Raw genomic sequence first — 56,740 nt, 5'->3', positions numbered from 1 at the left:
CGATCACCACATCGGTCTCCCGGACGCGTTCCAGGCGCCGCAGGAGGCTCGCGGCGTCGCGCACCGTGTAGGGAGTGACCGGGCGCACCGGGTAGCGGTCGAGGTGGTCGCGCCGGGCCGCGTCGTCCAGCTGCGCGAGCAGACACTGGCCGAGGGCGTGGGCGTGGGCGGTCTCCCGGAAGTCGGCCCACTCCTCGACGGCCGGGCTGGCCGGGGTGTCGGCGACGCCGATCAGGCCGATCTCGCCGTCGCGGTAGACCGCGTAGTAGACGGGGACGCCCACCGCGTCCCGCCAGCGGGCGAGGGTGTCGGTCACCGTGCTGCGACGTTTCTGCTGGGCTCCGCTGCTGCTGAGCCGCTCGGCGGCGTCCCCGAGGAAGAACAGCCCGCGGTCGCGCCGCAGATAGCCCTCGTGCACCAGGGTGCGCAGCAGGTGGTAGGCCGTGGGAAGCGCCAGTCCGGTCTCCCGGGCGAGCTGCTTGGCGGGGGCGCCATGCTCGTGCGCGGCGACGGTCTCCAGCAGGCGCATGGCGCGCTGGACCGAACCGATGAGGGTCGCGCCGGGAGCCGACGTGTGCGGCGCCGGCGAACGGGGCTGCGGGGGGACCGCGGTCCGTGGGGCGGGGGCGGTGCCAGTCGTGGCCAAGGGTCACTCCCGTAACGCGAGGGGGCAGCCCGTGCGGGGAACACGGGTGGTGGGGTCGCCGCTCGCGGGGACCTGCCCCGCGTCGAGTTCCGGACTCTAACCGTCCGTCACCGCACGCAGGAGGCCCTGCGCGGAAACTTCCCCCACCCGAGGGAACCGGCGTGTCCCGTTACCGCCCCGCCGGTTCCCGCCGGCTCACCAGTCGCGCGACGAGGAACTCGCCGTGAACTTGCGCACCACGTAGATCAGTCCGCCGACCAGGGCGACGAAGACCAGCGCCTTGAAGAGCAGGCCGATGACGAAGCCCACCACGCTCGCTATCAGGCCGCCGAACACCACCAGGGCGATGACCGGCACCGCGATCCACTTCACCCACCACGGCAGTCCCGTGAAGATCTCTCGCATGGCCTCGTCCTTACCTCTCCGCCCGCTGCCTGCCGGGTCGTGTCGATGATGTCCGCTCTCGATGCTAGGGCTGCCCAGGGCCGGACGGGGGCCTCGGATCCCTTGTCCTCCCCTGACCCGTCCCCTAGGGAACCCCGAGTCCCTGCCTCAGCTCTCCGGCGGAGAGAACACCACCAGGACCCGCAGGTCCTCGCTGATGTGATGGAACTTGTGCGGCACCCCGGCCGGCACGTAGACGACGCTGCCGCGCGCCACCTCGGTGGTCTCCGTGCCGACGGTGATCGAGGCGCGGCCGCTGACCACGAAGTACACCTCGTCCTGGCCGTGCGGCTGCTGCGGGTCCTGGGCACCCGCGTCCAGGGCGTAGAGACCGACCGACATGTTCCGTTCCCGCACGAACTGCAGGTACGCCCCGTCGTTCGCGGCGCGTTCCGCTTCGAGTTCGTCCAGCCTGAATGCCTTCACGGGTCCCGCCCCTGCCCTCACTGCCCGGTCACGATGCTGTCTGTCACGATCAGACACATGAAGAATTTCCTAGTCAAGACGATCGCCAACGCGGGAGCACTCGCCGTCGCGGTCTGGCTCCTCGACAAGATCACGCTGACCGGGGACAGCACCGGCAAGGAGATAGGCACGCTGCTCCTGGTCGCGCTGATCTTCGGCGTGGTGAACTTCCTGGTCAAGCCGGTGGTCAAGCTGCTGAGCCTGCCTCTGCTCATCCTGACCCTGGGCCTGTTCACCCTGGTGGTGAACGCCCTGATGCTGCTGCTCACCTCCTGGCTCGCCGACCAGCTCGACCTGAGCTTCCACGTGGAGGGCTTCTGGACGGCCGTCCTGGGCGGTCTGATCGTCTCCGTGGTCTCCTGGGCCCTGAACGTGATCCTGCCCGACGGGGACTGACCACCATGACCTACCGCGTCTGCTTCGTGTGCACCGGCAACATCTGCCGCTCTCCGATGGCCGAGTTCGTCTTCCGCGCCCGCGTGGCGGAGGCCGGTCTCGAGGACCTGGTCGAGGTCGACAGCGCCGGTACCGGCGGCTGGCACGAGGGCGAGGGCGCGGACCCCCGCACCGTCACCGTGCTGCGGGAGAACGGCTACGAGGCCGAGCACACGGCCCGGCAGTTCGACCCGTCCTGGTTCGGCCGGCTGGATCTGGTCGTCGCCCTGGACGCCGGCCATCTCAGGGCGCTGCACCGCCTCGCCCCCACGGAACGGGACGCGGAGAAGGTCCGGCTGCTGCGGTCGTACGACCCGGCGGCCGGCGACGATCTCGACGTGCCCGACCCGTACTACGGGGGTCCCGAGGGTTTCGACGCGTGTCTTGAGATGGTGGAGGCGGCGAGCCACGGACTGCTCGCCGAGGTACGTGAGCGGGTGGAAGGACGGGCGGCATGAACGACGCGACCAGGGGCACGGGCGGACCGGGCGACGGCACCCGTGCGGTGCGGGCCGGGCTGCCCGAACCGGTGAAGCACGAGCCGACGCTGCCCGGGCCGGTGTTCGCGGCCCACTTCCATCTGCCGGGCGACCCCACCGGCCCGTACACCTACGGCCGGGACGAGAACCCGACGTGGACGCTGCTGGAGCGGGCCGTGGGCGAGCTGGAGGCCCCGGGGCGGGACGACGTCGAGACGCTCGTGTTCGCCTCGGGCATGGCCGCCATCTCCGCGGTGCTGTTCTCGCAGCTCCGCGCGGGGGACGCGGTCGTCCTGCCCGACGACGGTTACCAGGCGCTGCCGCTGGCGCGCGCCCAGCTGGAGGCGTACGGCATCGAGGTGCGCACCGCGCCCACCGGCGGCGACGCCCAGCTGGAGGTGCTGGACGGTGCGAAGCTGCTGTGGATCGAGACGCCCTCGAACCCCGGACTCGACGTGTGCGACGTGCGGCGGCTCGCCGAAGCGGCCCACGCGCGGGGGGCCCTGGTCGCCGTCGACAACACCCTGGCGACGCCGCTGGGCCAGCGTCCGCTGGAACTCGGCGCGGACTTCGCGGTGGCCAGCGGCACCAAGCAGCTGACCGGCCACGGCGACGTGCTCCTCGGGTACGTCACCGGCCGCGGCAGCGAGGTGATGGCCGCGGTGCGGCGCTGGCGCAAGATCACCGGTGCCATTCCGGGGCCGATGGAGGCGTGGCTCGCGCACCGGTCGATCGCCACGCTGCAGCTGCGGGTGGAGCGGCAGAACGCGACGGCGATGCGGCTCGCGGAGGCACTGCGGGAGCGGACGGAGGTCACGGGTCTGCGGTACCCGGGACTGCCGGACGACCCGTCACACAAGATCGCGTCGCAGCAGATGCGCCGCTACGGGTGCGTGGTGTCCTTCACGCTGCCGTCCCGCGAGCGGGCGGACCGCTTCCTCGCGGCCCTGCGGCTCGTGGACGATGCGACGAGCTTCGGCGGCGTGCGGTCCACGGCGGAGCGGCGCGGCCGCTGGGGCGGGGACGCGGTTCCGGAAGGCTTCGTCCGCTTCTCCGTCGGCGCCGAGGACCCGGAGGACCTGATCGCGGACGTGTTGCGGGCGCTGGACGCGACCGCGGGCTGACCTGCGGACATCCGACCTGCGACACCCGCTGCGGACGGTCCGAGCCTCCCCCCTCGTGGCTCGGACCGCCCTCGGTTCCACCCCCCAGCAGAACCGCCACCAAGGCTAGTTGACTCTGTGTCAGAGTCCAATCACGGTAGCGACAGAGACCTATCGACATATTTATAGTGGGGCCCTGCCTCGGGGGGCCGGAGAAGGGCAGGCGTGACTGGGGAGGGCTGCTGATGGATCTGGCCTTGCTGCGCACGTTCGTGACCGTGCACCGGGCCGGCTCCTTCACCCGGGCCGCCGCGCTCCTCGGCCTGTCCCAGCCCGCCGTCACCTCCCAGATCCGCACGCTGGAACGGCAGCTGGGCCGCCCCCTGTTCCTACGGCAGTCCCGCGGGGTGACGCCGACGACCATCGGCGACGAACTCGCCCACAAGGCCGCCCCGCACCTCGACGCCCTCGTGGAGATCACCGAGACCGGACTCGAGGACGAGTCGTCCGTGCGCACCCTGCATCTGGCCGGTCCCTCCGAGTTCACCGCCGAGCGGGCGCTTCCCGCGCTCGTCGAGCCGACCGGCGACGACGGAAGGGCACTCGACCTGCGCACCTCCTTCGGCACCGCCGAGGAGACTCTGGAGGGCTTGGCCGCCGGACACCACGACCTCGTCATCACCACCGCCCGGCCCCGCGGCACGCTGCTGACGGCGGCGCCCCTGTGCGACGAGGAGCACGTCCTGGTCGCCGCTCCCCGCTGGGCCGGGTGCGTCGACCCCGGGGTGCTGCACGACAAGGGCGCGTCCGTGCTGGAGAGCCTGCCCGTCGTGGAGGTGCACGAGTCGCTGCCCTTCGTCTCCCGCTACTGGGCCTCCGTCTTCGACGCCCGCCCCGCCGCCTCCGGCACGGTCGTGGTCCCGGACCTGCGTGCCGTCCTCGCCTGCGCCGCGGCGGGCGCCGGTCTCGCGGTGCTGCCCCGCTATCTGTGCCACGAGGCCCTCGGGCGCGGTGACGTCGTCGCCCTGCACGACCCCACGGTGCCGCCGCTGCGGACCTACTTCCTGGCCGTGCGGACCGGCACGCTGGCGATGCCGCACATCGCCCGGGCCCACGAGCGGCTGCTGCGGGCGGCCTCCGACTGGTGCTGACGCGCGGCGGGCCGGGCAGGCGCGGGACCGGCGGCAGGCCGGGAGCGGACCGGCGATGTGCGTTTCGCGATGTTTCACGTGGAACCAGCCGGGCCACATTCCTCCCATGACCGTCCGACCCGTGGTCAAGCGCACCGCACGCGCCGTTCTCCTGGACGGCGACGACCTGGTCCTGATCAAGCGCACCAAGCCCGGAGTGGATCCCTACTGGGTCACTCCCGGCGGCGGGGTCGAACCGGACGATCCGACCGTCGTCCACGCCCTGCACCGCGAGGTGCACGAGGAGCTGGGCGCCAAGATCACCGATGTGGTGCCGTGCTTCGTGGACACCGTCGAGCACATCGGCGAGGACGCGTCCACGACCGGCGTGAAGGTGCAGCACTTCTTCGTCTGCCGGCTCGAGTCCATGGACCCGTCCCTGCGCCACGGCCCCGAGGTGGAGGAACCCGCTGGCGAGTACGAGATCGTGCGGGTGCCGTTCACCCGGGTCGGCATCGCCACCGTTCACCTCGTCCCGCTGTCGCTGCGTCACTACCTCGACGGGAACATCGAGGGCGTACTGGCACTGCACGCCCCCGACCTGGGCTGACGGCGGGCGGTCAGGTTCCGGCGGCGACCAGTTCCTCCACCGAGTCGTGCCGGATGCGCTCCGACGGTATGCCGATGTCCCGAAGCGCGGTGACACCGCTGCGGATCATGCCCGGCGGGCCCGAGAGATAGGCGTCGTACTCGTTCCAAGGGCCGTACTCCCGCACCGCGTCCGGCAGCTGCAGGTGCGCCTGCTGGTCGATGATCGCGCGGACCGACAGCCAGGGATGCACCTGCTGGAGCCTGAGCATCGTGTGGATGTCGTACAGGTCGTGGTCGGTGCGGGCGCCGTAGAACACCTCCACCGGGCGCCGCTCGCCGTGCTCGGCGACGTCCTCGACCAGCGCCTTGATCGGCGCGATGCCGGTGCCCCCGCCCAGACACAGCAGACCGCTGTCGCTGGTGTGGTCCACGGTCATCGAACCGGCGGGCGGGCCGAGCCGGACGATGTCGCCGGGCCGGGCCCGGTGCACCAGGGCGTTGGAGACCCAACCCGCCGGGACCGCCTTCACATGGAAGCTGAGAAGCCCGTCGGAACGGGGCGCCGAGGCGAAGGAGTAGTGCCGCCACACACGCGGCCACCACGGGGTCTCCAGGCTCGTGTACTGCCCGGCCAGGAAGGGGTACGGCTGGTCGGGGCGGACGGTGACGACCGCGACGTCCGGCGTCCTCAGCTCGTGGGAGACGATCTCCGCGTGCCACCAGGCGGGGGCGCGCAGTTCGTCCGCCGCCGCCGCGTCGATCATGACCTGCGAGATCGTCGTGTACGTGCGGACCCAGGCCGCCTCCGTCGCCTCGTCCCAGACCGAGGCCGCGTGCCGGCTCAGCGCGCCGAGGAGGCACTCGCCCACGGCCGGGTAGTGCTCGGGGCGCGTGCCGTACTTGCGGTGGCCCTGGCCCAGGTTCTGCAGATACGGGACCAGGACGGCGGAGTCGTCGATGAGTTCGGCCGCGGTGAGCAACGCCCGGAGCAGCCGGTCCCGCTGGGCGTCCATCGCGGCGGGGAACAGCTGGCGCAGCTCGGGGTGGCGCACGAAGAGCAGCGCGTAGAAGTACGAGGTGACCTTGTCGGCGACCGGGGCGATCTCGGCCATGGTCCGGCGGACGAGGACGGCGTCCGGGGATGCCGTCCCCGAGGGGGCGGTGAGGGAAGAGGCGGCGGCTTCGGCGCCCTCCGGGGCCGCGGGGTCGGTGGTGTCCTCCGGGAAGGCCGGAGCGGGCCGGTCGGGCTGTGGGACGTGCCGCTGAGCCGGGACGCGCTCGGGGGCCGAGAACGGTGCGGCCCCGGGGACCCGGGTCGGGGGTGGGGCGGGCCGCGCCTGCGCGCCTGGGGCGACGGGCGGTATTCGTCCGGCGCCGGGCGTCACCGCACCGGACGGGCCGGGTACGACGGCGTGGCGCTGCTCGGTGTCGTCCTGCCCGGAGTCCCGCGCCGGCGGATTCGGTGCGGCGTCCGGTGCGTTCCTGCCCCTGGGGCGCACGACGGCCGGCCGTCGCCCCTCCGTCGTCTCCCGCTCACCGGCCGGGCCCGGCTCCGGCTGCCTGCGCGGCGTGAACCAGCCACCCCCGCCGTCGGAAGCGCCGTTGTCGGCCGACGCGGTGGTCGGAGCGTCGTCCATCGTGTGCCTCGCCTCGAACATCTCTCGGTCGGTCTGCGCACTTCTTCTGTGGGAAAACCCTCACGGCAGCTTCCCACTCTGTTTCCGCATTCCTGTCGCATAACCCGGAATACAGGTCTTCGATCTCCCCGCCCCGTTAGGCTGCCGTGAACCGGACTCGACCATACCGGCCACCGCACCACACACAAGTCCCCCCTTCGGCGTGCACGAACGTGACCGGGGGGCGAACCATCCGTTACCCCAACTACCGGGCGCAGCAGGCCAATTCAGCCCTTCCTTCGCCACCGGAGGCCGCTGACGCCTTCCGTTTCCCGATGTTTCACGTGAAACACCCTCGCGTCGGCCGGAACTGCGTCCAGCCGACGCCGCCCCGACGAAAAGGGCCTGCCTCTCTTCCGAAACAGGTGGACGACGGGGCCACTGGTCGGCCAGCCTGACCTGCGTGCCTATTCCATCCCTCGCCGCTTCGCCGATCCGCCGTCTGACGCCTCGCGACCTCACCGCCTGCGCCGACCTGTCCGAGGACCGGGGGTGGCCCCGGGAGGAACACAAGTGGCGTTTCCTCCTGACGGCCGGGAAGGGATACGGCATCGACGCTCCCGGAGCCGGACTCCTCGCCGCGTGCGTGGTGACGTCGTACGGCCCGCAGGAGCAGCCCGATCTCGGGGCCGTGGGGATGGTGCTGGTCGCCGAGCGGTACGCCCGCCAGGGCGTCGGTCGCCGGTTGATGCGGCACGTCCTCTCCACCATGGGGCCGACTCCCCTGACCCTCCACGCGACGCCGAACGGCCGTCCGCTCTACGAAGAGCTGGGCTTCAAGGTCAGCGGGCGCGCGGAGATGGTGCGCGGCCGTTTCTCGCCCGGTGGAGTGACTCCGGCGGTGGCGACACGGCCCGCGACGGCCGACGACCTCACCGCCATCCTGTGGCTCGACACGGAGGCGTTCGGCGTCGACCGCACGCACATCATCACCCGGCTGCCCGCCTTCGCCGACCAGGTGCGCGTCGCCGAGGAGAACGGCCGGATCATCGGGTACGCGGCCGTCTGGCCCAACATGGACACCCATGTCGTGGGGCCGCTCATCGCCCGGGACACGGAGGTCGCCAAGGCGCTGATCGCCTCCCTCGCGGCCCACTCCGACCGCCCCCTGCGCACCGACATCGACGTGCGGCACGAGGAACTGCTGGGCTGGGTGAAGGAGCGCGGCCTGGCGTCCGTCGCCTTCAACGCGGTCATGACCTACGGCATCACCGAACTGCCGGGTGACTGGAGCCGGCGGTTCGCTCCGCTGACGGTGGCCGCGGGCTGACGTCCGGCGCAGGGGGTGCGGCAAGGGGAACGCCGGCCCCCTTTCGGCCGGGGACCGGCGTTCCGCCGCGGCGGGCGGCTCGCGGTCAGTGGTGGGCCCGGACGGCCTGACGCGCCGTCGTGCCACCGGCGGCGACGATCGTGCCGGTACGGCCGTCCCGGCGCTCCAGGGCCGCCGACAGCAGGGCGAGCAGCAGGGCCGCGGCGGCGAGGAGGGCGCCGACCCAGTTGGGGGCCGTGTAGCCGAGACCGGCCGCGATCACCACGCCGCCCAGCCAGGCGGCGAGGGCGTTGCCCAGGTTGAAGGCGCCGATGTTGACGGCGGAGGCCAGCGTCGGCGCGCCGTGCGCCTGGTCCAGGACGCGCTTCTGCAGCGGCGGCACGGTGGCGAAGCCCAGGGCGCCGATCAGTGTCACGGTGACGGCGGAGAGGACCTTGTCGTGCGCCGTGAGGGTGAAGAGGGCGAGCACGACGGCGAGGGCGCCCAGGGAGACGTACAGCATCGGCATCAGGGCGCGGTCGGCGAACCGGCCGCCGACCAGGTTGCCGCCGACCATGCCGAGGCCGAAGAGGACCAGCAGCCAGGTGACGGAGCCGTCGGCGAAGCCGGCGACCCGGGTCATCATCGGCGCGATGTAGGTGATGGCCGCGAACACGCCGCCGAAGCCGAGGACGGTCATCGCCATGGCCAGCAGCACCTGGACGTTCTTGAAGGCGGCGAGTTCGTGGCGCAGCCGCACGCCCTCGTCCCTGGGCATGTCCGGCACGAGCCTGGCGACGCCGACCAGACCGACCACGCCGAGCGCGGCGACGGCGGCGAAGGTGACACGCCAGCCGGCGGACTGGCCGACGAGCGTGCCCAGCGGGACGCCGACGACGTTGGCGACGGTCAGTCCGGTGAACATCATCGCGATCGCGCCGGCCTTCTTGTCCGGGGCGACCAGGTCGGCCGCGACGACCGAGCCGATGCCGAAGAAGGCGCCGTGGGCCAGCGAGGCGACCACGCGGCCGATCAGCATCACGGCGAAGGCGGGGGCGAGGGCGGAGAGCAGGTTGCCGACGACGAACAGCCCCATCAGGACCATCAGCATCCGCTTGCGGGTGACCTTGGTGCCGAGGACGGTCATCAGCGGGGCGCCGAACATGACACCGAGCGCGTAGCCGGTCACGAGATGGCCGGCCGTGGGGATGGTGACCCCGAAGTCGGTCGCGACCTCGGGCAGCAAGCCCATGATCACGAACTCGGTGGTGCCGATGCCGAAGGCCCCGATCGCGAGGGCGAGTAGCGCGAGAGGCATGAAGGGGTACACCTTCCCAGGGAATTGCAGGAGCGCGTTACGAGCATTCACAATAATTGCAAACGCGGGATACATGCAACAGCAGGCTATTGCGTCGCTGCTCTATCCTGGACTTCAGCCGCTCCGGGACGGAGGAATCCATGACAGCGACGGACCCCGCGCTCACCGCCCTCGCCCAGGGCTGGTGCGCCCTCTCCCTGCTGCACGGGAGGATCGAGGCGCACATCGAGCGCGCCCTGCAGGCGAAGCACGGGCTGAGCGTGCGCGAGTACTCCCTGCTCGACGTGCTCAGCCGGCAGCACGAAGGGGAGGGCGGGCACCTGCAGATGAAGCAGGTCGCCGACGCGGTCGTGCTCAGCCAGAGCGCCACCACCCGGCTGGTGACCCGGCTGGAGGACCGCGGTCTGCTGGCGCGCTACCTCTGCCCCACCGACCGCCGCGGGATCTACACCGACGTCACGGAAGCCGGCCTCGAACTGCTCCGGGAAGCGCGCCCCACCAACGACGCGGCCCTGCGCGAAGCGCTCGACGAGGCCGCCAAGAACCCCGAACTGGCCCCGCTGGTCCGGGTGATGGAGTCCGCCGGCACACCGGCCCGGTAACCTGCGCCGGCCCGGAAACTAGGGTGCAGGCATGCAAGATCTTGAAATACGAGCCGCGGTCGCCGACGACCTCCCCGCGATCGTCGCCATGCTGGCCGACGATCCGCTGGGCGCCCGGCGGGAGTCACCGGACGACCTCACCCCGTACCGGGCGGCGCTGGAGCGGATCACCGACGACCCGAACCAGCACCTCGTCGTCGCCGTGCGCGAGGGCAGCGTGGTCGGCACGCTGCAGCTCACCATCGTCCCCGGGCTCTCACGGCGGGGCGCCACGCGGTCGATCATCGAGGGCGTGCGCATCCACGCCGACGAACGCGGCAGCGGCCTGGGCACCCGGCTCATCGAGTGGGCGGTCGCCGAATCCCGCCGCCAGGACTGCCGACTGGTGCAGCTGACGTCCGACAACACCCGCACCGACGCCCACCGGTTCTACGAGCGGCTCGGCTTCACGGCCTCCCATCTGGGCTTCAAGCTTCAGCTGTGAGGACAGGGGGCGCGCCGGGAGGAGACGCATCGGTCAGGGGCGGCCGAGCGGGAGCGGCTCGGTGGGAGGCCGACTCGTGTTTCACGTGAAACACGAGCCACCCGTCCCTGCCAGCCCCCGCCCTCCCCTCCCGTCGCCTACCGGATCCCCCGCCACCCCTCCGCATCGACCCCACCGGGCACCGGGGCGTGCTCGTCGTACGGCTGCCGGGTGAACACGAACGAGCCGACGTCCAGATGGCTCACCGACCCGTCCGGCCGCCGTACCGCCCGCAGCGACTCCCCCGCGTAGTAACCCTCCAGCCCGGTCCAGCCGCCGTCCCCGTTCGCCCGGAACCTCGACCGCCGCCCCCGGCCCGACAGCGGTTCCAGCGACAGCAGTCCGTCGGCGGTCAGACGCAGCCCGAAGCCGTACGTGCCCCAGTACCACTGCCCCGTCAGCTCCAGCACCGCCGGATCGACCTCCCGCAGGGGCCGCCAGGGCTCCGGGATGCGCGGCTCGGCCTCCGCCACGATGCGTACGAGATCGGCGCCGACGGTGGCCGTCAGCGGGCCGGAGGTGCAGTTCGCCAGGACCACCGCCGCGACGTCGTCCTCCACGCTGATCGCCAGATTCGCCAGGAACCCCGGCAGCGAACCGGAGTGCCCGACGAGCAGCCGTCCGTCCCGGTGCTGGATCTGCATGCCGAGCCCGTAGGCGGCCCCCTCCGCGACGTCCGCCGCCTCCGAGGGGGCCGCGGGAGTGCGCATCTCGCGCACGCTCCGCGCGCAGAGCACCCGGTCGTCGCCGTGGGCCAGGAAGGCCGCGAACTTCGCCAGGTCGGCGGTGGTCGACCAGAGCTGTCCCGCCGGCGCCATCCGTCCGAGGTCCTGGGCGGGTTCGGGCAGGAGCGCGTCGGCCCACGGATGCACCGCCCAGCCGCCCGCGTGGGGCGCCGTGGGCCGTCCGCCCGTCCGGTCGAGGCCCAGGGGTACGAGCACTTCCTGCCGCAGAACGTCCTCCCAGGGGGCGCCCCGCAGTCTCTCCACGAGCGTGCCGAGCACGGTGTAACCGGGGTTCGAGTAGTGGAACCGCCGGCCGACCGGGTGCCGGAAGGGCTGCTCACCGAGCACATCGGCGAGTTCGGGCCGCAGCTCGCCGTCCGTGCGTTCCCACCAGGGCCCGGGGGACTCCGCCGCGAGGCCGCCGGTGTGCGCGAGGAGGCCGGCGACGGTGACCTCTCCCACACCGGTTCCCGGCAGATGCTTCTCCAGCGGGTCGCCGAAGTCGAGCAGTCCCTCGTCCCGGAGCCGCAGGACCAGCACGGCCGTGAAGGTCTTGGTGATCGAGCCGATCCGGTACTGCACGTTCTCGTCCGGCTCGTTCCCCTCCACACAGCTCCGGGCGCCGTGCCACACGGCCTTCCCACCGCGCACGACGGCCGCGGTCAGCGACGGCGCCCGTCCTTCGGCCTGGGCCACGGCGATCCGGTGCAGCAGGGCCCGCCGGGTGGCCGGCAGCAGCTCCGCGTGAGATGCAGATGTCGTCATGCCCCCAGTCCATCCGGCCGGGCACCGCACGTCGAGCGCATTTCACTAGTGAGATCCCGCCGCCCGTGACCGGTGCATCGCGCGTGACCTGGGCTTCTTGGCAGTCTCACGGCCTTGTCGTCCACGATCGGTCTCACATCCGTGGCATTCGAGCCAGATCGCGCACCGATGAGTTTCCCGCGCCGCGCTGGTCGGTACATCGGACACCCACGGACGGAAGGCTCGGCCATGCGGAAACTGATCTACGGCATGAACCTGACCCTGGACGGCTACACCGCCGCGGCCGGCGACGACATCGGCTGGAGCGGACCGCCGAGCCCCGAGCTGTTCCAGTGGTGGCTCGACCACGAGCGGGCGAGTGGCCTTTCGCTGTACGGGCGCAAACTGTGGGAGGCCATGAGCTCCCACTGGCCGACCGCCGACCAGCGGCCCGACGCCACCCCGGCGGAGATCGAGTTCGCGCGGAACTGGCGGGACACGCCGAAGGTGGTGTTCTCCTCGACGATCGACAAGGTCGACTGGAACACCCGCCTGGTCACCGGCGACGCGATCGCCGAGATCACCCGGCTCAAGGGCGAGGACGGCGATCCCATGCACATCGGCGGTGCAACGCTCGCCGGGGCGGCCATGCGCGCCGGGCTGATCGACGAGTACGTGATCGCCACCCATCCGGTCCTGGTGGGCGGCGGCACCCCGTTCTTCACCGCGGTGGACGGCTGGGTGGACCTGAACCTGGTGGAGACGCGGACGTTTCCCGGCGGCGTGGTCCTGACCAGGTACGAGACGAGGCGCTGAGCAGCATCGGACCCTCCACGGCGACGACTCAGGTCTGCGCCATGTCCACGAACCGGGAGTAGTGGCCCTGGAAGGCGACCGTGATCGTCGCCGTGGGGCCGTTGCGGTGCTTGGCCACGATCAGGTCGGCCTCGCCCGCGCGGGGTGACTCCTTCTCGTAGGCGTCCTCGCGGTGCAGCAGGATGACCATGTCGGCGTCCTGCTCGATGGAACCGGACTCGCGCAGGTCGGAGACCATCGGCTTCTTGTCGGTGCGCTGCTCGGGGCCACGGTTGAGCTGGGAGAGCGCGATGACCGGGAGCTCCAGCTCCTTGGCCAGCAGCTTGAGGTTACGGGACATGTCCGAGACCTCCTGCTGGCGGCTCTCGGCGCGCTTGGAGCCGCCCGACTGCATCAGCTGCAGGTAGTCGATGACGACCAGCCGGAGGTCGTTGCGCTGCTTCAGGCGGCGGCACTTGGCACGGATCTCCATCATCGACAGGTTCGGGGAGTCGTCGATGTAGAGAGGGGCGGCGGAGACGTCCGGCATCCGGCGGGCCAGCCGGGTCCAGTCCTCGTCCGTCATCGTGCCCGAACGCATGTGGTGCAGGGCGACGCGCGCTTCGGCGGACAGCAGACGCATCGCGATCTCGTTGCGGCCCATCTCCAGGGAGAAGATGACGCTGGGCAGGTTGTGCTTGATCGACGCGGCACGCGCGAAGTCCAGCGCCAGAGTTGACTTGCCCATGGCGGGACGTGCCGCGATCACGATCATCTGACCCGGGTGCAGGCCGTTGGTCAACGAGTCGAAGTCGGTGAAGCCCGTGGGCACGCCGGTCATCTCGCCGCTGCGGGACCCGATCGCCTCGATCTCGTCGAGCGCGCCCTCCATGATGTCGCCGAGCGGGAGATAGTCCTCGCTGGTGCGCTGCTCGGTGACCGCGTAGATCTCGGCCTGCGCCCGGTTCACGATCTCGTCGACGTCGTCGTCGCCCGCGTATCCCATCTGGGTGATGCGCGTACCCGCCTCCACCAGGCGGCGCAGCACCGCCCGCTCGTGGACGATCTCGGCGTAGTACTCCGCGTTGGCCGCGGTCGGCACGGTCTGCACGAGCGTGTGCAGGTACGACGCCCCACCGACCTTGTTGATCTCGCCGCGCTTGGTCAGCTCGGCGGCGATCGTGATGGGGTCGGCCGGCTCGCCCTTGGCGTAGACGTCGAGGATCGCCTGGAAGATCGTCTCGTGGGCGGGCTTGTAGAAGTCGTGGCCCTTGAGAATCTCCACGACGTCGGCGATGGCGTCCTTGGACAGCAGCATTCCGCCCAGCACGGACTGCTCGGCGTTCAGGTCCTGCGGCGGGACGCGCTCGAAGGAGGTGGCCCCGCCGTCCCACGCGCCGGTGTCCGGACCCCTCTCGTGCTGCTCGTCGCGACCGCGTGTTCCTTCTCCGCGACGGCGGGAGGGCAGACGATCACTGGGACCGCTGTCGGCCCACGGATCGTCCAAGGGCTCGGAAATGCTCACCGAGCCACCTCCTCCCGTCCGCGGGGCGGACCTCGCCGTGCCTCTCTGTTCTACGGCACGGCACTGACAATTGAGAGCCCTGACTCCGCCAGGCCCAGCGCCGGTTTTGTGACGGTTTCACGGGCGGTGGAGGGAGCGGGCGCCGGACCACGGTAGGCCCCGGGGAGGCGTCAGCCAATCTGGTTATCCACAGGCCATGTGGACGACGGCCCGGATGCTGTGGAGAACTGCGCGAAACCTGTGCACGACCCGGTGGACAGGCCTGTGAACAAGCCCCAACGATTCCCCACCCATGCCAGTTGACCTGCAGTTTTCCCGTCCACCGGCTGTGCAGAAGAAAAACTTTTCCCGTCCGTCCAAGATCGGTTCGAACAGTGCGCGACGCCACACGCCTCCGAGCCGCGAGTAAGGGTTGAGCGCGCATTGCATCTATTACCTGTGGACGATTAGATTGGTGCTCATGACACAGGCTTCCGCGACCTCCCGGGCCACCCGGCGGCAGCACGACCGAGAGATCGTCTCGCTGGCCGTTCCGGCCTTCGGCGCGCTGGTCGCCGAGCCCCTGTTCGTGCTGGCCGACAGTGCGATCGTCGGCCATCTCGGCACGGCCCAGCTCGCCGGACTGGGCATCGCCGCCGCACTGCTGTCCACCGCCGTGAGCGTCTTCGTCTTCCTCGCCTACGCCACCACCGCCGCCGTCGCCCGACGCGTGGGCGCCGGCGAAACACAGGCCGCCATCCGCCAGGGCATGGACGGCATCTGGCTCGCCCTGCTCCTCGGCGCCAGCGTCATCACACTCGTTCTGCCGACCGCGCCGTTCCTCGTGGAACTCTTCGGAGCCTCCGACACCGCGGCCCCCTACGCGACCACCTATCTGCGCATCTCCGCCCTCGGCATACCCGCCATGCTCGTCGTGCTCGCCGCGACCGGCGTGCTGCGCGGACTGCAGGACACCAGGACGCCGCTCTACGTCGCCGTCGCGGGCTTTCTCGCCAACGCCGTCCTCAACGCCGCCCTCGTCTACGGCGCCGACCTCGGCATCGCGGGATCCGCCTGGGGCACCGTGATCGCCCAGTGGGGCATGGCCGCGGCCTACCTGGTGGTCGTCGTCCGCGGCGCCCGCCGGTACGGCGCCTCGCTGCGCCCCGATGCCGCCGGTATCCGGGCGTCCGCCCAGGCCGGAGCACCACTGCTGGTCCGTACGCTCTCCCTGCGGGCGATCCTCATGATCGCCACGGCTGTCGCCGCCCGGCTCGGAGACGCCGACATCGCGGCCCACCAGATCATCCTGTCCCTGTGGAGTCTGCTGGCGTTCGCCCTGGACGCCATCGCGATCGCCGGACAAGCCATCATCGGCCGCTACCTCGGCGCCGACGACACCCAGGGCGCCCGCGACGTCTGCCGCCGCATGGTGCAGTGGGGCATAACCGCGGGCGTCGTGCTCGGCGCGCTCGTCATCGTGAGCCGACCGGCCTTCCTGCCGCTGTTCACCGGGGACGCGGCCGTGAAGGACGCGGCGCTGCCCGCCCTGCTCGTCGTAGCGCTGTGCCAGCCGGTCTGCGGAGTCGTCTTCGTCCTCGACGGCGTCCTGATGGGCGCGGGCGACGGCCCCTACCTGGCGTGGGCCATGCTCGCCACCCTGGCCGTGTTCACTCCCGTCGCGCTTCTGGTACCCCTCGTCGGCGGCGGACTGACCGCTCTGTGGGCTGCGATGACGCTGATGATGACGGTCCGGATGGTGACCCTCTGGGTCCGCACCCGTTCGGGCCGCTGGCTGGTCACCGGCGCCACACGCTGAGGACGCGCCCGGGCTGCACGGTGTTTCACGTGAAACAGCGTCCCCGTGAAACAGCGTCCACGCACCGGTGGGGCCGCACCCGAAGGTGCGGCCCCACCGACTGCTTCAGCGAGCGCGGCGCTTACGCGGCGACGACCTCGACGTTGACCTTGGCGGCAACCTCGGGGTGCAGACGCACGGACGTCTCGTGGGCGCCCAGCGTCTTGATCGGCGCAACGAGCTCGATGCGGCGCTTGTCGACCTCGGGGCCACCGGCAGCCTTGATCGCCGAGGCGATGTCGGCCGGAGTGACGGAACCGAAGAGACGGCCGGCGTCGCCGGAGCGGACGGCCAGACGGACCTTCACACCCTCGAGCTGGGCCTTCACGGAGTTGGCCTGCTCGATGGTCTGGATCTCGTGGATCTTGCGAGCGCGACGGATCTGCTCGACGTCCTTCTCGCCACCCTTGGTCCAGCGGATCGCGTAGTTCCGCGGGATGAGGTAGTTGCGAGCGTAGCCGTCCTTGACGTCGACGACGTCGCCCGCGGCACCGAGGCCGGAGACCTCGTGGGTGAGGATGATCTTCATGAGTCGGTCACCCTTCCCTTATCGCGCGGTGGAGGTGTAGGGCAGCAGCGCCATCTCACGGCTGTTCTTGACGGCCGTGGCGACGTCACGCTGGTGCTGGGTGCAGTTGCCGGTCACGCGACGGGCACGGATCTTGCCGCGGTCGGAAATGAACTTCCGCAGCATGTTCGTGTCCTTGTAGTCCACGTACGTGACCTTGTCCTTGCAGAAAGCGCAGACCTTCTTCTTAGGCTTGCGCACAGGCGGCTTCGCCATGGTGTTTCTCCTGTGTGATCAAGAAGTTGGGGTACGGCCCGCCCTCTTGGTCCCCGGACGTGAAGTCGTCGGACCTAGAAGGGGGGCTCGTCCGAGTAGCCGCCACCGCCGCCGGAGCCGCCGCCCCAGCCGCCGCCGCCACCCTGCTGGCCACCGGCGGGAGCGCCGGTCGCCCAGGGGTCGTCGGCAGGAGCGCCGCCGGCCGGCTGGCCGCCACCGGGGCCACCGCCCCAGCCGCCGCCACCCTGCTGGCCACCGCCGCCGAAACCGCCGCCACCGCCCTGGCCACCGCGGCCGGCGGTCTTGGTGACCTTGGCCGTGGCGTTGCGCAGGCTGGGGCCGACTTCCTCGACGTCCAGTTCGTAGACCGTGCGCTTGACTCCCTCGCGGTCCTCGTAGGACCGCTGCTTCAGCCGGCCCTGCACGATCACGCGCATGCCTCGCTGGAGCGACTCGGCGACGTTCTCCGCCGCCTGGCGCCAGACCGAGCAGGTCAGAAAGAGGCTCTCGCCGTCCTTCCACTCGTTGGTCTGACGGTCGAAGGTGCGGGGGGTGGACGCGACACGGAACTTCGCGACCGCCGCACCGGACGGGGTGAAGCGCAGCTCGGGGTCGTCGACAAGATTGCCGATGACCGTGATGACGGTCTCGCCTGCCATGGGGGAACCTCTCGGCGGGTTTGCTGCTGGCTGCTGGTGGTGCTACTCGAACCCGGGATCAGCTGAGCGGAAGGGCTCAGTGGGTCTCGGGACGGAGGACCTTGGTCCGGAGGACCGACTCGTTCAGGTTCATCTGGCGGTCGAGCTCCTTGACGACCGCAGGCTCGGCCTGCAGGTCGATGACCGAGTAGATGCCCTCGGGCTTCTTCTTGATCTCGTACGAGAGACGACGACGGCCCCAGGTGTCGACCTTCTCGACCTTTCCGCCGCCGTCACGGACGACAGAGAGGAAGTTCTCGATCAGCGGGGAGACAGCGCGCTCCTCGAGATCGGGGTCGAGGATGACCATCACCTCGTAGTGACGCATGTGGAACCCACCTCCTTTGGACTCAGCGGCCACGGTCGTTCCGTGGCAGGAGGGTCGTGATGCGTGCGCAACGGTATCGGTCGCCACTGACAATCGGGGGTACCCGCGAGGAGACCCTGCCGCGGCCAGGGCAGACACCGGTGCAGACGGTACACACTACCCGCACACCTGCTTCCGGTTGAAATCCGGCCGCCAGGGCCGACAATCTGTACACAACGGGTGTGTGTGGCGCTACGATGCGCCGTTTCCCGCAAGGAGGTGCCTCATGGCACAGGCATTGCGACCCAACACCGTCGGTTCCCTCTTCGCCACGGACGGCCGGGCCCACCCCGTCCAGGACGCCCTGCTCGCGGTGACCCTGGTACTCGGAGCGGTCTCCTTCATCACGGCGATGTTCCACAGCCTCCATCTGCTGAGCTCCTGGACGGGCCTGATCGGCATCGTCACGGGCGCGTACGGACAGTGGATCTCGGAGACGACACGCGAACGCTTCGGACTGGTGCTGGGCCTCGGCGCCTCGGCCATCGGATTCTTCCTCGGCATGGCGCACGGTGGCCTCTTCGGCGGTCTCTTCTGACCCCGCCCGGGCCAAAGGACGCGTAGGCCCAGCCGGGGCGTTCGCAGGGCGCAGTAGGCTTCGGCGCGAGAGCCGGAGCCCCTGAACCCATGGGGACACACCAGCCCGAGGAGCGCCCCGAATGAGCCTGACCCTGAGGACCATCAGTCGCGAGCAGCATCTGGCCTATATCCAGAGCCTGCCGTCGGCGAGCCACATGCAGGTCCCGGCCTGGGCCGACGTCAAGGCGGAGTGGCGCTCGGAGAATCTGGGCTGGTTCGACGAGCGCACCGGTGAGCTGGTCGGCGTGGGGCTGGTCCTCTACCGTCAGCTGCCCAAGATCAAGCGCTATCTCGCTTATCTGCCGGAGGGCCCGGTCATCAACTGGTTCGCGCCGAACCTGGACGACTGGATCCGGCCGATGCTGGCCCACCTCAAGCAGCAGGGCGCCTTCTCGGTGAAGATGGGCCCGCCGGTGATCATCCGGCGCTGGGAGGCCGCCTCCATCAAGGCCGGCATCCAGAACCCCGACGTGAAGCGGCTGCGGGACATCGAGGCCGACTTCATCGAGCCGCGCGCCTTCGAGGTGGCCGACAAGCTGCGTCGCATGGGCTGGCAGCAGGGCGAGGACGGCGGCGCCGGCTTCGGTGACGTCCAGCCCCGGTACGTCTACCAGGTGCCGCTGGCCAACCGGTCCCTGGAAGAGGTGCACAAGAACTTCAACCAGCTGTGGCGGCGCAACATCAAGAAGGCCGAGAAGGCCGGCGTCGAGGTCGTCCAGGGGGGCTACCACGACCTGGAGGAATGGCAGCGGCTGTACGAGATCACGGCCGTGCGCGACCACTTCCGGCCCCGCCCGCTGTCGTACTTCCAGCGCATGTGGACGGCCCTCAACTCCGAGGACCCCAATCGCATGCGGCTGTACTTCGCCCGCCACAACGGCGTGAACCTGTCCGCGGCGACGATGCTGATCGTCGGCGGGCACGTCTGGTACTCCTACGGCGCCTCCGACAACATCGGCCGCGAGGTCCGGCCCTCGAACGCGATGCAGTGGCGGATGCTGCGCGACGCCTACGCGCTCGGCGCCACGGTCTACGACCTGCGCGGCATCTCCGACTCGCTCGACGAGACCGACCACCTCTTCGGACTGATCCAGTTCAAGGTCGGCACCGGCGGCCAGGCCGCCGAGTACCTCGGCGAATGGGACTTCCCCCTGAACAAGCTGCTGCACAAGGCGCTCGACATCTACATGTCGCGCCGCTGAGCCCCGGCTGTTTGATTCCATAGTCTCCACACTTCTCTTACACCGCAGCCACGAGAAAGGTTCCAGGTCCGGCCATGGCGCTCACGCTCTACGTCGACACCGCGCGCTGGCGGGCGCACCACAAGCACGTGCAGGAGCAGTTCCCGGGACTCGTCCCCGTCTGCAAGGGCAACGGCTACGGCTTCGGGCACGAGCGCCTCGCGGAGGAGGCCACGCGGCTGGGCTCGGACGTGCTGGCCGTCGGCACGACGTACGAGGCCGCGCGCATCAAGGACTGGTTCGGCGGTGACCTGCTGGTGCTGACGCCGTACCGGCGGGGCGAGGAGCCGGTGCCGCTGCCCGACCGGGTCATCCGCTCGGTGTCGTCGGTGGACGGTGTGTACGGGCTCGTGGGCGCGCGCGTGGTCATCGAGGTGATGTCCTCGATGAAGCGCCACGGCGTCGGCGAGCACGAACTGCCGCAGCTGCACGCCGCCATAGAGAACGTCCGCCTTGAGGGCTTCGCCATCCATCTGCCGCTGGACCGCACCGACGGCTCCGACGCCGTCGAGGAGGTCATCGGCTGGATGGACCGGCTGCGGGCCGCCCGGCTGCCGCTGCACACGATGTTCGTCAGCCACCTCAAGGCCGACGAACTCGCCCGCCTCCAGCAGCAGTTCCCGCAGACCCGCTTCCGCGCCCGGATCGGCACGCGGCTGTGGCTGGGGGACCACGAGGCCACCGAGTACCGCGGCGCGGTCCTGGACGTCACCCGTGTCTCCAAGGGGGACCGCTTCGGCTACCGGCAGCAGAAGGTGGCCTCCGACGGCTTCCTGGTGGTCGTGGCGGGCGGTACGTCGCACGGAGTGGGCCTGGAGGCCCCCAAGGCGCTGCACGGCGTCATGCCGCGTGCCAAGGGTGTCGCCCGCGCCGGCCTGGCCACGGTCAACCGCAACCTCTCCCCGTTCGTCTGGGGCGGCAAGCAGCGCTGGTTCGCCGAGCCGCCGCACATGCAGGTGTCGATCCTGTTCATCCCCTCGGACGCCCCGGAGCCGAAGGTCGGCGACGAGCTGGTCGCCCATCTGCGGCACACCACCACGCAGTTCGACCGCCTGGTCGACCGCTGACGTCTCAGCGGGCTCCGGCCCGGGACGTGTTCACGGCGTGTTCGCTCAGGGCGAACCGTCCGCCGCCTTCCCGCTGCCCCAGTCGACCGGCGTCCCGTGGAAGGGGTCCGGGTACTGGGGCCGGTCGGCCGCGCGGCCGAGGACGAACACGTCCTCAGCGCCGTCGAGGACGCCTCCGGAGGGATCGTCGTCGCCGGACCGGCGCACCGCGTCCTGGTCCGGCGTGAGGATGTCGCGGACGACCACGGCGCACAGATACGCGGTCCCCACCAGATGCACGCCGATCGCCCAGTGGTAGCCGTCCGTCGGAAGGCCCTTGTGGGCGTCGCCGCTGGTCGTGTAGGCGAGGTACATCCAGATGCCGAGGAAGTACATCACCTCGCACGCCTGCCAGATCAGGAAGTCCCGCCACCGGGGCCGGGCCAGCGCCGCCAGGGGCACGAGCCACAGGACGTACTGCGGCGAGTAGACCTTGTTGGTGAGGATGAACACCGCGACGATCAGGAACGCGAGCTGGGCGAAACGCGGGCGGCGCGGGGCCATGAAGGTCAGTGCCGCCATGCCCACGAAGCACGTCACCAGCAGCACCGCGGTCAGCGTGTTGACCCTCTCGGTGGTGATCAGACCGCTGGTGTTCTGCGCCAGGATCAGCCAGAAGGATCCGAAGTCCACCCCGCGCTCCTGGCTGAACCGGTAGAACTTCGACCAGCCCTCGAAGGCGAACAGCATCACCGGCCCGTTCACCAGCAACCAGGCGGCCACCGTGCCCAGCAGCGCCGTTCCGAAGGCCCGCCACTTGCCCGCACGCCAGCACAGCAGGAACAGCGGGCCGAGCAGAAGGAACGGATAGAACTTCGCGGCGGTCGCGAGACCCAGCAGGACGCCGAAGGCCAGTGCACGGCCGCGTGACCACATCAGCATCGCCGCGGCCGTCAGGGCGACGGCCAGCAGGTCCCAGTTGATGGTGGCGGTCAGCGCGAACGCCGGCGCGAGGGCGACCAGCAGACCGTCCCAGGGGCGCCGGGCGTGGGTGCGGGTCACGCAGACGGCGATGACGGCAGCGCACACCATCAGCATTCCGGCGTTGACCATCCAGTACCACTGCTCCTGGTACTGAATGCTGCCGCTGCCGGGTGTGAGCCAGGCGGCCACCTCCATGAAGAGACCGGTCAGCACCGGGTACTCGAGGTACTCCATGTCACCGGGCAGCCGGTCGAAGTACGGCACGAGCCCTTCTGCGAAACCACGCCCGTTGTACAGGTGCGGGATGTCCGAGTAGCAGGCGTGCGTGTACTGCACGCCCGCGCCGTGGAACCAGCCGCCGTTGTAGCAGGGCGCCTTCTGCACCAGGCCGAGCACGAACATGCCGATCGCCACGAGGGCGACCACCCGTACCGGGCTCCACCAGGACGTCCCCAGCAGGGCGTGCCGCCCCAGCGGGCCGCCGATCAGCTCACTGCCGTTCCGGGCCACCTCGTCGGCCTCGGTCGGCCGCACCGGTTCCGGCTCGTGCGCGCTCGATTGCGTCGTTTCTGCACTGGGCATGGGGCACATCCTGCCGTACGTCGCCGGGAAAACGCCGTGGGCCGCCGCACCCGAGGGTGCGGCGGCCCACGTTTCACGTGAAACAGACCGGGTGTTTCACGTGAAACACCCGCGCCGGGCGATACGGCGCCTAACCGGTGCTTCCTTCGAAGAAGCCGCCGTCTCCGCCGTTGCCTCCGTTGCCGTTCCCGTTCCCGTTCTCCTCGCCGTCCGTCTCCGTGGCTGTCGGTGTCGAGGTCACACCGCCGTCGATCCCGCCGGAGTCGGTGCCGCCGTTGCCGCCGTTGCCGTTGCCGTTGTTGCACTCCCAGTCCCAGGCGTTGCAGGTGTTGCTCGGCGTGGGCGTCGGGGAAGGCGTGGTCTGGGTCGGCGACGGGGACGGCGACGGGCTCTCCTCTTCCTCCGTCTCGGTCGCCGTGGGAGTCGGCGTCGGCGACGGGGCCTCGTTGACCACCTTGCCGATGGGCTCCGGCTCGGGGAAGGGCACCGGGTCCTCGCCCTTCAGGGCCTCCAGCATGTAGTCGTGCCAGATCTCCGCCGGGAACGAGGCGCCGTGGATCGACTTCTGGTTGCCCGTTCCGTACATCTCCAGGAACTCGCGGTTCTTGATGGTCTCGTCGTCGGGGTAGCGGAACATGCTGATCGCCGTGGACAGCTGCGGGGTGTAGCCGACGAACCAGGCCGACTTGTTGCCGTCGGTGGTACCGGTCTTGCCCGCCACCTCGCGGCCGGGCAGCTGTGCGTTGGTGCCCGTGCCCTTCTCGACCACGGTCTTCAGGATGTCGGTGACGTTGTCGGCCACGTTCGCCTCGAAGGCCCGCTCGGTCTTCGTCTCGTGGGTGAAGACCGGGCCGTCCTTGCTGGTGACCTTCTGGACCGAGTAGGGGTCGTTCTGCTTGCCGCTGGCCGCGAAGGTGGCGTAGGAGCCGGCCATGCGGATCGCGCTGGGGTCGGAGGTGCCGATGGAGAACGACGGGAAGGTGGTGCCGGCCAGGCTGCTCTCCAGGATGCCTGCCTCGACGGCGGCCTCCTTGACCTTGTCCAGGCCGACGTCCATGCCGAGCTGCACGAAGGCGGAGTTGGAAGAGAACTGCATCGCCGTGCGGAGGTCGATCATGTAGTCCGGCGCGTCGCCGAGCGACTCCTCACCGTCGTTGACCTGGTTCCACTCCTTGCCCTGCTCGTTCCGCCAGACCGTTCCGTCGTAGTCCTTGATCTTGAGCCTGTTCTTGCCGCTGTACAGGCTCTTGGGGGAGACGATGGTGCGTTCGTCCTGCGACTGCACCGGATCGAGGTCGGGGTTCCGCACACCCCACTTCATCGCCGCGGCGAGCACGAAGGGCTTGAACGTCGAACCGACCTGGGCGCCGGTCTGGTCGGCGTTGTTGGTGAAGTGCTTGGTCGCGTCCTCACCACCGTAGATGGCCCTGATCGCGCCGGTCTTCGGATCGACGGAGGCGCCGCCGAACTGGACGTGTGTGTCCGTGTCGGGCCGCTTCTTGGGATCGATGTTGGCCTTGTAGACCTTCTTCACCGCGGTCTCGAGCTGCTGGACCTTCTTCTTGTCGAAGGTCGTGTGGATCGACAGGCCGCCCTCGCGCAGCACCTGCTCGGTGACGCGGGTGGTCTCGCTGTTGTTGACCAGGTAGGCGTTGGCGAGGTCGACCAGATAGCCGACCTGGCCGCTCAGCTGGGTGTTCGACCGGGGGTTCTGGACCTTGGGGAGCTTCTTGTACTTGGCACGCTCGGCGGCGTCCAGATGCCCGTACTCGACCATCTTGTCGAGGGTGTCCTGCATCTGGACCAGGGCCCGCTTCTTGTTGGCCTCCGGGGTGGCGGCCTTGTCGATCGAGATGGCGCCCGCGGGGTCGTAGTAGGTCGCGCCCTTGAGCATCGCCGACAGGAAGGCGCACTCACCGGCGTTCAGCTTGATGGCGTCCTTGTCGAAGTACGCCCGCGCGGCGGCCTGGATGCCGTAGGCGTTGCGGCCGTAGTACGCGGAGTTCAGATAGCCGGCCATCACGTCGTCCTTGTCCATGGACGCGCCGACCTTGATGGAGACGAACAGCTCCTTGAACTTGCGGGAGACCGTCTGGGACTGGTCGTCCAGCATCGCGTTCTTCACGAACTGCTGGGTGATCGTGGAACCGCCCTGCGTGTCACCGCCCTTGGCCATGTTGAGCAGGGCGCGGGCGATGCCCTTCGGGTCGATGCCGCTGTCGGTGTAGAAGGTCTTGTTCTCCTGCGAGATGACGGCGAACTGCATGTCCTTGGGGATCTGCGACAGGTTGATGATCTGCCGGTTGGTCTCCCCGCCGGTGGACACCATCTGCGTGCCGTCCGACCAGTAGTAGACGTTGTTCTGCGCCGTCGCCGTTTCCGCGACCTTCGGGACGCTCACCATCGCGTAGCCGATGCCCGCCACGGCCACCAGGCTGCCGAAGAAGGCGAGGCACAGACCGGAGACGAGCTTCCAGGAGGGCACCCAGCGCTGCCAGCCGTACCGGCCGGCGCGCGGGTAGTCGACGATCCGCTTCTTTCCGGGCGCTGCCGCCCGCCCCCGGCCCCGGCCGGGACCTGCCGGTCCGCCCCGTGCGCCGTCGGCCGCTCTGCGGCGACCGCCGCCGCTCCGCTGGGCGGCACGGCGGGCCTCGGCCCGGCCGCCGTACGGCCGTTCCTCGGTTCCCGGACCGTGGGAACCACCCGACCCGTACGCGTCGGAAGGAGATCCTGTGGCGCCTCGCGGAGCCGCACGGCGGCCGGAGGACGAGCCGGACTGGCCGCGTCGGGCCGCGGCACGTCCGCCTCCCTGCGGCTGCGGCGGTTTGCGACGGTGCTCGCTCATCGAACGACTACTCCTAGGGCAGGCGCACCCGTGCGCGCCTGGAAACGGCGGCTGGTTTCCGGTCCCCCCGAAGTACGGACGCGGCCGATCCCGCATTCACCCGTACTGCACCAGGGACGAGGACGTCCCCGGACGCAACTCGGTTCCCGGTGGTGTGCATGCCGCACAGACTACGCAGCTCCAAAACCCGCCGAGTCCTGAACTTCGACCCAAAACAGGCAACTCATGCCTGGCGAATCTTTGATGTGACGCCGTTCACGATTCCCCCTCTTGCCCCTCCGTGGAACGCGATCTATCGTCTGGATGTATCGAGTCGATACATCAGCGGGACATAAAGACCGTCATGGTCGACCGCGGCAGAGAGGAGGCGACGATGAGCCGGCGTTCCGGGATCCTCGAGTTCGCCGTACTCGGCCTGCTTCGCGAGTCCCCGATGCACGGCTATGAGCTGCGGAAGCGACTCAACACGTCACTGGGTGTGTTCCGGGCGTTCAGCTACGGGACGCTCTACCCCTGCCTCAAGACGCTGGTCGCAAACGGCTGGTTGATCGAAGAGCCGGGAAACACCGCCGAGGACGCTCTCGCCGCGCCGCTCACCGGGCGTCGCGCCAAGATCGTCTATCGGCTCACGGCCGAGGGCAAGGAACACTTCGAGCAGTTGCTCTCCCAGACGGGCCCCGACGCGTACGAGGACGAGACCTTCGCCGCGCGCTTCGCCTTCTTCGGCCAGACCTCCCGTGATGTGCGCATGCGCGTGCTGGAGGGGCGCCGGAGCCGGCTGGAGGAGCGTCTGGAGAAGATGCGCGCCTCTCTGGCCCGCACCCGGGAGCGCCTCGACGACTACACCCTCGAGCTCCAGCGCCACGGAATGGAGTCCGTGGAGCGCGAAGTGCGCTGGCTGAACGAGCTCATCGAGAGCGAGCGGGCCGGGCGGGACGTCAGGGCGTCCGGCTCCGGGGACGTCGCTCAGCAGGACACCACCAATGGAGCGCCGGGCGTCCTGCCCCGGTCCGGGGACGACCCCCGGCCGGATACGCCCGGCGACACCGCCACGTGACGCCCCCGTCAGGGCCTCACCGAGTACACACAGGGAGCAACCGGAATGGGTTCGGTTCGCGTAGCCATCGTCGGCGTGGGCAACTGCGCCGCGTCGCTGGTGCAGGGAGTCGAGTACTACAAGGACGCCGACCCGGCGGCCAAGGTCCCCGGCCTGATGCACGTGCAGTTCGGCGACTACCACGTCCGTGACGTCGAGTTCGTCGCCGCGTTCGACGTCGACGCCAAGAAGGTCGGTCTCGACCTCGCGGACGCCATCGGCGCCTCCGAGAACAACACCATCAAGATCTGCGACGTGCCGAACACCGGCGTGACGGTGCAGCGCGGCCACACCCTCGACGGTCTCGGCAAGTACTACCGCGAGACCATCGAGGAGTCCGCCGAGGCCCCGGTCGACGTCGTCCAGGTCCTCAAGGACAAGCAGGTCGACGTCCTCGTCTGCTACCTGCCCGTCGGCTCCGAGGACGCGGCGAAGTTCTACGCCCAGTGCGCCATCGACGCCAAGGTCGCCTTCGTCAACGCCCTCCCGGTCTTCATCGCCGGCACCAAGGAGTGGGCGGACAAGTTCACCGAGGCGGGCGTCCCGATCGTCGGCGACGACATCAAGTCCCAGGTCGGCGCCACCATCACGCACCGCGTCATGGCGAAGCTGTTCGAGGACCGCGGCGTCATCCTGGACCGCACGATGCAGCTGAACGTCGGCGGCAACATGGACTTCAAGAACATGCTCGAGCGCGAGCGCCTGGAGTCCAAGAAGATCTCCAAGACGCAGGCCGTCACCTCCCAGATCCCCGACCGGGACATGGGCGCGAAGAACGTCCACATCGGCCCGTCCGACTACGTGGCCTGGCTCGACGACCGCAAGTGGGCGTACGTCCGCCTCGAGGGCCGCGCCTTCGGCGACGTTCCGCTGAACCTGGAGTACAAGCTCGAGGTCTGGGACTCCCCGAACTCCGCGGGCGTGATCATCGACGCGCTGCGCGCCGCGAAGATCGCCAAGGACCGCGGCATCGGCGGCCCGATCCTGTCGGCGTCCTCGTACTTCATGAAGTCCCCGCCGGTCCAGTACTTCGACGACCAGGCGCGGGAGAACGTCGAGAAGTTCATCGCCGGCGAGGTCGAGCGCTAAGCGTTCCCCCTCCTTCACGGCTTGCCGAGGGTCCCCGGGCAGTGCGTCCGGGGACCCTCGCCGTATGTGAGGCTGTGCCCATGGCCGTCGTACGTGATCTGCGCGTCCTGCTCCGCTTCCGGGACTTCCGGCGCCTGCTCGCCGTACGTCTGCTGTCGCAGGGGGCCGACGGCGTCTACCAGGTGGGCCTCGCCGCCTATGTCGTCTTCTCCCCGGAGAAGGAGACCTCGGCCGCCGGTGTCGCCTCCGCGATGGCGGTGCTTCTGCTCCCGTACTCCCTGGTCGGCCCCTTCGCCGGCGCCCTGCTGGACCGCTGGCGCCGCCGCCAGGTCTTCCTTCACGGCAACCTGCTGCGCGCCCTGCTGGCGTCCGCCACGGCGGTCCTGATGATCGCGCAGGTCCCGGACTGGCTGTTCTACGCCTCCGCCCTCTGCGTCACCGCCGTCAACCGCTTCGTCCTCGCCGGACTGTCGGCCGCGCTGCCCCGCGTGGTCGACGGCGAACGCCTGGTGATGGCCAACTCCCTCTCCCCGACCGCCGGAACGCTCGCCGCGACCGCGGGCGGCGGTCTGGCCTTCGCCGTCCGGCTGTTGTTCGCGGACTCCGACGCCGCCGTGGTGCTGGCAGGAGCGGGGCTGTACCTCTGTTCGGCGCTGGCCACGCTGAGGATCGGCCGGGAACTGCTCGGGCCGGACCGGATGCCGGTGCGGCCACGGCTGACGGCCGCGCTGTCCGCGACGGCCGGCGACCTCGCGGCCGGCGTCCGCCATCTCGCCGCGCCCCCGCGCAGGGAGGCCGCCTGGGCGCTGGCGTCGATGACGCTGATGCGGTTCTGCTACGGCGCCCTGACCGTCATGCTGCTCATGCTCTGCCGGTACGCCCTCACCGACGACCCCGAGGACGGGCTCGCCCTGCTGGGTGTGGCGCTGGGCGTCTCCGGTGCCGGGTTCTTCGCGGCGGCCGTGCTGACGCCGTGGGCGGCCGGGCGGCTCGGCCCCGGTCGCTGGATCGTGGTCTGCGCGGCGTCCGCCGCCGCCCTGGAGCCGGCGCTGGGGCTGCCCTTCGCCACCGTGCCGCTGCTTGCCGCCGCCTTCGTCCTGGGCCTGACGACCCAGGGCGCGAAAATCGGCACCGACACGATCGTCCAGTCATCGGTCGACGACGGCTTCCGCGGCCGGGTGTTCTCCCTCTACGACGTCCTGTTCAACGTCGCCTTCGTGGGCGCCGCAGCGGTGGCCGCGCTGATACTGCCCCCCGACGGACGGTCGGCGCCCCTGGTGCTGATGATCGCCGCGCTCTATGGATGCGTCGCCGCGACCATGGCCCGGTTCCAGCGGCGGCAGGCGGCCCGGGCGTGAAACAGGGGCGATGTTTCACGTGAAACTTCGCCCCTCCCACACGCGGCGGGTCATGTTTCACGTGAAACATGACCCGTCCTGCGGCTCAGCCCTGCTCGGCCCACCACCGCTTGAGCGCCGCGACGGCCTGGTCATGTTCCATGGGGCCGTTCTCCAGGCGCAGTTCGAGCATGTGCTTGTAGGCCTGACCCACCGCGGGGCCCGGCTTGACCCCGAGGATCTCCATGATCTGGTTGCCGTCCAGGTCGGGGCGGATGGAGTCCAGCTCCTCCTGCTCCTGGAGCTGGGCGATCCGCTCCTCCAGCCCGTCGTACGCCCGTGACAGCGCGGTCGCCTTGCGCTTGTTCCGCGTCGTGCAGTCCGAACGGGTCAGCTTGTGCAGCCGGGTCAGCAGATGCCCCGCGTCCCGGACGTACCGGCGCACGGCGGAGTCCGTCCACTCGCCGGTGCCGTAACCGTGGAAGCGCAGGTGCAGCTCGACGAGGCGGGAGACGTCCTTCACCAGTTCGTTGGAGTACTTCAGGGCCGTCATTCGCTTCTTGGTCATCTTCGCGCCGACCACCTCGTGGTGGTGGAACGAGACCCGGCCGTCCTGCTCGAAGCGACGCGTGCGCGGCTTCCCGATGTCGTGCAGCAGCGCGGCGAGCCGCAGGGTCAGGTCGGGGCCGTCCTCCTCCAGCTCCATCGCCTGCTCCAGGACGATCAGCGTGTGGTCGTAGACGTCCTTGTGGCGGTGGTGCTCGTCCCGCTCCAGGCGCAGGGCCGGCAGCTCCGGCAGTACGCGGTCCGCGAGCCCCGTGTCGACCAGGAGCGTCAGGCCCTTGCGCGGGCGGGCGGACAGGATGAGCTTGTTCAGCTCGTCCCGGACCCGCTCGGCCGAGACGATCTCGATCCGTCCGGCCATCTCCGTCATCGCCGTGACCACCTCGGGGGCCACCTCGAAGTCGAGCTGCGCCGCGAACCGCGCCGCCCGCATCATCCGCAGCGGGTCGTCCGAGAACGACTCCTCGGGCGTGCCCGGCGTGCGCAGTACGCGTGCCGCGAGGTCGTCCAGCCCGCCGTGCGGGTCGATGAACCGCTTCTCCGGCAGCGCGACGGCCATCGCGTTGACCGTGAAGTCCCGGCGGACGAGGTCCTCTTCGATGGAGTCGCCGTACGACACCTCGGGCTTGCGCGAGGTCCGGTCGTAGGCCTCCGACCGGTAGGTGGTCACCTCGATCTGAAAGCCGTCCTTCTGGGCGCCGACCGTGCCGAAGGCGATCCCGACGTCCCACACGGCGTCCGCCCACGGCCGCACGATCCGCAGCACGTCCTCGGGCCGGGCGTCCGTCGTGAAGTCCAGGTCGTTGCCGAGCCGGCCCAGCAGCGCGTCCCGGACCGAGCCGCCGACCAGGGCGAGTGAGAAGCCGGCCTCCCGGAAGCGGTGGGCGAGGTCGTCGGCGACAGGGGCGACCCGCAGCGGTTCGCTGACCGCGCTGACTCGATCCCGGCTCGGGGCAGTGGTGTCTTCCTTGGCGTTCGGCACAACAGAAGAGGGTACGTGGCCCGGACTGCCGCGGGCGTCCCCATTACGCGCGGTGGGGTCCGGTGGCAGCGGATACCGGGAGGCGGACCGCGGCACTTCCCCTCGGCGCACATCGTTACCATGCGTGGACGCACATTCCGACGACCACTGACGATGACGAGGGACGGGCGAGCGCGTGGCCGAGGCGGCAGACTTCCAGGGGACCAGTCCCTCACCTGCCCGCCGGTGGCTGCGGCGCACCGGAGCGCTGCTGGCCGGGGCGCCGCTGCTGGCAGGCCTGCTCCAGCTGCCCGCCGCAAGCGTCGCGGACGCCGCGCCCGCCGCCGCACCGGCCTCGGCGAAGGCCGCCACCGGGTCACGCACGGTGTCGGTCGCGCTCGACTCGCTCAGCCCCGCCGCCCCCGGCGAGGGCGACACCCTGACCGTCTCCGGCACGGTGACCAACAACGGCGAGCAGGCCGTCACCGACGCCCGGGTCGACCTGCGCGTCGGCCCCGAGCTCACCACCCGCTCCGACGTCGACAGCGCGGCCACCCGCACCGGCTACTCCCCGGGAAGCGACGGGACGGCGCTCGGCGGCTCGTACACCGAGGAGTTCGCCGAACTCACCCCCGGCGTGCCCCGCCACTTCAACATCTCCGTACCGGTCGACGAGCTGGACCTCGGCGACGACGGCGTCTACCAGCTCGGCGTCTCCCTCTCCGGCGAGACCGCGGCGCAGCCCTGGGAGCAGGTCCTGGGCATCCAGCGGACGTTCCTGCCGTGGCAGCCCGAGGAGGCCGGCACCAGGACGAGGACGACGTTCCTGTGGCCGCTCGTCTCCACCTCCCACATGACGGCGGAGACGGGGTCGAACGAACAGCAGACGCCGGTCTTCCTCGACGAGGACCTCGCCGAGGAGATCTCCCCGGGCGGCCGGCTCGAGCAGCTCGTCTCGCTGGGCACGAGCCTCGACGTCACCTGGGTGATCGATCCGGACCTGCTGGCCTCCGTCGACGCGATGGCGGGCAGCTACGAGGTGAAGGACGGCGAGGACACCAGACCGGGCACCCGGCAGGCGGCCGCGAAACGATGGCTGGCCGATCTGCAGCAGGCGGTGGCCGGCAAGGAGGTCGTCGCCCTGCCCTACGCCGACCCCGACCTGGCCTCCCTCGCCCACAAGGGCACCGACGTCACCGGCTCGCTCAGCCAGTTCAAGGCCGCGAGCGACGTCGCCGCCACGGTCGTCGAGACGGTGCTGCACACCACTCCGAGCACCGACTTCGCCTGGCCGGTGGACGGCGCGGTGGACCCCTCGATCGTGAAGGTCGCCACGTCCGCCGGCGCCGACAAGGTCATCGCACGCAACGACAGCCTCCAGGAGACCGGCAACCTGCCGTACACGCCCTCCGCGCCCCGCCCGATCGGCGGCGGCACCACGGCGGTGGTGGCCGACGCGCGGCTGTCCACGGCGTTCCGGGGCGACCTGACGCGGGCGTCGTCCTCCACGCTCTCCGTCCAGCGGTTCCTCGCCCAGAGCCTCGCCCTCAACCTCCAGACGAACAAGCAGCGCAGCATCGTCGTCGCCCCGCAGCGGATGCCCACCGCGAGCCAGGCCCGCGCGATGGCCGAGGCGATCGCGGTCCTCCAGGACGGCCGGTGGAGCCAGGCCCAGGAGCTCAGCGCCACCGCGGCGGCCAAGCCCGACCCGGACGCCACCACCAAGGTGCCCGCCGCCTCCGCGTACCCCGGCAGGCTGAGCAAGCAGGAGCTGCCGCGCCAGGCCTTCGAGCGGATCGCGCGGACGCAGAGGAAGCTGGACGGCTTCCGGGTGATCCTCTCCGCCCAGTCGCGGGTGGTGACCCCCTTCGGGCGGGCCATAAACCGAGAGATGTCCACGTCGTGGCGCGGCAGGGCGCTCGACGCGGTCGGCTTCCGCGACGGCGTCGAGGACCACCTCGACGACCTGGCCGGTCAGGTCGTGCTCATCGACAAGTCGGAGACCAAGCTCTCCGGCCGCAGCGCCACCATCCCGGTCACGGTGCAGAACAACCTGGTGCAGGGCGTCGACCACCTGGTGCTGCGGCTCACCTCGACCAGCCCGACGCGTCTGGAGATCGGCGGCAAGGACTACTCCGAGCAGCGGGTCACCGTCGCCGGCGGGCACAGCCAGTCGGTGAAGTTCTCCACATCGGCCAACGCCAACGGCCGGGTGAGCGTGTACGCACAGCTGTTCACGGAGGACGGCCAGGCGTACGGCGACCCGGTCGTCTTCGACGTGAAGGTCACCGAGATCACTCCCACCGTGATGCTGGTCATCGGCGGCGGAGTCCTGCTGCTGGTCCTCGCCGGCTTCCGGATGTACACCCAGCGCAAGCGGGCGGCCGCCCGCGAGGCCGCGGCGGCGGACGCGGAGGAGTCCGGCACGCCGGTCGAGGCGGCCGACGGCCCCACGGACCCCGAGGTCCCCGTGGGGCCCGGCGACGAAGAGTCCGGTCACCGGAGCGGGGCCCATGCCCCCGAGCAGCCGGGTGACCCGGCATCGGACACCGCAGCGGAAAGCGCCGACCCGTCCGGGACGGGTGAGAGAGTGGACCGTTGAGGATGTCGTGGCCGGTCGGCCCGGGACGATGAGGTGGGGTAACCATGAACGCGCCGTACGACGGTGACCGCGGCCAGGGCGCGGACAGCCCGGGGTACCCCGAGGGCCCGCCGCCCGAGCACGGCCAGGTGCCGCCGCAGCACCCCGCGGACATGTACCTCCAGGACGCCTACGACCAGGACCCCTACCGCGGCCAGGACCTCACGGCCCAGGACCCGGTCGCCGAGGCGCTCTACGACCGTGCCGCACACCCCCCGCCGCCCCCGGGCACGTACCCGCAGCAGCCGCTGTACGCCCAGCCGCCGCAGTCCCCGTACGCGCCCGACCCGCGCGTGTGGGCGCAGACCCCGGCGCCCGAGCCGGAGGGGCCCACCCAGTACCTCCCGTACGGCGACGATCCCCGCACCACCGAGTACGTGGGCGTCGACGACCTGGTGACCCGGTCGGCCGCCGAGCCGCAGGAGCACGACGCCTTCGCGTACCTCTTCCGGGACCAGCAGTACAGCGGTGTCCGCCCGCCGACGGACCACCCGTCGGTGCCCGGCCCGGCAGCCGCGCCCGGCGTGGGCCAGGGCGGCCCGACGGCCCTGTACGGCGGGAACCACGGGGGCGAGGGACAGTACGGCGGCCACCACAGCGGCGAGGGCCCCCACGAGGACGCCCGTCCCCCGGCCGGCCAGTACCCGCCCCAGGCCGCCGAGCCGGCTCCGGCCCCCGCGACCGCGGCGCCGGCCCGGAAGGGCGGACGCGCGGGAAGTCTGCTGAAGTCGAGCGCCGTGATGGCGGCGGGCACGATGGTGTCCCGGCTCACCGGCTTCGTCCGGTCCGCGATGATCGTCGCGGCGCTGGGCGTCGGCATGCTGGGCGACACCTTCCAGGTCGCCTACCAGCTGCCGACCATGATCTACATCCTGACGGTGGGCGGCGGCCTCAACTCCGTCTTCGTACCGCAGCTCGTGCGGGCCATGAAGGAGGACGACGACGGTGGCGAGGCCTACGCCAACCGTCTGCTGACGCTGGTCATGGTGGCGCTCGGCGTGCTGACCGTGCTCTCCGTCCTCGGGGCGCCGCTGCTGATCCGCGCGCTGTCCGGCGCGGTCGCCGGCGATCCGGATGCCAACGAGGTCGGCATCACCTTCGCGCGCTACTTCCTGCCCTCGATCTTCTTCATGGGCGTCCACGTGGTGATGGGTCAGATCCTCAACGCGCGCGGCCGGTTCGGCGCGATGATGTGGACGCCGGTCCTGAACAACATCGTCATCATCGTGACGCTCGGCATGTTCCTGTGGGTGTACGGCACCGCCGAGCACTCGGGCATGAAGGTCACCAGCATCCCCCCCGAGGGCCAGCGGCTGCTCGGCGTCGGCGTGCTGCTCGGCCTCGTCGTCCAGGCCCTGGCGATGCTCCCGTACCTGCGGGAGACGGGTTTCCGGCTGCGGCTGCGCTTCGACTGGAAGGGACACGGCCTGGGCAAGGCCGTGACGCTGGCGAAGTGGACGGTCCTGTTCGTCCTCGCCAACCAGGCGGGCGCCATCGTCGTCACCCAGCTGTCGACCGCGGCGGGCGAGGAGTCGCCCGTGGACGGCACCGGTTTCGCGGCCTACGCCAACGCCCAGCTGATCTGGGGCCTGCCGCAGGCCATCATCACCGTCTCCCTCATGGCGGCCCTGCTGCCCCGCCTGTCGCGTTCGGCGGCGGAGGGCGACGCCGGCGCGGTGCGCGACGACATCTCCCAGGGGCTGCGGACGACCGCGGTCGCGATCGTGCCCATCGCCTTCGGCTTCGTCGCGCTCGGCATCCCGATGTGCACCCTGATGTTCGGCTCCTCGGGCACCGGCGAGGCCACGAACATGGGCTTCATGCTGATGGCGTTCGCCCTCGGCCTCATCCCGTACTCCGTGCAGTACGTCGTCCTGCGCGCCTTCTACGCCTACGAGGACACGCGGACGCCGTTCTACAACACGGTCATCGTCGCCGCGGTCAACGCGGGCGCCTCGGCCGTCTGCTTCCTCGTCATCCCGGCCCGCTGGGCGGTGGTCGGCATGGCGGCCTCGTACGGGCTCGCCTACGCGATCGGCGTCGGCGTGGCCTGGCAGCGGCTGCGCAAGCGGCTCGGCGGCGACCTGGACGGCGCCCGCGTGATGCGGACCTACGCCCGGCTGGCCATCGCCTCCGTGCCGGCGGCCCTGCTCAGCGGCGCGGCCTGCTACGGCATCAGCCAGGCCCTCGGACAGGGCGCCCTGGGCTCGCTCGCCGCCCTGCTGGCGGGCGGGGCCGTGCTGCTCGGAGTCTTCTTCGTCGCCGCCCGGCGCATGCGCATCGAGGAGCTGAACTCACTGGTGGGCATGGTCCGCGGGCGTCTGGGCCGCTGAATGGCGGGGTAGGCGCACAACCATCGTCCGCCACCGTGTGTCGTGCATAGCGGCGGACTGTGGGCACAATTGGTTTCGGTGTCGGACGGCGCGCGGCGGAGTCGGCCGGCGCGCTACGAATGGGGAGGCAGGAACGACGGTGGCGGAACGGAGCACGGCTGCCGTCGACGTGGCAGACAGCAGCGGCGAGAAGTCGCTGACCGCCAAGGCGGATCAGGCGGACCAGTCCACGGCCGACGGGGTGGCCCAGAACCGGGAGCGGGACACGGAACTCGACGAGGCACAGGGGAGCGGCGGGACCGACGGTCCCGGAGGAAAGGCCTCACCGCCCGAGCTGCACAGCGGCCACAAACTCGCCCGGCGTTACCGGCTCGAGGACTGCGTCACCCGTCTGGACGGCTTCAGCAGCTGGCGTGCCGTGGACGAGAAGCTCCGGCGCGCCGTCGGCGTGCACGTCCTGCCCGCGGATCACGCGCGGGCCCGCTCCGTCCTGGCCGCGGCCCGCTCCTCCGCGCTGCTGGGCGATCCCCGTTTCGTCCAGGTGCTCGACGCCGTCGAGGAGAACGACCTCGTGTACGTCGTGCACGAGTGGCTGCCCGACGCCACCGAACTGACCACGTTGCTGTCCGCGGGCCCGCTGGAGGCGCACGACGCCTACCAGATGGTCAGTCAGGTCTCCGCCGCCATGGCCGCCGCCCACCGCGAGGGCCTCGCCCATCTGCGCCTCAACCCCAATGCCGTCCTGCGCACGTCCAGCGGGCAGTGGCGCATTCGCGGGCTCGCCGTGAACGCCGCGCTGCGCGGCATCAGCTCCGACACGCCCCAGCGCGCCGACACGGAGGCCGTCGGCGCCCTGCTGTACGCCGCGCTGACCCAGCGCTGGCCGTACGAGAACGACGCCTACGGACTGTCCGGGCTGCCCAAGGACGTCGGTCTGATCGCCCCCGACCAGGTACGGGCGGGCGTGCACCGCGGCCTGTCGGAGCTGGCGATGCGCGCCCTCGCCAACGACGGCGCGACCGCGTCGCGGCACGAGTCGCCCTGCACGACCCCCGACGAGCTGGTGAAGGCGATCGGCGAGATGCCCCGCATCCCTCCGCCGGAGCCCGCGTTCACCGCCCCGCCCGAGTACCAGCGCACCACCTACCAGCAGGGCACGTACGGCCGCCCCGCCCCCCACCCCGGGACCACCCAGCCGGTGACGTCCCCGCCTCCCCCGCTGCAGAGCCGCACCGGCAAGGCACTGAAGTGGGCCGTGTCCGCCCTCCTCATCGCCGCCCTGGGCCTGGGCAGCTGGCAGCTCGCTGACGCCCTCATGGAGCGCGGCGGGCAGTCCGACGGGACGAACAAGACGCAGACCACGAACGGCGGCGACAAGGACGACGACGCCTCCAAGCCGGTCCGGACCCTCGGCATCGAGGGCGCCCAGGAGTACATCGCGAAGGGCTCCGCGCAGTCCCCGGAGGACGTGCCCAGCACCTACGACGGCGACAGCTCCACGTACTGGCGCACCAAGAGCTTCGTCGACGGCCCCGAGATGAATCCCGCCTACAAGCCCGGCGTGGGAATCGTCTACGACCTCGGCTCGGAGCAGACCGTCTCGGCCGCGTCCATCAAGCTGCTGTTCGCCGGCGACCACACGACGGTCTCCCTGTACGCGACGGACTCCATGAGTTCCGCCACGCCCATCAGCTCGATGAAGAAGCTGGGGACGGTGACGACCTCCGGCACGTCCGCCGCCGTGAAGGCGGACGCCGCCGTGAAGACCCAGTACGTACTCGTGTGGTTCACCGCCATGCCGCACGCTCCCGGCGACGGCTTCAGCGACCCCGGCTACAAGCAGGCGATCACCGACGTGAAGTTCACGGGCTGACGCCTCACCGGAAGGGGGAGTGGTCCGATGGCGCAGGACGCCGGACACGGCTCGGTCGGCGACCGGGAGCTGCTCGCCCGTCATGTGGAGGGCGACCCCGACGCCTTCGGCGAGCTGGTCCGCCGCCACCGTGACCGGCTGTGGGCTGTGGCGCTGCGGACGCTGGGCGACCGCGAGGAGGCCGCCGACGCCGTGCAGGACGCCCTCGTCTCCGCCTACCGGGCCGCCCACACCTTCCGCGGCCAGTCGGCCGTGACCACCTGGCTGCACCGGATCACCGTCAACGCCTGCCTCGACCGGGCCCGCAAGGCGGCCTCCCGGAAGACCTCGCCGGTCGACGACCCCGAGCGGCTGGAGCAACTGCTGGAGCCGCACGAGTCGGCGTCCGCCCCGGCCGAGCGCAACGATCTGCACCGCCAGCTCGTCGAGGCCCTCGGCACACTGCCGCCCGACCAGCGCGCCGCCCTGGTCCTGGTCGACATGCAGGGCTATCCGGTCGCGGAGGCGGCCCAGGTGCTCGACGTTCCGACCGGGACGGTGAAGAGCCGGTGCGCCCGCGGCAGGGCCAGACTTCTGCCGTTGCTCGCCCATCTGCGCCCCGCACGCCCGGGCGGGGCCGACGCACCGGACGCCGGACGGAACCGGGTCGAGGGGCCATCCGTCCCACCGGCGACGCAGACGCACGAGACGGCTCCGCAGGATGCCGGGCCAGGCGATTCAGCTGCTGTGAAGGGCGGAGGTGGGCGAGCGTGACAACCTCGACGGACACGGCCGGGCACCCGGACGTCACCGAGATCTCCGACCTCGCCGAGGGCCTGCTCCCACCCTCCCGGACCGCCGAGGTCCGCCGGCATCTGGCTGCGTGCGAACTGTGCGCGGATGTCCTGGCCTCCCTCGAGGAGATCCGGAGCCTGCTCGGCACGCTGCCCAGTCCTTCCCCCATGCCCGTGGACGTCGCCGAGCGGATCGACGCCGCCCTCGCCGCGGAGGTCCTCCTCAGCTCCAGACCGCCCGTCGCCGCGGACATCACGGCGTCCGCCGACATGTCCCCCGCCGGATCCGGCACGGACCACGACCCGCGTGTTTCACGTGAAACATCGACGCCGACGGATCGCCCCTCCGGCCGCGTCCCTGCCTCCACCACCGGACCGGGACGCAAAGGAAGCAAGGGGCGCAAGGAGCGCGAGCGGCGGCCTGGTGGGCGTCGCCGTGTCGCCGTGCTCACCGCCGCTCTCTCGGCCGCCGCCCTGGGCCTCGGCGCCGTGCTGGTCTCCACGCTGACCGGCTCGGAGCCCGCCGGACCGGGCCACCAGGAGCAGGCCACGTCGGCGGCAGCCTTCACCCGGCACAATCTGAAGGGCCAGGTGTCGGAGCTGCTCGATGACGGCGAGCGGCGCGGCGACCGGCGCAGCCCGGCGTCCGAGGGGGAGTCCTCTCTCGGAAACGACGACGCCCGTGTCTTCCGGCAGACCTCGGTCCCCGTCCCCGACTGCGTCCGCAAGGGGATCGGCCGCGCCGACGGCGCCCTCGCGACGGACAACGGCACCTACGAGGGCACGACCGCCCTCCTCGTGGTACTCCCCGACGCCACGGACGCCTCGCGGATCACGGCGTACGTCGTCGACGCGACGTGCGTGACGGACTCCTCCTCCGCCCCGGCCGAGGTACTCCTGACGCAGTCGTACGACCGTCCCTGAGAGCCGGAGAACGGCTTCCCTGTGAGCCCGGGCTCCGCGGGAATGTACGCCCCTTAGTATCCGTTGGGTGGGTGAGGGCCTCGGAGGGCTCCCACCGGTCGAAGACGCAGTCCAGAGACGAGGAATCTAGCCGTGAGCGACGTCCGAAACGTGATCATCATCGGCTCCGGGCCCGCCGGGTACACCGCGGCGCTCTACACCGCACGCGCGTCGCTGAAGCCCCTCGTCTTCGAGGGTGCCGTCACCGCGGGCGGCGCGCTGATGAACACCACCGAGGTGGAGAACTTCCCCGGCTTCCAGGACGGCATCATGGGCCCCGAGCTCATGGACAACATGCGCGCCCAGGCCGAGCGGTTCGGCGCCGAGCTGATCCCGGACGACATCGTCTCCGTCGACCTCACCGGCGAGATCAAGACCGTCACCGACACCGCGGGCACCGCCCACCGGGCGAAGGCCGTCATCGTCGCCACCGGCTCCCAGCACCGCAAGCTCGGCCTGCCCAACGAGGACGCCCTCTCCGGACGCGGTGTCTCCTGGTGCGCCACCTGTGACGGGTTCTTCTTCAAGGACCAGGACATCGCCGTCATCGGCGGCGGTGACACCGCCATGGAAGAGGCCACCTTCCTCTCCCGCTTCGCCAAGTCGGTGACGATCGTCCACCGCCGGGACACCCTGCGCGCCTCCAAGGCGATGCAGGAGCGTGCCTTCGCCGACCCCAAGATCACATTCGTCTGGGACAGCGAGGTCGCCGAGGTCCTGGGCGAACAGAAGCTCTCCGGCCTCAAGCTGCGCAACGTCAAGACCGGTGAACTGTCCGACCTGCCGGTGACCGGCCTGTTCATCGCCATCGGCCACGACCCGCGCACCGAGCTGTTCAAGGGCCAGCTGGAGCTGGACGAAGAGGGTTACCTCAAGGTCACCGCTCCCTCCACCCGGACGAACGTCACGGGCGTCTTCGCCGCCGGCGACGTGGTCGACCACACCTACCGCCAGGCCATCACCGCCGCCGGCACCGGCTGCTCCGCCGCCCTCGACGCCGAGCGCTACCTCGCCGCCCTCGCCGACACCGAGCAGGCCGAGCCCGAGAAGACCACCGTCTGATCCCCCTCACCCCTCACGCACCAACAAGTTAGGAGCCCGCCGTGGCCGGCACCCTGAAGAACGTGACCGACGACTCCTTCGAGCAGGACGTCCTCAAGAGCGACAAGCCCGTCCTGGTGGACTTCTGGGCCGCCTGGTGCGGTCCGTGCCGCCAGATCGCTCCGTCCCTCGAGGCGATCGCCGCCGAGTACGGCGACAAGATCGAGGTCGTCAAGCTGAACATCGACGAGAACCCGGGCACGGCCGCGAAGTACGGCGTGATGTCGATTCCGACCCTGAACGTCTACCAGGGTGGGGAGGTCGCCAAGACCATCGTCGGCGCCAAGCCCAAGGCCGCGATCGTGCGCGACCTCGCGGACTTCATCGCCGAGTGACGTAGGCGCCGTCGTCCCGTGGACGGCGTATGTTTCACGTGAAACAGGAGTGGGCCGACCCCTTCGGGTCGGCCCACTCCGTCTTTTCCTGTGCCGCTACAACGGCCGCAGCGCCGGCTCCTTCTGCACCGCGCCCAGAAGCCGGTCCAGCGCCTGCTCCATGTCTTCCTTCCAGGAGAGCGTCGTCCGCAGTTCCAGCCGCATCCTCGGGTGCGTCGGATGGGAGCGCACCGTCTTGAACCCGACGGCGAGGAGATGGTCGGCCGGCAGGACGCAGGCAGGCTCCTTCCAGCGGGCGTCCCCGAACGCCTCGATCGCCTTGAAGCCCCGTCGCAGAAGATCCTTGGCGACGGTCTGCACCATCACCCGGCCCAGTCCCTGTCCCTGGTACCCGGGAAGGATGAACGCGGTCATCAGCTGCACGGCGTCCGGGGACACCGGACTCGTGGGGAACGCCGTCGAACGGGGCACGTAGGCGGGCGGCGCGTAGAGCACGAAGCCCACCGGCACCTCGTCCACATAGACGACCCGCCCGCAGGAGCCCCAGTCCAGCAGCACGCCGGAGATCCATGCCTCCTTCTCCTCGGCCGCCGTGCCCGCTCTCACCGCGGCCTCACCGCTGACCGGGTCCAGCTCCCAGAAGACACAGGTGCGACAGCGCTGGGGAAGATCCTGAAGGTTGTCCAGCGTGAGCGGTACGAGCCGACGCCCCATGAAGGCTGTTCCTCGCTTCCCTCGCCCGCCGTGGCGGGCTGCCGTCAAAGCACTCCGCACCCGAACGCATCGTATCCGCGTTGTCTGGCCCCGGCACGGCCCCACAGCAGAACGCGGGCCGTGTCCCGGCATCACCGGACACGGCCCGCGTGCGTGGCCCGCCGAGCGGAACCACATCCCGTCGGCCGACGGTTCAGTCCTCCGGGTCCTCGGCATCGTCCTCCAGAAGGCTCCGCTGGAGCACCGGGCCCTCGCCCGGAGCGAGCGTGCCCAGGATCCGCTCGAGGTCCTCCATGGAGGCGAACTCGACGGTGATCTTGCCCTTCTTCTGCCCCAGGTCGACCTTCACCCGCGTCTCGAAGCGGTCCGAGAGCCGCGTGGCCAGATCGCTCAGCGCCGGCGAGATCCGCGTCCCGGCCCGGGGCCCCTTGGAACGCTGCGCCGCCTTGGGCCGCGAACCCATCAGGGTCACGATCTCCTCGACGGCCCGCACGGACAGTCCCTCGGCCACGATCCGGTGGGCCAGCCGGTCCTGCTCCTCCGCGTCCTCGACGGAGAGCAGGGCACGGGCGTGGCCGGCGGAGAGCACTCCGGCGGCCACCCGGCGCTGCACCGTCGGCGACAGCTTCAGCAGACGCAAGGTGTTGGAGACCTGCGGACGGGACCGGCCGATGCGGTCCGCCAGCTGGTCGTGGGTGCAGTTGAAGTCCTTGAGCAGCTGGTCGTAGGCAGCCGCCTCTTCCAGCGGGTTGAGCTGGGCGCGGTGCAGATTCTCCAGGAGCGCGTCCAGGAGAAGCTTCTCGTCGTCCGTGGCCCGCACGATCGCCGGGATGGCTTCGAGCCCGGCCTCACGGCACGCCCTCCAGCGCCGCTCGCCCATGATGAGCTCGTAACGGCCAGGCCCCAACTGCCGCACGACGACCGGCTGCAGCAGACCGACCTCCTTGATGGAGGTGATCAGTTCCTGCAGCGCGTCCTCGTCGAAGACCTCGCGCGGCTGCCGCGGGTTCGGCGTGATGGCGTCGAGGGGGATCTCGGCGAAATGCGCGCCCAGAGGCGGAGCGGGCGTCTCCGGGGCGCCGGTCGGCGAGGACTCCTCTGTTTCACGTGGAACAGGAGGAAGCGTCGTCAGCTTCGCCGCAGCCACGCCCCGCTCGCCCGTCAGCACCGGCACGGTCGCGGGAGACGTGGAAGCTCCGCCTCCCGCCGGGGCCGGGGCGGGAACCGTGGCCCTCTCCGGCGGTCCCGCAGGGATCAGTGCGCCGAGCCCACGGCCCAACCCCCTTCGTCGCTCACTCACTGGATCCCCTCCACCATGCTCTGATCATTGCCTGCGCCGAGATGGGCCCGCGTCGCGTCATACCGGACGCCGACCCCCCGCAACGCGATTTCCCGGGCCGCCTCCAGATAGGAAAGGGCACCGCTCGAACCTGGATCGTAGGTCAACACCGTCTGCCCGTAACTCGGCGCTTCGGAGATACGGACCGAGCGCGGGATGCTCGTCCGCAGCACCTCGTCGCCGAAGTGGGTGCGCACCTCTTCCGCGACCTGCGAGGCGAGCCGCGTCCGACCGTCGTACATGGTGAGCAGGATCGTCGAGACGTGCAACGTGGGGTTGAGGTGTCCCCGCACCAGGTCGACGTTGCGCAGCAGCTGGCCCAGTCCCTCCAGCGCGTAGTACTCGCACTGGATCGGGATGAGAACTTCCTGGCCGGCCACCAGGGCGTTGACCGTCAGCAGGCCGAGGGAGGGCGGGCAGTCGATGAGGATGTAGTCCAGCGGCTGCTCATAGGACTGGATGGCCCGCTGGAGCCGGCTCTCCCGCGCCACCAGGGACACCAGCTCGATCTCCGCACCGGCGAGATCGATGGTGGCGGGGGCGCAGAAGAGACCCTCGACGTCGGTGACCGGCTGGACCACCTCGGAAAGCGGCTTGCTCTCCACCAGTACGTCGTAGATCGACGGGACTTCGGCGTGGTGGTCGATGCCCAGCGCGGTGGACGCGTTGCCCTGGGGGTCGAGGTCGATCACCAGGACACGGCCGCCGTGCAGAGCCAGCGAGGCGGCGAGATTGACGGTCGTCGTCGTCTTGCCCACCCCGCCCTTCTGGTTGGCGACGACGATGACACGCGTCTGCTCGGGTCGTGGCAGCCCTTCTCCGGCCCGGCCCAGAGCCTCGACCGCCAGCTGGGCAGCACGACCGATGGGAGTGTCGTCCATCGGAGGCGGTGTTTCACGTGAAACATCGTCCCCTGGCGACTCGGTACGGGGACCGGGGACCGGATCGGTCATCGGTCCCGCGATGTTGGCGTCGGACCGCAAGGATTCACTCTCCTCGACTTCAGGCTCGCAATGAACAGAGCCTCCCATGCCTTCGGGGTGATGAACCAGTGAGGCCTGGCGATCTGTGGAGAAATCCACCTCTGTGGACAACTTTGGAGTGGGAGCCTCTCCCAGAGAACCGAGAGGCTTTCGGTCGCGGGGTTCGGCCGCGGCCCGGCCGCGGCTGATGATGCCGTGCAACAGTGAGCGACGTTTCACGTGAAACACGATGCACAGCCGCCGAGGCCGGACTGCCGCGACACTCCGGCGCACAGAGGGCGGGCAGCTTGTGTGGAGTACGTCTGTCCGCAAAAGACGATGAGGGACGAAGACGAAGAGGACGTCAACGCCGTCGGCGCGTCCGCCCCGTGCGCGCCGCCTTGGCCCGCTTGGCGGCGAAACGCACTCCGCCGGGGCTCTCGCCGACCTGGACCCGCACGACCGTGGAGAGCGGATCCACCACGCCCTCGCCGACGTGGAGGACGGACGTCTCCGTCGCGCCGAGCTTGCTGAGCGCCGTGGCCGCAGCCTTCAGCTCCTCCTCGGCGGTGTCTCCCTTGAGCGCGAGCATCTCGCCGTAGGGCCGCAGCAGGGGGATGCCCCAGCCGGCCAGCCGGTCCAGGGGTGCCACGGCTCGTGCCGTCACGACCTGGACGGGCGGGAGTTTGCCCATGACCTCCTCGGCACGACCGCGGACCACGGTCACGTGATCCAGGCCCAGCAGCTCCACGACCTCGGTCAGGAAGTTGGTGCGCCGCAGCAGCGGTTCCAGGAGAGTGATCTTCAAGTCCTCACGGACCAGGGCCAGGGGAATGCCGGGCAGTCCGGCGCCCGACCCGACGTCGCACACCGTCACGCCCTCGGGGACCACCTCCGAGAGCACGGCACAGTTCAGCAGATGCCGCTCCCACAGGCGGGGCACCTCGCGCGGGCCGATGAGACCGCGCTGCACGCCCGCCTCGGCGAGCAGCTCCGCGTATCGGACCGCGTCCGCGAAGCGATCGCCGAAAACCTCGCGCGCCTCCTCGGGCGCGGGGGGAAGCTCCGCTGCCTCCGTCACGGGGGACCGTCCTTCCGTACCGCGTCGGCGCACCGGGCGCCGACCTCAGAACCACCAGAACTATCAGGCTGACAAAGTACGGCCCCGTCTGCTCAACAGACGGGGCCGGTGGAAGCGTGGGGCCGAATCAGGCGGGCAGCACGACGACGAAGCGCTGCGGCTCCTCGCCCTCGGACTCGCTGCGCAGCCCGGCGGCCTTGACCGCGTCGTGCACGACCTTGCGCTCGAACGGCGTCATCGGCTTCAGCTTCACGGGCTCACCGCTGCTCTTGGCCTCGGCGGCGGCCTTGGCGCCCAGCTCGGAGAGTTCGGAGCGCTTGTTGGCACGGTAGCCCGCGATGTCCAGCATCAGGCGGCTGCGGTCCCCGGTCTCCCGGTTCACGGCCAGACGGGTGAGCTCCTGGAGCGCCTCCAGCACCTCACCGTCCCGGCCGACGAGCTTCTGCAGGTCACGGCTTCCGGTGTCGCTGATGATCGAGACAGCGGCGCGGTCGCCCTCGACGTCCATGTCGATGTCGCCGTCGAGGTCGGCGATGTCCAGCAGACCCTCGAGGTAGTCCGCCGCGATGTCGCCCTCCTGCTCCAGGCGGGTCAGGGTGTCTGCACCCTCGGCAGCGGCGGAGGTGGTGCCTTCCGTCACGGGATGGACTCCTTCTTACTTCTTGGACGAGGACTTGGGCCGCTGCGGACCCTTGCGCTGGCCGGACTGGGCGCGGCTGCGACCGCCGCCGGACTTGGGCGCCGGCTTCTTCCCGGCGGATTCCACGGGGGCCGCGTCCTCCGGTTCGTCGGACTTGCTCAGCGACGTCGCGCCGGAGGCACCGGACGCGGTCGAAGAGGTCTTCGCGTCGCCGCCCGCCGTCTTCGGCGCGGCCTGGCGCTTGGCCTTGGGCTGCCGCTTGGGCTGCTGGCGCTTCGGGGCGGCCGCGGTGGTGGCCGGCGTGCCGTCCTCGGTGACGGTGGCCACGGTGCTCTCACTCTTGACGACCGTGCCGTCCGCCTGGGCCGTGAGGCCGGCTTTGTGCAGGCCGTTGATGAACTTGCGCTCGTATTCGTTGCGGTCGCGGCCCTTGGCGACGATGGCCTTGACGATGGCACGCTCGCTGCGGCGACGGGTCCTGCCGTGGCTGGTGACGTGCTTGTACAGACGGTCCAGGTAGGCGGCCTGGGCCTTGGAACCCGGGGTCGGGTTGTTGTGGATGACGTACATCTGCTGGCCCATGGTCCACAGGTTGGTGGTCAGCCAGTAGACGAGGACACCGACGGGGAAGTTGATGCCGAAGACGGCGAAGATGATGGGGAAGACGTACATCAGCATCTTCTGCTGCTGCATGAACGGCGTCTTCACCGTGGTGTCGACGTTCTTCGTCATCAGCTGGCGCTGCGTGTAGAACTGCGACAGCGACATCAGGATGATCATGACCGCGGTCACGATCCGGACGTCGGTGATCGAGGAGCCGAGCGCCTCGACCTTGTCGGAGCTGTCGGTGAACTTCGCGGCGAGCGGGGCGCCGATGATGTGCGCCTTCTGGGCGCTCTCCAGCAGCCGCTCGTTGATCACGCCGACGGTGTCGTTCGAGGCGATGCTGTTGAGCACGTGGTACAGGGCGAAGAAGAACGGCGACTGCGCCAGGATGGGAAGGCACGAGGAGAGCGGGTTGGTGCCCGTCTCCTTGTACAGCTTCATCATCTCTTCGGACTGACGCTGCTTGTCGTTCTTGTAGCGCTCCTGGATCTTCTTCATCTCGGGCTGGAGCGTCTGCATGGCCCGGGTCGCCTTGATCTGCTTCACGAAGAGCGGGATCAGGCAGATACGGATCAGGATCACCAGGGACACGATGGACAGGCCCCAGGCCCAGCCCGTGTCAGGGCCGAAGATCGCGCCGTACAGCGTGTGGAACTGCACGATGACCCAGGAAACGGGTGTCGTGATGAAGCTGAAGAAGCTGGCAATCGTGTCCACTAATCATGCTCCTTGGGCATGGGACGGGGTCTCTGCGGCCGGGCTGGAGGGGGGCTGCCCCTCGGTGGCCGAGTCGGCGGCGGAGGGCCCGCCCTTGCGTGCGCGCCATGTGCTGCGCAGCATCTCGTGCCACCGCGGACGCTTGCGCGGCGGGACGTGGTCCACGCCGCCCAGCGACCACGGATTGCAACGCAGGATGCGCCAGGCCGTGAGTGCGGTGCCCTTGAGGGCCCCGTGCCGGTCGATGGCCGTGTAGCCGTAGTGGGAACACGACGGGTAGTACTTGCACACCGGCCCGAGCAGCGGGCTGATGGTCCACTGGTACAGCTTGATCAGCGCCAGCAGCGGGTACTTCATCGCGCGCCCCCTCCCAGTAGCCGCTCGAGGGCGGCGTCCAGGTCTCGGGCCAGCTGTGCATGGTCGGCGTCACCCGCACCGGGCAGCGCTCGTACGACTACCAGGCTACCGGGGGGCAGCTGGGCGACCCGGTCCCGCATCAGGTGGCGCAGTCTGCGCTTGACCTTGTTGCGGACGACCGCACCGCCCACGGCCTTGCTCACGACGAAACCCGCACGCGTCGGGGGAGCGCTCTCCCCAGGCGCGTGCGGGTCCGTGGCACCGCTACGAAGGTGGACGACGAGGAGTGGGCGTCCGGCCCGGCGTCCTCGTCGTACCGCGGTCGCGAAGTCCTCGCGCCGCCTCAGCCGGTTCTCGGTGGGCAGCACGACGTCATGACCTGACCGGGATCAGGCGGACAGACGGGCGCGACCCTTGCTGCGGCGGGACGCGAGAATCGCGCGGCCGGCACGGGTGCGCATACGCAGCCGGAAGCCGTGGGTCTTCGCGCGACGACGGTTGTTCGGCTGGAAGGTGCGCTTGCTCACTCGGGGGCTCCAGAAAAGAATCGGTGTTTGCGGGGTGCCGTCCTGGCTGTCACCGTGCGCCCACGAGTAGCTCGCGTTACGCCCGAGTGCACCGCTTTCCGATCACCTGACGCGATCTGTGCCCATCGGAGGCAGGCGGCAGCAGCCATCGACAACTCGACCTGGTTACGGTACGCGCGGCTACGCCATTCGGTCAAACCGGCGAGCCTGGGGGACACTATCCACAGGCTGGGGACAACAACTTGAACCGCACGGGTCGCCCTGACTACCGTGGCTGGACTCCGATCCGTTCCTTGTCCCTGGCCCCACCCGAGTTGAATCCCGACCCGTCCCGCAACCACACGTTCGTGGGACCTGTGAGAGAGCGTGCCCTGTGGCTGACGTACCTGCCGATCTTGCCGCAGTGTGGCCACGAGTACTCGATCAGCTTCTCGGCGAGGGACGCGGGCAGGGCGTCGAGTCCAAGGACGAACACTGGATCCGGCGCTGTCAGCCGCTGGCCCTGGTCGCCGACACCGCCCTGCTCGCCGTGCCGAACGAGTTTGCGAAGGGCGTGCTCGAGGGCCGTCTGGCGCCGATCGTGAGCGACACCCTGAGCCGCGAGTGCGGCCGGCCGATCCGTATCGCGATCACCGTCGACGACTCCGTGGGCGAGTCCGCCGCTCCGCCGGCCGCCCGGTCCGAGCCGCGCCGGGAGGAGCCCGAGCGCCGCACCGACCCGTACCAGGGGTACGGCCGCCACCGCGCCGAGCCGCTCCCCGGTTCGCCGGGCGACCACCTGCCGACCGCGCGCCCCGCATACCCGTCGGAGTACCAGCGCCCGGAGCCGGGCGCCTGGCCGCGCCCCTCGCAGGACGAGTACGGCTGGCAGCAGCAGCGCCTCGGCTTCCCCGAGCGCGACCCCTACGCGTCGCCGTCACAGGACGCGTACGGCTCGGATTCCTACGGCGCACAGGACACGTACGGCTCGCGCGAGGGCTACGGCTCGCAGGGCCCCGACGGCTACGGCGGCGCGCCCTCCCAGGACTACCGCCCGCAGAGCATGGAGCGTCCGTCGTACGAGCAGCCGCGCTCCGACTACGAGCAGGCCCGCGGCGACTACGACCAGCAGGACGGCCGGTACGACCAGCAGGACGGCCGGCGCGAGCCGCCCGGAGGCGGCGGGCATGTGCACCGCGGCGGCCCGGTCGGCGCGAACGCCTCCAGCGGAGCCCCCGGCCCGCTGGCCGCCCAGCCGGCTCCGGCGACCGGTCCCGGCGAACCCACCGCGCGGCTGAACCCCAAGTACCTCTTCGACACCTTCGTCATCGGCGCCTCGAACCGCTTCGCGCACGCGGCCGCGGTGGCCGTCGCCGAGGCGCCGGCGAAGGCGTACAACCCCCTGTTCATCTACGGGGAGTCCGGGCTCGGCAAGACGCACCTGCTCCACGCGATCGGCCACTACGCGCGCAGCCTCTACCCGGGCACGCGCGTGCGGTACGTCAGCTCGGAGGAGTTCACCAACGAGTTCATCAACTCCATCCGCGACGGCAAGGGCGACAGCTTCCGCAAGCGCTACCGCGAGATGGACATCCTGCTCGTCGACGACATCCAGTTCCTGGCGGACAAGGAGTCGACGCAGGAGGAGTTCTTCCACACCTTCAACACGCTCCACAACGCCAACAAGCAGATCGTGCTCTCCAGCGACCGGCCGCCCAAGCAGCTGGTGACGCTGGAGGACCGGCTGCGCAACCGGTTCGAGTGGGGTCTGATCACGGACGTCCAGCCGCCCGAGCTGGAGACGCGGATCGCGATCCTGCGCAAGAAGGCGGTGCAGGAGCAGCTGAACGCGCCGCCGGAGGTGCTGGAGTTCATCGCCTCGCGGATCTCGCGCAACATCCGCGAGCTGGAGGGCGCGCTGATCCGGGTGACGGCGTTCGCGTCGCTGAACCGGCAGCCGGTGGACCTGGGCCTGACGGAGATCGTGCTCAAGGATCTGATCCCGGGCGGGGACGACTCGACGCCGGAGATCACCTCCACGGCCATCATGAGCGCGACCGCCGACTACTTCGGCCTCACGGTCGAGGACCTGTGCGGCAGCTCCCGCGGGCGCCAGCTCGTCACGGCCAGGCAGATCGCGATGTACCTGTGCCGCGAGCTGACGGACCTGTCGCTGCCGAAGATCGGCGCGCTGTTCGGCGGACGCGACCACACGACGGTCATGCACGCCGACCGGAAGATCCGCAACCTCATGGCCGAGCGGCGGTCCATCTACAACCAGGTGACCGAATTGACGAACCGCATCAAGAACGGCTGAGGACGGCAGGAGGCGGCCGGGCCCGGCTGCTGAAGCCGCTTCGAAGGGGCGTCCCCTGGGGGCGCCCCTTCGCCGTTCCCGGTGCCGTCACCGCCGTTCCCGGTGCCGTCACCGCCGTTCCCGGTGCCGTCACCGCCGTTGCTGGGGCCGCAACGACCGTTTCCCGAGCCGACGCCGGAACGTCGCTGTTCGATTAACTGCCTGGTTACGGCCTGTCTCCACAGATTCGGCGACTTTCTTCCGTCCACACCCTGGGGAGCGGGAAGTTGTCCATACGCCGTCCACAGCCGCCCCCGCCGAGACACCATCAGGCCAGGTCAACAGCCTGTGGATTGGTGGACGAACGCCCTCCACAGACTGTGGACGACCAACGGGTCCACACCCTGTGCACAGAGTTGTCCACCGCCGACCCACAGGCCGAGGCCGGTTGTCCCCAGCGATCCCCGGCTTCTCCACACCTCTGTCCACTGTTCGGCAACGCGACGCCCGTCCTCACCGGGTCGAGTGAAAGGCGTCACACCAAGGCGCCGGGTTGGGCTGTGGGAAAGACGGGTAAAGCTGGGGACGGCGCTGGGGAGAAGTCGCCCCTGCCTGTGCACGGGGTGTGCAGAACTTTCCGTTCTCCACAGCGGGCCCCGGTTGTCCACCGCCGCCGCCCACAGGCCCCGTGGACAAAATTTCCGCCCTGAGCTGCGCAAACGCGGTTATCCACGGTATCCACAGGCCCTACTACTACTCCCGACTGGAGAGAGCTGGGAATTCGTTTCGAAGCGGGTCCTGTGCACAACTCGGCCCTCGACGCCCGGCTGCCCCTCGTCACGACTTGACCCCGAGAGGCACCTACTGTCAGTGCGGTGCGTCAGACTGTTCCCCGGTGTCCTTCCCGTCCCACGGGCCGACGACACCGGGACAGACGACGAAGCGAAGCAGGGCGAGAAGCGCCGGCAACAGCAGGAGGCGGCTTACGGTGAAGATCCGGGTGGAACGCGACGTACTCGCGGAGGCAGTGGCCTGGGCGGCACGCAGCCTCCCGGCCCGTCCGCCGGCGCCGGTCCTCGCCGGCCTGCTGCTGAAGGCCGAGGACGGCCAGCTGAGCCTGTCCAGCTTCGACTACGAGGTCTCCGCGCGGGTCTCCGTCGAGGCCGAGGTCGAGGAGGAGGGCACGGTCCTCGTCTCCGGCCGGCTGCTCGCCGACATCTCACGGGCCCTGCCCAACCGCCCGGTGGAGATTTCCACAGACGGTGTACGGGCGACGGTGGTCTGCGGCTCCTCGCGGTTCACCCTCCACACCCTGCCCGTGGAGGAGTACCCGGCGCTGCCGCAGATGCCCAACGCGACGGGCACCGTCCCCGGCGAGGTCTTCGCCTCCGCCGTGCAGCAGGTGGCCATCGCCGCAGGCCGCGACGACACGCTCCCCGTCCTCACCGGCGTGCGCATCGAGATCGAGGGCGACACGGTGACGCTGGCCTCCACCGACCGCTACCGCTTCGCGGTCCGCGAGTTCCTGTGGAAGCCGGAGAACCCGGAGGCCTCCGCGGTCGCCCTGGTGCCCGCCAAGACCCTCCTGGACACCGCCAAGTCCCTGACCAGCGGCGACAGCGTGATCCTCGCCCTGTCCGGCTCGGGCGCGGGCGAAGGTCTGATCGGGTTCGAGGGCGCCGGCCGGCGGACGACCACCCGCCTCCTGGAGGGCGACCTGCCGAAGTACCGCACGCTGTTCCCGACGGAGTTCAACAGCATCGCCGTCATCGAGACCGCGCCGTTCGTCGAGGCCGTCAAGCGCGTGGCCCTGGTCGCCGAGCGCAACACCCCGGTGCGCCTCAGCTTCGAGCAGGGCGTGCTGATCCTGGAGGCCGGCTCCAGCGACGACGCACAGGCTGTGGAAAGGGTCGACTGCCAGCTGGAGGGCGACGACATCTCCATCGCCTTCAACCCGACCTTCCTGCTGGACGGCCTGAGCGCCATCGACTCCCCGGTGGCCCAGCTGTCCTTCACGACCTCCACCAAGCCCGCGCTGCTCAGCGGCAGGCCCGCGGTGGACGCCGAGGCGGACGAGGCATACAAGTACCTGATCATGCCGGTGCGGCTGAGCGGCTGAGCCGTCGGCGGTTCGCCCCTCCGTCCACAGGCCGGTGCGGACAGCGCACCGGCCCGTGGACGGAAGCCGCAGGTGGCGGCGTACGTATGAGCGCGTATGCCCACAGCTGTGCGTGACGGTCCGGGTTTAGGCTCGTACACGGGTACGAGGGTGCCTCTCACGCCACACAGCGACCTTTAAGGAACACAACTGATGGAGCTCGGTCTCGTCGGCCTCGGCAAGATGGGCGGCAACATGCGCGAGCGGATCCGCCGCGCAGGCCACACCGTCGTCGGATACGACCGCAACCCGGACCTCGCGGACGTCCAGAGCCTCGAAGAGCTCGTGGGCAGGCTCAAGGGCCCACGCGTCGTCTGGGTGATGGTGCCGGCCGGCGCCCCCACCCAGTCGACGATCGACGAGCTGGCCGAGCTGCTGGAGCCCGGCGACGTCGTCGTGGACGGCGGCAACTCCCGCTGGACCGACGACGAGAAGCACGCCGAGGAGCTGGCCGCCAAGGGCATCGGCTTCGTCGACTGCGGCGTCTCCGGCGGCGTCTGGGGCCTGGAGAACGGCTACGCGCTGATGTACGGCGGCGACGCGGAGAACGTCGCCAAGGTGCAGCCGATCTTCGACGCGCTCAAGCCCGAGGGCGACTTCGGCTCTGTGCACGCCGGCAAGGTCGGCGCGGGCCACTTCGCGAAGATGGTCCACAACGGCATCGAGTACGCCATGATGCAGGCCTACGCCGAGGGCTGGGAGCTGCTGGAGAAGGTCGACTCGGTGACCGACGTCCGGGAGGTGTTCCGCTCCTGGCAGGAGGGCACCGTCATCCGCTCCTGGCTGCTGGACCTCGCGGTCAACGCCCTCGACGAGGACGAGCACCTGGAGCAGCTGCGCGGTTATGCACAGGACTCCGGCGAGGGCCGCTGGACGGTGGAGGCGGCGATCGACAACGCCGTGCCGCTGCCCGCGATCACGGCCTCGCTGTTCGCGCGGTTCGCCTCTCGGCAGGAGGACTCCCCGCAGATGAAGATGATCGCCGCGCTGCGCAACCAGTTCGGCGGGCACGCGGTGGAGAAGAAGTAGTACGCGGTCCGCGGGCAGCGGACCGAAGCGGTAGGCAGCAGTACTCGACGGCACGGGCGGAGGTCGGCGGACGACATGCACGTCACGCATCTGTCGCTGGCCGATTTCCGCTCGTACGCCCGGGTCGAAGTCCCGCTCGACCCGGGCGTCACGGCGTTCGTCGGCCCCAACGGCCAGGGCAAGACGAACCTGGTCGAGGCCGTGGGCTACCTCGCCACCCTCGGCAGCCATCGCGTCTCCTCCGACGCCCCCCTCGTCCGCATGGGCGCCGACCGGGCGGTGATCCGCGCCCAGGTCCGGCAGGGCGAGCGGCAGCAGCTGATCGAGCTCGAACTGAACCCGGGCCGCGCCAACCGCGCCCGTATCAACCGGTCCTCCCAGGTCAGGCCGCGTGACGTGCTCGGCATCGTGCGCACCGTGCTGTTCGCGCCGGAGGACCTCGCGCTGGTCAAGGGCGACCCCGGGGAGCGCCGCCGCTTCCTGGACGAGCTGATCACGGCCCGTTCCCCGCGCATGGCCGGCGTCCGCTCCGACTACGACCGGGTCCTCAAACAGCGCAACACCCTCCTGAAGACGGCAGCGCTGGCCCGGCGGCACGGCGGCCGTGCCATGGACCTGTCTACGCTCGACGTCTGGGACCAGCACCTCGCCCGCACGGGCGCCGAACTCCTCGCCCAGCGCCTCGACCTGATCGGCGCGATCCAGCCGCTCGCCGACAAGGCCTACGAGCAACTGGCCCCCGGCGGCGGCCCCATCGCCCTGGAGTACAAGCCGTCGGCCCCCGGCGAGGCGCACACCCGCGAGGACCTGTTCGAGCAGCTGACGGCCGCCCTCGCCGACGCCCGCAAGCAGGAGATCGAGCGCGGCGTCACCCTGGTGGGACCGCACCGGGACGACCTGGTGCTGAACCTCGGCCGGCTGCCCGCCAAGGGGTACGCCTCGCACGGCGAGTCCTGGTCCTACGCGCTGGCGCTGCGTCTTGCCTCGTACGACCTGCTGCGCGCCGAGGGCAACGAACCGGTGCTCATCCTCGACGACGTCTTCGCCGAGCTGGACGCCCGCCGCCGGGAGCGGCTCGCCGAGCTGGTGGCGCCCGGCGAGCAGGTCCTGGTGACGGCCGCGGTCGACGACGACGTACCGCACGTCCTGGCGGGGGCGCGGTTCGCGGTCGCGGACGGCGAGGTGGAGCGGGTATGACCGCCCAGGACCGCGCACCCCGCCCCGCACGCCCCGTCATCGGCGACCCCGCGCCGGCCCGTGCCGCCGCCGAGCCCTCCGGCGTGGACCTCGCGCGCGTGGCCCTGCGCGCGGCGAAGGAGGCGGCACGCGCGCGTGGAGACGTGGCACGGCAGAAGAAGCAGGCGCGGCGCGGCGGCCTGCGCTCCGGGGCGCGCGCCGACGGCCGCGACCCGATGGCACTCGGCGCGGCCATCAACCGGCTGATCAGCGAGCGCGGCTGGGAGGCCCCGGCCGCTGTCGGCGGCGTGATGGGGCGCTGGCCGGAGATCGTCGGCGAGGACCTGGCCAAGCACTGTGTGCCCGAGCGGTACGACGAGGACGAGCGGGTGCTGATCGTGCGCTGCGACTCCACGGCCTGGGCGACCAACCTGCGCCTGCTGGCCCCCGCCCTGGTCGCCCGCCTCAACGAGGACCTCGGCCACGGCGCTGTCCGCCTGATCAAGGTGCTCGGCCCCGGCGGCCCCGCCCGCCGCTACGGCCCCCTGCGTGCCCCCGGCAGCACGGGGCCCGGCGACACGTACGGGTGACCGACCCTCCTGACCGACCCTTTCGGGACGTCACCGGCCCGTCCTCGGACGGCCCCGAAACCGCCCCCCGACCCGTGCCCGGCCCGCCCGGAACGCGACCTGGACCCCTCCCCGAAAAAAGTGACGGACATCACGTAAACGGGCATACGGCCGCCGTACGACCCCCGATCGTCCCCGTCACACCCGCCCCGCGCCCACCGCACCCCCGCTGCCGCACGCGTTTGCGAATTTCGAGCTGACCCATGAGTAGCCAAGGGTTGACATCCGGAAGCGCTGAGTGCCTCCGTGAGCCTCTTGGAGCCCCCATCCGTATATCGGTACCCGGCCGAGACCGGTTGAGGGCGGCACATGCGGACGCAGGTACCCGCAAACCCCCATCACTGTCGGAGCTACCGGTAGACTGGAAGACAATCCCGCCCCTTTCGAGGGGACGTCCGGGAAAAGCTGAGCAACGCTGATCAGGGCTTACCAACGCAACATGCCGCAGCCGCTCCGGCAACCCTCCCCGGGAGGGCTCTAGGAGCCCGGCTCGTGCTGTGCCAGAAAGGGCGCTTCGTGGCCGATTCCGGCAACCCCAACGAGAACATCCCGTCCACCGACGCCGGCGCGAACATCGCGGCCAACACCTCGAACGGCGAGGTAACGGCCTCGTACGACGCCAGCGCCATCACCGTCCTCGAGGGTCTGGACGCGGTCCGCAAGCGACCCGGTATGTACATCGGTTCCACCGGTGAGCGCGGCCTGCACCACCTCGTGTACGAGGTCGTCGACAACTCCGTCGACGAGGCCCTGGCCGGCCACGCGGACACGATCGACGTCACGATCCTCGCCGACGGCGGCGTGCGCGTGGTCGACAACGGTCGTGGCATCCCGGTCGGCATCGTCCCCTCGGAGGGCAGGCCGGCCATCGAGGTCGTGCTGACCGTGCTGCACGCGGGCGGCAAGTTCGGCGGCGGCGGCTACGCGGTCTCCGGTGGTCTGCACGGTGTCGGCGTCTCGGTCGTGAACGCGCTGTCGAGCAGGGTCTCCGTCGAGGTCAGGACCGACGGCCACCGGTGGACGCAGGACTACAAGATGGGCGTGCCGACCGCCCCGCTGGCCAAGCACGAGGCGACCGAGGAGACCGGCACCTCGGTCACCTTCTGGGCCGACGGCGAGATCTTCGAGACCACCGAGTACTCCTTCGAGACGCTCTCGCGGCGCTTCCAGGAGATGGCGTTCCTGAACAAGGGACTGACCATCAGACTCACCGACGAGCGCGAGTCGGCCAAGGCCACCGCAGGCGCGGACGAGGCGGGGGCGGACGAGAAGCACGAGCCGAAGACCGTCACGTACCACTACGAGGGCGGCATCGTCGACTTCGTGAAGTACCTCAACTCCCGCAAGGGAGACGTGGTGCACCCCACGGTCATCGACCTGGAGGCGGAGGACAAGGACCGCAGCCTGTCCCTCGAGGTCGCGATGCAGTGGAACAGCGGCTACAGCGAGGGCGTCTACTCCTTCGCCAACATCATCCACACGCACGAGGGCGGCACCCACGAAGAGGGCTTCCGCGCGGCGCTGACCAACCTGATCAACAAGTACGCGCGCGACAAGAAGCTGCTCCGTGAGAAGGACGACAACCTCACGGGCGACGACATCCGCGAAGGTCTGACCGCGATCATCTCGGTCAAGCTCAGCGAGCCCCAGTTCGAGGGCCAGACCAAGACCAAGCTGGGCAACACCGAGGCGAAGACCTTCGTGCAGAAGGCTGTCTACGAACACCTCAACGACTGGCTGGACCGCAACCCGAACGAAGCGGCCGACATCGTCCGCAAGGGCATCCAGGCGGCCACCGCGCGCGTGGCGGCCCGCAAGGCCCGCGACCTCACCCGCCGCAAGGGCCTGCTGGAGTCGGCGTCGCTGCCGGGCAAGCTGTCCGACTGCCAGTCGAACGACCCCGTCAAGTGCGAGATCTTCATCGTCGAGGGCGACTCCGCCGGTGGCTCGGCCAAGTCCGGCCGCAACCCGGAGTACCAGGCGATCCTCCCGATCCGCGGCAAGATCCTGAACGTGGAGAAGGCGCGGATCGACAAGATCCTGCAGAACCA

General features: G+C 70.2%; 52 protein-coding genes (2 of these 52 running past the window's edge). 29 read left to right on the top strand and 23 right to left on the bottom strand.

Going from position 1 to position 56,740, the window contains the following annotated elements; all coding sequences use genetic code 11:
* From ACZ6KF_RS15535 to ACZ6KF_RS15525, 3 genes are all read right to left on the bottom strand, one after another.
* On the bottom strand, positions 1–646 hold the 5' portion of the coding sequence (locus tag ACZ6KF_RS15535; RefSeq protein ID WP_247692120.1) for an IclR family transcriptional regulator. It extends 185 nt beyond the left edge of the window; the window shows 646 of its 831 coding nt (coding positions 1–646); it begins with the start codon at positions 644–646; the stop codon falls past the left edge of the window.
* 195 nt (positions 647–841) lie between these two features.
* Positions 842–1,051 (bottom strand): DUF5326 family protein, encoded by a 210-nt coding sequence (locus tag ACZ6KF_RS15530; protein ID WP_019525342.1) that lies wholly within the window; start codon positions 1,049–1,051, stop codon positions 842–844.
* A 147-nt stretch (positions 1,052–1,198) separates the two neighbouring features.
* The gene (locus ACZ6KF_RS15525) at positions 1,199–1,516 is read right to left on the bottom strand and encodes a cupin domain-containing protein (RefSeq protein WP_199205941.1); all 318 of its coding nucleotides are present in this window, start codon (positions 1,514–1,516) and stop codon (positions 1,199–1,201) included.
* 57 nt (positions 1,517–1,573) lie between these two features.
* On the opposite strand from ACZ6KF_RS15525, the gene ACZ6KF_RS15520 reads away from it, so the two are divergent.
* From ACZ6KF_RS15520 to ACZ6KF_RS15500, 5 genes are all read left to right on the top strand, one after another.
* Positions 1,574–1,951: a phage holin family protein gene (locus ACZ6KF_RS15520; RefSeq protein WP_048457241.1), complete on the top strand. Its 378-nt coding sequence runs from the start codon at positions 1,574–1,576 to the stop codon at positions 1,949–1,951.
* Positions 1,952–1,956: 5 nt separating this feature from the next.
* A complete protein-coding gene (locus ACZ6KF_RS15515; protein WP_469238693.1) occupies positions 1,957–2,448 on the top strand; it encodes a low molecular weight protein-tyrosine-phosphatase in 492 nt (163 codons plus the stop codon).
* Positions 2,445–3,593: a cystathionine gamma-lyase gene (locus tag ACZ6KF_RS15510; protein WP_469238691.1), complete on the top strand. Its 1,149-nt coding sequence runs from the start codon at positions 2,445–2,447 to the stop codon at positions 3,591–3,593. The genes ACZ6KF_RS15515 and ACZ6KF_RS15510 overlap by 4 nt, the downstream gene beginning before the upstream one ends.
* A 224-nt stretch (positions 3,594–3,817) precedes the next feature.
* Positions 3,818–4,723 carry a LysR family transcriptional regulator gene (locus tag ACZ6KF_RS15505; RefSeq protein ID WP_469238689.1) on the top strand — a complete coding sequence of 302 codons (906 nt, stop codon included), beginning with the start codon at positions 3,818–3,820 and terminating at the stop codon, positions 4,721–4,723.
* Between the two features lie 106 nt (positions 4,724–4,829).
* Entirely contained in the window at positions 4,830–5,312 is a 483-nt protein-coding gene (locus tag ACZ6KF_RS15500; RefSeq protein WP_356629433.1) for an NUDIX hydrolase, read from the top strand.
* Between the two features lie 10 nt (positions 5,313–5,322).
* On the opposite strand, the gene ACZ6KF_RS15495 is transcribed toward ACZ6KF_RS15500, so the two are convergent.
* Entirely contained in the window at positions 5,323–6,930 is a 1,608-nt protein-coding gene (locus ACZ6KF_RS15495) for a globin domain-containing protein (protein WP_469238687.1), read from the bottom strand.
* 442 nt (positions 6,931–7,372) lie between these two features.
* Between ACZ6KF_RS15495 and ACZ6KF_RS15490 the strand changes: the two genes are divergently transcribed.
* Entirely contained in the window at positions 7,373–8,239 is an 867-nt protein-coding gene (locus ACZ6KF_RS15490; protein ID WP_469238685.1) for a GNAT family N-acetyltransferase, read from the top strand.
* 85 nt (positions 8,240–8,324) lie between these two features.
* Here the strand turns inward: ACZ6KF_RS15490 and ACZ6KF_RS15485 are convergent, their stop codons facing one another.
* On the bottom strand, positions 8,325–9,536 hold the full coding sequence (locus ACZ6KF_RS15485; protein WP_469238683.1) for an MFS transporter: 1,212 nt from the start codon (positions 9,534–9,536) through the stop codon (positions 8,325–8,327).
* A gap of 140 nt (positions 9,537–9,676) precedes the next feature.
* Here ACZ6KF_RS15485 and ACZ6KF_RS15480 point away from each other — a divergent pair, with 140 nt between their 5' ends.
* Positions 9,677–10,138, top strand: a complete 462-nt coding sequence (locus tag ACZ6KF_RS15480) for a MarR family winged helix-turn-helix transcriptional regulator (protein ID WP_356629424.1) — start codon at positions 9,677–9,679, stop codon at positions 10,136–10,138.
* 31 nt (positions 10,139–10,169) lie between these two features.
* Entirely contained in the window at positions 10,170–10,622 is a 453-nt protein-coding gene (locus ACZ6KF_RS15475) for a GNAT family N-acetyltransferase (protein ID WP_469238677.1), read from the top strand.
* Positions 10,623–10,759: 137 nt separating this feature from the next.
* On the opposite strand, the gene ACZ6KF_RS15470 is transcribed toward ACZ6KF_RS15475, so the two are convergent.
* The gene (locus ACZ6KF_RS15470; RefSeq protein ID WP_469238675.1) at positions 10,760–12,151 is read right to left on the bottom strand and encodes a serine hydrolase domain-containing protein; all 1,392 of its coding nucleotides are present in this window, start codon (positions 12,149–12,151) and stop codon (positions 10,760–10,762) included.
* 228 nt (positions 12,152–12,379) lie between these two features.
* Here ACZ6KF_RS15470 and ACZ6KF_RS15465 point away from each other — a divergent pair, with 228 nt between their 5' ends.
* Positions 12,380–12,946: a dihydrofolate reductase family protein gene (locus tag ACZ6KF_RS15465; protein WP_469238673.1), complete on the top strand. Its 567-nt coding sequence runs from the start codon at positions 12,380–12,382 to the stop codon at positions 12,944–12,946.
* Positions 12,947–12,974: 28 nt separating this feature from the next.
* Here ACZ6KF_RS15465 and dnaB read toward each other — a convergent pair whose 3' ends face one another.
* Positions 12,975–14,450 (bottom strand): replicative DNA helicase, encoded by a 1,476-nt coding sequence (gene dnaB, locus ACZ6KF_RS15460; protein WP_469158883.1) that lies wholly within the window; start codon positions 14,448–14,450, stop codon positions 12,975–12,977.
* Positions 14,451–14,910: 460 nt separating this feature from the next.
* Here dnaB and ACZ6KF_RS15455 point away from each other — a divergent pair, with 460 nt between their 5' ends.
* Positions 14,911–16,248, top strand: a complete 1,338-nt coding sequence (locus tag ACZ6KF_RS15455; protein ID WP_469238671.1) for an MATE family efflux transporter — start codon at positions 14,911–14,913, stop codon at positions 16,246–16,248.
* 121 nt (positions 16,249–16,369) lie between these two features.
* On the opposite strand, the gene rplI is transcribed toward ACZ6KF_RS15455, so the two are convergent.
* The 4 genes from rplI to rpsF form a co-directional block, all read right to left on the bottom strand.
* Entirely contained in the window at positions 16,370–16,816 is a 447-nt protein-coding gene (gene rplI / locus ACZ6KF_RS15450; protein ID WP_356629412.1) for a 50S ribosomal protein L9, read from the bottom strand.
* Between the two features lie 18 nt (positions 16,817–16,834).
* Entirely contained in the window at positions 16,835–17,071 is a 237-nt protein-coding gene (rpsR, locus tag ACZ6KF_RS15445; RefSeq protein ID WP_003949403.1) for a 30S ribosomal protein S18, read from the bottom strand.
* A 74-nt stretch (positions 17,072–17,145) separates the two neighbouring features.
* Positions 17,146–17,730 (bottom strand): single-stranded DNA-binding protein, encoded by a 585-nt coding sequence (locus ACZ6KF_RS15440; RefSeq protein WP_469158881.1) that lies wholly within the window; start codon positions 17,728–17,730, stop codon positions 17,146–17,148.
* 76 nt (positions 17,731–17,806) lie between these two features.
* Entirely contained in the window at positions 17,807–18,097 is a 291-nt protein-coding gene (gene rpsF, locus ACZ6KF_RS15435; protein ID WP_004985983.1) for a 30S ribosomal protein S6, read from the bottom strand.
* A 265-nt stretch (positions 18,098–18,362) separates the two neighbouring features.
* On the opposite strand from rpsF, the gene ACZ6KF_RS15430 reads away from it, so the two are divergent.
* From ACZ6KF_RS15430 to ACZ6KF_RS15420, 3 genes are all read left to right on the top strand, one after another.
* On the top strand, positions 18,363–18,674 hold the full coding sequence (locus tag ACZ6KF_RS15430; RefSeq protein ID WP_356629408.1) for a hypothetical protein: 312 nt from the start codon (positions 18,363–18,365) through the stop codon (positions 18,672–18,674).
* A 121-nt stretch (positions 18,675–18,795) separates the two neighbouring features.
* Positions 18,796–19,917, top strand: a complete 1,122-nt coding sequence (gene femX, locus ACZ6KF_RS15425) for a peptidoglycan bridge formation glycyltransferase FemX (protein WP_356629406.1) — start codon at positions 18,796–18,798, stop codon at positions 19,915–19,917.
* Between the two features lie 74 nt (positions 19,918–19,991).
* Positions 19,992–21,023 (top strand): alanine racemase, encoded by a 1,032-nt coding sequence (locus tag ACZ6KF_RS15420; protein WP_356629404.1) that lies wholly within the window; start codon positions 19,992–19,994, stop codon positions 21,021–21,023.
* Positions 21,024–21,068: 45 nt separating this feature from the next.
* On the opposite strand, the gene ACZ6KF_RS15415 is transcribed toward ACZ6KF_RS15420, so the two are convergent.
* Together ACZ6KF_RS15415 and ACZ6KF_RS15410 are read right to left on the bottom strand one after the other, a co-directional pair.
* Entirely contained in the window at positions 21,069–22,577 is a 1,509-nt protein-coding gene (locus ACZ6KF_RS15415; protein WP_469158879.1) for a glycosyltransferase family 87 protein, read from the bottom strand.
* A 121-nt stretch (positions 22,578–22,698) separates the two neighbouring features.
* Positions 22,699–25,413, bottom strand: a complete 2,715-nt coding sequence (locus ACZ6KF_RS15410; RefSeq protein WP_469158878.1) for a transglycosylase domain-containing protein — start codon at positions 25,411–25,413, stop codon at positions 22,699–22,701.
* Between the two features lie 373 nt (positions 25,414–25,786).
* Here ACZ6KF_RS15410 and ACZ6KF_RS15405 point away from each other — a divergent pair, with 373 nt between their 5' ends.
* The 3 genes from ACZ6KF_RS15405 to ACZ6KF_RS15395 all read left to right on the top strand — a co-directional run bounded on the left by ACZ6KF_RS15405 (position 25,787) and on the right by ACZ6KF_RS15395 (position 28,956).
* The gene (locus ACZ6KF_RS15405) at positions 25,787–26,470 is read left to right on the top strand and encodes a PadR family transcriptional regulator (protein WP_356629398.1); all 684 of its coding nucleotides are present in this window, start codon (positions 25,787–25,789) and stop codon (positions 26,468–26,470) included.
* 45 nt (positions 26,471–26,515) lie between these two features.
* Positions 26,516–27,598: an inositol-3-phosphate synthase gene (locus ACZ6KF_RS15400; protein ID WP_356629396.1), complete on the top strand. Its 1,083-nt coding sequence runs from the start codon at positions 26,516–26,518 to the stop codon at positions 27,596–27,598.
* A gap of 80 nt (positions 27,599–27,678) precedes the next feature.
* On the top strand, positions 27,679–28,956 hold the full coding sequence (locus tag ACZ6KF_RS15395; protein WP_356629394.1) for an MFS transporter: 1,278 nt from the start codon (positions 27,679–27,681) through the stop codon (positions 28,954–28,956).
* 85 nt (positions 28,957–29,041) lie between these two features.
* Here ACZ6KF_RS15395 and ACZ6KF_RS15390 read toward each other — a convergent pair whose 3' ends face one another.
* Positions 29,042–30,481 (bottom strand): CCA tRNA nucleotidyltransferase, encoded by a 1,440-nt coding sequence (locus ACZ6KF_RS15390; protein ID WP_356629392.1) that lies wholly within the window; start codon positions 30,479–30,481, stop codon positions 29,042–29,044.
* Positions 30,482–30,656: 175 nt separating this feature from the next.
* Between ACZ6KF_RS15390 and ACZ6KF_RS15385 the strand changes: the two genes are divergently transcribed.
* The 7 genes from ACZ6KF_RS15385 to trxA all read left to right on the top strand — a co-directional run bounded on the left by ACZ6KF_RS15385 (position 30,657) and on the right by trxA (position 40,479).
* Positions 30,657–33,062: a DUF6049 family protein gene (locus tag ACZ6KF_RS15385; protein ID WP_469238668.1), complete on the top strand. Its 2,406-nt coding sequence runs from the start codon at positions 30,657–30,659 to the stop codon at positions 33,060–33,062.
* Positions 33,063–33,106: 44 nt separating this feature from the next.
* Positions 33,107–35,434 (top strand): murein biosynthesis integral membrane protein MurJ, encoded by a 2,328-nt coding sequence (gene murJ / locus ACZ6KF_RS15380; RefSeq protein ID WP_469238666.1) that lies wholly within the window; start codon positions 33,107–33,109, stop codon positions 35,432–35,434.
* A 139-nt stretch (positions 35,435–35,573) separates the two neighbouring features.
* A complete protein-coding gene (locus ACZ6KF_RS15375; protein WP_469238664.1) occupies positions 35,574–37,307 on the top strand; it encodes a protein kinase family protein in 1,734 nt (577 codons plus the stop codon).
* A gap of 27 nt (positions 37,308–37,334) precedes the next feature.
* Positions 37,335–38,060 carry an RNA polymerase sigma factor SigM gene (gene sigM, locus ACZ6KF_RS15370; protein WP_356629384.1) on the top strand — a complete coding sequence of 242 codons (726 nt, stop codon included), beginning with the start codon at positions 37,335–37,337 and terminating at the stop codon, positions 38,058–38,060.
* Positions 38,057–39,004, top strand: coding sequence for an anti-sigma factor family protein (locus ACZ6KF_RS15365; protein ID WP_469238662.1), 948 nt, complete (start codon positions 38,057–38,059; stop codon positions 39,002–39,004). The genes sigM and ACZ6KF_RS15365 overlap by 4 nt, the downstream gene beginning before the upstream one ends.
* A gap of 132 nt (positions 39,005–39,136) precedes the next feature.
* Positions 39,137–40,105 carry a thioredoxin-disulfide reductase gene (trxB, locus tag ACZ6KF_RS15360; protein WP_469238660.1) on the top strand — a complete coding sequence of 323 codons (969 nt, stop codon included), beginning with the start codon at positions 39,137–39,139 and terminating at the stop codon, positions 40,103–40,105.
* Between the two features lie 41 nt (positions 40,106–40,146).
* A complete protein-coding gene (gene trxA, locus ACZ6KF_RS15355) occupies positions 40,147–40,479 on the top strand; it encodes a thioredoxin (RefSeq protein WP_228966305.1) in 333 nt (110 codons plus the stop codon).
* Between the two features lie 96 nt (positions 40,480–40,575).
* Here trxA and ACZ6KF_RS15350 read toward each other — a convergent pair whose 3' ends face one another.
* From ACZ6KF_RS15350 to rpmH, 9 genes are all read right to left on the bottom strand, one after another.
* Positions 40,576–41,193, bottom strand: coding sequence for a GNAT family N-acetyltransferase (locus ACZ6KF_RS15350; protein WP_356629378.1), 618 nt, complete (start codon positions 41,191–41,193; stop codon positions 40,576–40,578).
* Positions 41,194–41,386: 193 nt separating this feature from the next.
* Positions 41,387–42,493, bottom strand: a complete 1,107-nt coding sequence (locus ACZ6KF_RS15345) for a ParB/RepB/Spo0J family partition protein (RefSeq protein WP_469158872.1) — start codon at positions 42,491–42,493, stop codon at positions 41,387–41,389.
* Positions 42,490–43,563, bottom strand: a complete 1,074-nt coding sequence (locus tag ACZ6KF_RS15340; protein WP_469175971.1) for a ParA family protein — start codon at positions 43,561–43,563, stop codon at positions 42,490–42,492. The genes ACZ6KF_RS15345 and ACZ6KF_RS15340 overlap by 4 nt, the downstream gene beginning before the upstream one ends.
* 295 nt (positions 43,564–43,858) lie before the next feature.
* Complete coding sequence (rsmG, locus tag ACZ6KF_RS15335; protein ID WP_356629374.1) at positions 43,859–44,575, bottom strand: 16S rRNA (guanine(527)-N(7))-methyltransferase RsmG; 717 nt, start codon at positions 44,573–44,575, stop codon at positions 43,859–43,861.
* Between the two features lie 127 nt (positions 44,576–44,702).
* The gene (locus ACZ6KF_RS15330; protein WP_356629372.1) at positions 44,703–45,215 is read right to left on the bottom strand and encodes a Jag family protein; all 513 of its coding nucleotides are present in this window, start codon (positions 45,213–45,215) and stop codon (positions 44,703–44,705) included.
* A gap of 15 nt (positions 45,216–45,230) precedes the next feature.
* Positions 45,231–46,538, bottom strand: coding sequence for a membrane protein insertase YidC (gene yidC / locus ACZ6KF_RS15325; RefSeq protein ID WP_469158871.1), 1,308 nt, complete (start codon positions 46,536–46,538; stop codon positions 45,231–45,233).
* Positions 46,539–46,541: 3 nt separating this feature from the next.
* Positions 46,542–46,895: a membrane protein insertion efficiency factor YidD gene (yidD, locus tag ACZ6KF_RS15320; RefSeq protein ID WP_356629368.1), complete on the bottom strand. Its 354-nt coding sequence runs from the start codon at positions 46,893–46,895 to the stop codon at positions 46,542–46,544.
* Positions 46,892–47,263, bottom strand: a complete 372-nt coding sequence (gene rnpA, locus ACZ6KF_RS15315; RefSeq protein WP_356629366.1) for a ribonuclease P protein component — start codon at positions 47,261–47,263, stop codon at positions 46,892–46,894. Before rnpA ends, yidD begins: the two co-directional genes overlap by 4 nt.
* A 21-nt stretch (positions 47,264–47,284) precedes the next feature.
* Positions 47,285–47,422, bottom strand: a complete 138-nt coding sequence (gene rpmH, locus ACZ6KF_RS15310) for a 50S ribosomal protein L34 (RefSeq protein ID WP_003956500.1) — start codon at positions 47,420–47,422, stop codon at positions 47,285–47,287.
* Positions 47,423–47,795: 373 nt separating this feature from the next.
* Between rpmH and dnaA the strand changes: the two genes are divergently transcribed.
* The 6 genes from dnaA to gyrB form a co-directional block, all read left to right on the top strand.
* Positions 47,796–49,718, top strand: a complete 1,923-nt coding sequence (gene dnaA, locus ACZ6KF_RS15305) for a chromosomal replication initiator protein DnaA (protein WP_469238658.1) — start codon at positions 47,796–47,798, stop codon at positions 49,716–49,718.
* 967 nt (positions 49,719–50,685) lie between these two features.
* Positions 50,686–51,816: a DNA polymerase III subunit beta gene (gene dnaN / locus ACZ6KF_RS15300; protein ID WP_469158869.1), complete on the top strand. Its 1,131-nt coding sequence runs from the start codon at positions 50,686–50,688 to the stop codon at positions 51,814–51,816.
* Positions 51,817–52,008: 192 nt separating this feature from the next.
* Positions 52,009–52,884: a phosphogluconate dehydrogenase (NAD(+)-dependent, decarboxylating) gene (gene gnd / locus ACZ6KF_RS15295; protein WP_356629360.1), complete on the top strand. Its 876-nt coding sequence runs from the start codon at positions 52,009–52,011 to the stop codon at positions 52,882–52,884.
* Between the two features lie 75 nt (positions 52,885–52,959).
* The gene (gene recF, locus ACZ6KF_RS15290; protein WP_469158868.1) at positions 52,960–54,081 is read left to right on the top strand and encodes a DNA replication/repair protein RecF; all 1,122 of its coding nucleotides are present in this window, start codon (positions 52,960–52,962) and stop codon (positions 54,079–54,081) included.
* Positions 54,078–54,650, top strand: a complete 573-nt coding sequence (locus ACZ6KF_RS15285) for a DciA family protein (protein ID WP_469158867.1) — start codon at positions 54,078–54,080, stop codon at positions 54,648–54,650. The genes recF and ACZ6KF_RS15285 overlap by 4 nt, the downstream gene beginning before the upstream one ends.
* A 531-nt stretch (positions 54,651–55,181) precedes the next feature.
* On the top strand, positions 55,182–56,740 hold the 5' portion of the coding sequence (gene gyrB / locus ACZ6KF_RS15280) for a DNA topoisomerase (ATP-hydrolyzing) subunit B (RefSeq protein WP_356629354.1). The gene runs 526 nt beyond the window's last position; the window shows 1,559 of its 2,085 coding nt (coding positions 1–1,559); the start codon lies at positions 55,182–55,184; its stop codon lies beyond the right edge, outside the window.

The sequence above is a fragment of the Streptomyces sp. NPDC046379 genome (assembly GCF_055587785.1).
The sequence above is the reverse complement of the archived record's forward strand: the minus strand, read 5'-3'. Positions and strand labels throughout refer to the sequence as shown.

Excerpts from the sequence above, each read along its gene's own strand:
- ACZ6KF_RS15530 (WP_019525342.1), bottom strand. The coding sequence starts at position 1,051 with ATGCGAGAGATCTTCACGGGACTGCCGTGGTGGGTGAAGTGGATCGCG.
- ACZ6KF_RS15520 (WP_048457241.1), top strand. The coding sequence starts at position 1,574 with ATGAAGAATTTCCTAGTCAAGACGATCGCCAACGCGGGAGCACTCGCC.
- ACZ6KF_RS15515 (WP_469238693.1), top strand. The coding sequence starts at position 1,957 with ATGACCTACCGCGTCTGCTTCGTGTGCACCGGCAACATCTGCCGCTCT.
- ACZ6KF_RS15510 (WP_469238691.1), top strand. The coding sequence starts at position 2,445 with ATGAACGACGCGACCAGGGGCACGGGCGGACCGGGCGACGGCACCCGT.
- ACZ6KF_RS15505 (WP_469238689.1), top strand. The coding sequence starts at position 3,818 with ATGGATCTGGCCTTGCTGCGCACGTTCGTGACCGTGCACCGGGCCGGC.
- ACZ6KF_RS15500 (WP_356629433.1), top strand. The coding sequence starts at position 4,830 with ATGACCGTCCGACCCGTGGTCAAGCGCACCGCACGCGCCGTTCTCCTG.
- ACZ6KF_RS15495 (WP_469238687.1), bottom strand. The coding sequence starts at position 6,930 with ATGGACGACGCTCCGACCACCGCGTCGGCCGACAACGGCGCTTCCGAC.
- ACZ6KF_RS15485 (WP_469238683.1), bottom strand. The coding sequence starts at position 9,536 with ATGCCTCTCGCGCTACTCGCCCTCGCGATCGGGGCCTTCGGCATCGGC.
- ACZ6KF_RS15480 (WP_356629424.1), top strand. The coding sequence starts at position 9,677 with ATGACAGCGACGGACCCCGCGCTCACCGCCCTCGCCCAGGGCTGGTGC.
- ACZ6KF_RS15475 (WP_469238677.1), top strand. The coding sequence starts at position 10,170 with ATGCAAGATCTTGAAATACGAGCCGCGGTCGCCGACGACCTCCCCGCG.
- ACZ6KF_RS15470 (WP_469238675.1), bottom strand. The coding sequence starts at position 12,151 with ATGACGACATCTGCATCTCACGCGGAGCTGCTGCCGGCCACCCGGCGG.
- ACZ6KF_RS15465 (WP_469238673.1), top strand. The coding sequence starts at position 12,380 with ATGCGGAAACTGATCTACGGCATGAACCTGACCCTGGACGGCTACACC.
- ACZ6KF_RS15455 (WP_469238671.1), top strand. The coding sequence starts at position 14,911 with ATGACACAGGCTTCCGCGACCTCCCGGGCCACCCGGCGGCAGCACGAC.
- rplI (WP_356629412.1), bottom strand. The coding sequence starts at position 16,816 with ATGAAGATCATCCTCACCCACGAGGTCTCCGGCCTCGGTGCCGCGGGC.
- rpsR (WP_003949403.1), bottom strand. The coding sequence starts at position 17,071 with ATGGCGAAGCCGCCTGTGCGCAAGCCTAAGAAGAAGGTCTGCGCTTTC.
- ACZ6KF_RS15440 (WP_469158881.1), bottom strand. The coding sequence starts at position 17,730 with ATGGCAGGCGAGACCGTCATCACGGTCATCGGCAATCTTGTCGACGAC.
- rpsF (WP_004985983.1), bottom strand. The coding sequence starts at position 18,097 with ATGCGTCACTACGAGGTGATGGTCATCCTCGACCCCGATCTCGAGGAG.
- ACZ6KF_RS15430 (WP_356629408.1), top strand. The coding sequence starts at position 18,363 with ATGGCACAGGCATTGCGACCCAACACCGTCGGTTCCCTCTTCGCCACG.
- femX (WP_356629406.1), top strand. The coding sequence starts at position 18,796 with ATGAGCCTGACCCTGAGGACCATCAGTCGCGAGCAGCATCTGGCCTAT.
- ACZ6KF_RS15420 (WP_356629404.1), top strand. The coding sequence starts at position 19,992 with ATGGCGCTCACGCTCTACGTCGACACCGCGCGCTGGCGGGCGCACCAC.
- ACZ6KF_RS15415 (WP_469158879.1), bottom strand. The coding sequence starts at position 22,577 with ATGTGCCCCATGCCCAGTGCAGAAACGACGCAATCGAGCGCGCACGAG.
- ACZ6KF_RS15410 (WP_469158878.1), bottom strand. The coding sequence starts at position 25,413 with ATGAGCGAGCACCGTCGCAAACCGCCGCAGCCGCAGGGAGGCGGACGT.
- ACZ6KF_RS15405 (WP_356629398.1), top strand. The coding sequence starts at position 25,787 with ATGAGCCGGCGTTCCGGGATCCTCGAGTTCGCCGTACTCGGCCTGCTT.
- ACZ6KF_RS15400 (WP_356629396.1), top strand. The coding sequence starts at position 26,516 with ATGGGTTCGGTTCGCGTAGCCATCGTCGGCGTGGGCAACTGCGCCGCG.
- ACZ6KF_RS15395 (WP_356629394.1), top strand. The coding sequence starts at position 27,679 with ATGGCCGTCGTACGTGATCTGCGCGTCCTGCTCCGCTTCCGGGACTTC.
- murJ (WP_469238666.1), top strand. The coding sequence starts at position 33,107 with ATGAACGCGCCGTACGACGGTGACCGCGGCCAGGGCGCGGACAGCCCG.
- sigM (WP_356629384.1), top strand. The coding sequence starts at position 37,335 with ATGGCGCAGGACGCCGGACACGGCTCGGTCGGCGACCGGGAGCTGCTC.
- ACZ6KF_RS15350 (WP_356629378.1), bottom strand. The coding sequence starts at position 41,193 with ATGGGGCGTCGGCTCGTACCGCTCACGCTGGACAACCTTCAGGATCTT.
- ACZ6KF_RS15340 (WP_469175971.1), bottom strand. The coding sequence starts at position 43,563 with ATGGGAGGCTCTGTTCATTGCGAGCCTGAAGTCGAGGAGAGTGAATCC.
- yidD (WP_356629368.1), bottom strand. The coding sequence starts at position 46,895 with ATGAAGTACCCGCTGCTGGCGCTGATCAAGCTGTACCAGTGGACCATC.
- gnd (WP_356629360.1), top strand. The coding sequence starts at position 52,009 with ATGGAGCTCGGTCTCGTCGGCCTCGGCAAGATGGGCGGCAACATGCGC.
- recF (WP_469158868.1), top strand. The coding sequence starts at position 52,960 with ATGCACGTCACGCATCTGTCGCTGGCCGATTTCCGCTCGTACGCCCGG.
- ACZ6KF_RS15285 (WP_469158867.1), top strand. The coding sequence starts at position 54,078 with ATGACCGCCCAGGACCGCGCACCCCGCCCCGCACGCCCCGTCATCGGC.